General features: G+C 67.8%; 46 protein-coding genes, 4 pseudogenes and 1 riboswitch (1 of these 51 running past the window's edge). Of the genes and pseudogenes, 17 read left to right on the top strand and 33 right to left on the bottom strand.

Going from position 1 to position 57671, the window contains the following annotated elements; genetic code table 11:
• From ACSVDD_RS28310 to ACSVDD_RS28300, 3 genes are all read left to right on the top strand, one after another.
• On the top strand, window positions 1–235 hold the end of the coding sequence (locus tag ACSVDD_RS28310; RefSeq protein ID WP_448192771.1) for a zinc-dependent alcohol dehydrogenase family protein. 752 nt of this gene lie to the left of the window's left edge; 235 of the gene's 987 nt are visible here — the last part of the coding sequence; its start codon lies off the left edge, out of view; the stop codon is at window positions 233–235.
• Between the two features lie 101 nt (window positions 236–336).
• Window positions 337–480, top strand: coding sequence for a hypothetical protein (locus ACSVDD_RS28305; RefSeq protein ID WP_448192770.1), 144 nt, complete (start codon window positions 337–339; stop codon window positions 478–480).
• Between the two features lie 26 nt (window positions 481–506).
• Window positions 507–1337 carry a trypsin-like peptidase domain-containing protein gene (locus ACSVDD_RS28300; protein ID WP_448192769.1) on the top strand — a complete coding sequence of 277 codons (831 nt, stop codon included), beginning with the start codon at window positions 507–509 and terminating at the stop codon, window positions 1335–1337.
• A 76-nt stretch (window positions 1338–1413) separates the two neighbouring features.
• On the opposite strand, the gene ACSVDD_RS28295 is transcribed toward ACSVDD_RS28300, so the two are convergent.
• The 6 genes from ACSVDD_RS28295 to ppsA all read right to left on the bottom strand — a co-directional run bounded on the left by ACSVDD_RS28295 (window position 1414) and on the right by ppsA (window position 11013).
• The gene (locus ACSVDD_RS28295) at window positions 1414–3021 is read right to left on the bottom strand and encodes a sensor histidine kinase (RefSeq protein WP_448192768.1); all 1608 of its coding nucleotides are present in this window, start codon (window positions 3019–3021) and stop codon (window positions 1414–1416) included.
• Between the two features lie 471 nt (window positions 3022–3492).
• A complete protein-coding gene (locus tag ACSVDD_RS28290) occupies window positions 3493–4722 on the bottom strand; it encodes an efflux RND transporter periplasmic adaptor subunit (protein ID WP_448192767.1) in 1230 nt (409 codons plus the stop codon).
• Window positions 4723–4726: 4 nt separating this feature from the next.
• Complete coding sequence (locus ACSVDD_RS28285) at window positions 4727–7090, bottom strand: ABC transporter permease (protein ID WP_448192766.1); 2364 nt, start codon at window positions 7088–7090, stop codon at window positions 4727–4729.
• A gap of 7 nt (window positions 7091–7097) precedes the next feature.
• Window positions 7098–7766, bottom strand: coding sequence for an ABC transporter ATP-binding protein (locus ACSVDD_RS28280; protein ID WP_448192765.1), 669 nt, complete (start codon window positions 7764–7766; stop codon window positions 7098–7100).
• 239 nt (window positions 7767–8005) lie between these two features.
• On the bottom strand, window positions 8006–8584 hold the full coding sequence (locus ACSVDD_RS28275) for an NAD(P)H-dependent oxidoreductase (protein ID WP_448192764.1): 579 nt from the start codon (window positions 8582–8584) through the stop codon (window positions 8006–8008).
• Window positions 8581–11013 (bottom strand): phosphoenolpyruvate synthase, encoded by a 2433-nt coding sequence (ppsA, locus tag ACSVDD_RS28270; protein ID WP_448192763.1) that lies wholly within the window; start codon window positions 11011–11013, stop codon window positions 8581–8583. The genes ACSVDD_RS28275 and ppsA overlap by 4 nt, the downstream gene beginning before the upstream one ends.
• 147 nt (window positions 11014–11160) lie before the next feature.
• Here ppsA and ACSVDD_RS28265 point away from each other — a divergent pair, with 147 nt between their 5' ends.
• Window positions 11161–11664: a BCAM0308 family protein gene (locus tag ACSVDD_RS28265; RefSeq protein ID WP_448192762.1), complete on the top strand. Its 504-nt coding sequence runs from the start codon at window positions 11161–11163 to the stop codon at window positions 11662–11664.
• A gap of 12 nt (window positions 11665–11676) precedes the next feature.
• On the opposite strand, the gene ACSVDD_RS28260 is transcribed toward ACSVDD_RS28265, so the two are convergent.
• Entirely contained in the window at window positions 11677–12531 is an 855-nt protein-coding gene (locus ACSVDD_RS28260) for a fumarylacetoacetate hydrolase family protein (protein WP_448192761.1), read from the bottom strand.
• A 150-nt stretch (window positions 12532–12681) separates the two neighbouring features.
• On the opposite strand from ACSVDD_RS28260, the gene glgP reads away from it, so the two are divergent.
• The gene (gene glgP, locus ACSVDD_RS28255) at window positions 12682–14388 is read left to right on the top strand and encodes an alpha-glucan family phosphorylase (protein WP_448192760.1); all 1707 of its coding nucleotides are present in this window, start codon (window positions 12682–12684) and stop codon (window positions 14386–14388) included.
• A gap of 81 nt (window positions 14389–14469) precedes the next feature.
• A complete protein-coding gene (gene groL, locus ACSVDD_RS28250) occupies window positions 14470–16098 on the top strand; it encodes a chaperonin GroEL (protein ID WP_448192759.1) in 1629 nt (542 codons plus the stop codon).
• Between the two features lie 21 nt (window positions 16099–16119).
• Here groL and ACSVDD_RS28245 read toward each other — a convergent pair whose 3' ends face one another.
• From ACSVDD_RS28245 to ACSVDD_RS28235, 3 genes are all read right to left on the bottom strand, one after another.
• On the bottom strand, window positions 16120–16917 hold the full coding sequence (locus ACSVDD_RS28245) for a universal stress protein (protein WP_448192758.1): 798 nt from the start codon (window positions 16915–16917) through the stop codon (window positions 16120–16122).
• A 62-nt stretch (window positions 16918–16979) separates the two neighbouring features.
• Window positions 16980–17132 (bottom strand): hypothetical protein, encoded by a 153-nt coding sequence (locus tag ACSVDD_RS28240; protein WP_448192757.1) that lies wholly within the window; start codon window positions 17130–17132, stop codon window positions 16980–16982.
• Window positions 17133–17153: 21 nt separating this feature from the next.
• Entirely contained in the window at window positions 17154–18029 is an 876-nt protein-coding gene (locus ACSVDD_RS28235; protein ID WP_448192756.1) for a universal stress protein, read from the bottom strand.
• Between the two features lie 152 nt (window positions 18030–18181).
• Here ACSVDD_RS28235 and ACSVDD_RS28230 point away from each other — a divergent pair, with 152 nt between their 5' ends.
• The gene (locus tag ACSVDD_RS28230) at window positions 18182–18736 is read left to right on the top strand and encodes an Hsp20/alpha crystallin family protein (protein WP_448192755.1); all 555 of its coding nucleotides are present in this window, start codon (window positions 18182–18184) and stop codon (window positions 18734–18736) included.
• Window positions 18737–18790: 54 nt separating this feature from the next.
• Here the strand turns inward: ACSVDD_RS28230 and ACSVDD_RS28225 are convergent, their stop codons facing one another.
• Window positions 18791–19054, bottom strand: coding sequence for an Hsp20/alpha crystallin family protein (locus ACSVDD_RS28225; RefSeq protein ID WP_448192754.1), 264 nt, complete (start codon window positions 19052–19054; stop codon window positions 18791–18793).
• A 231-nt stretch (window positions 19055–19285) separates the two neighbouring features.
• Here ACSVDD_RS28225 and ACSVDD_RS28220 point away from each other — a divergent pair, with 231 nt between their 5' ends.
• Window positions 19286–19720 (top strand): DUF2267 domain-containing protein, encoded by a 435-nt coding sequence (locus ACSVDD_RS28220; RefSeq protein WP_448192753.1) that lies wholly within the window; start codon window positions 19286–19288, stop codon window positions 19718–19720.
• 124 nt (window positions 19721–19844) lie between these two features.
• Here the strand turns inward: ACSVDD_RS28220 and ACSVDD_RS28215 are convergent, their stop codons facing one another.
• A complete protein-coding gene (locus ACSVDD_RS28215) occupies window positions 19845–20240 on the bottom strand; it encodes a BON domain-containing protein (RefSeq protein WP_448192752.1) in 396 nt (131 codons plus the stop codon).
• Between the two features lie 229 nt (window positions 20241–20469).
• Window positions 20470–20562 (bottom strand): annotated as a pseudogene (locus tag ACSVDD_RS28210) (CBS domain-containing protein); the annotation flags it as partial.
• Window positions 20563–20841: 279 nt separating this feature from the next.
• On the opposite strand from ACSVDD_RS28210, the gene ACSVDD_RS28205 reads away from it, so the two are divergent.
• The 5 genes from ACSVDD_RS28205 to ACSVDD_RS28185 all read left to right on the top strand — a co-directional run bounded on the left by ACSVDD_RS28205 (window position 20842) and on the right by ACSVDD_RS28185 (window position 28673).
• Window positions 20842–22197: an efflux RND transporter periplasmic adaptor subunit gene (locus ACSVDD_RS28205; protein WP_448192751.1), complete on the top strand. Its 1356-nt coding sequence runs from the start codon at window positions 20842–20844 to the stop codon at window positions 22195–22197.
• 15 nt (window positions 22198–22212) lie between these two features.
• Complete coding sequence (locus ACSVDD_RS28200; RefSeq protein WP_448192750.1) at window positions 22213–22959, top strand: ABC transporter ATP-binding protein; 747 nt, start codon at window positions 22213–22215, stop codon at window positions 22957–22959.
• A complete protein-coding gene (locus tag ACSVDD_RS28195; protein ID WP_448192749.1) occupies window positions 22956–24188 on the top strand; it encodes an ABC transporter permease in 1233 nt (410 codons plus the stop codon). The genes ACSVDD_RS28200 and ACSVDD_RS28195 overlap by 4 nt, the downstream gene beginning before the upstream one ends.
• Window positions 24189–24229: 41 nt before the next feature.
• Window positions 24230–26842, top strand: coding sequence for a magnesium-translocating P-type ATPase (gene mgtA, locus ACSVDD_RS28190; protein WP_448192748.1), 2613 nt, complete (start codon window positions 24230–24232; stop codon window positions 26840–26842).
• 145 nt (window positions 26843–26987) lie between these two features.
• The gene (locus ACSVDD_RS28185) at window positions 26988–28673 is read left to right on the top strand and encodes a long-chain-fatty-acid--CoA ligase (protein ID WP_448192747.1); all 1686 of its coding nucleotides are present in this window, start codon (window positions 26988–26990) and stop codon (window positions 28671–28673) included.
• 97 nt (window positions 28674–28770) lie between these two features.
• Here the strand turns inward: ACSVDD_RS28185 and ACSVDD_RS28180 are convergent, their stop codons facing one another.
• Both ACSVDD_RS28180 and ACSVDD_RS28175 read right to left on the bottom strand, forming a co-directional pair.
• Window positions 28771–29208, bottom strand: a complete 438-nt coding sequence (locus ACSVDD_RS28180) for a YbhB/YbcL family Raf kinase inhibitor-like protein (protein ID WP_448192746.1) — start codon at window positions 29206–29208, stop codon at window positions 28771–28773.
• A gap of 19 nt (window positions 29209–29227) precedes the next feature.
• Entirely contained in the window at window positions 29228–29809 is a 582-nt protein-coding gene (locus ACSVDD_RS28175) for an HPF/RaiA family ribosome-associated protein (RefSeq protein WP_448192745.1), read from the bottom strand.
• Window positions 29810–29964: 155 nt separating this feature from the next.
• On the opposite strand from ACSVDD_RS28175, the gene ACSVDD_RS28170 reads away from it, so the two are divergent.
• Window positions 29965–30351, top strand: coding sequence for a hypothetical protein (locus ACSVDD_RS28170; RefSeq protein ID WP_448192744.1), 387 nt, complete (start codon window positions 29965–29967; stop codon window positions 30349–30351).
• 28 nt (window positions 30352–30379) lie between these two features.
• Here the strand turns inward: ACSVDD_RS28170 and ACSVDD_RS28165 are convergent, their stop codons facing one another.
• From ACSVDD_RS28165 to ACSVDD_RS28130, 8 genes and pseudogenes are all read right to left on the bottom strand, one after another.
• The gene (locus tag ACSVDD_RS28165) at window positions 30380–30805 is read right to left on the bottom strand and encodes a baeRF12 domain-containing protein (protein WP_448192743.1); all 426 of its coding nucleotides are present in this window, start codon (window positions 30803–30805) and stop codon (window positions 30380–30382) included.
• A gap of 83 nt (window positions 30806–30888) precedes the next feature.
• A complete protein-coding gene (locus ACSVDD_RS28160; protein WP_448192742.1) occupies window positions 30889–31188 on the bottom strand; it encodes a c-type cytochrome in 300 nt (99 codons plus the stop codon).
• 243 nt (window positions 31189–31431) lie between these two features.
• Entirely contained in the window at window positions 31432–31707 is a 276-nt protein-coding gene (locus tag ACSVDD_RS28155; RefSeq protein ID WP_448192741.1) for a hypothetical protein, read from the bottom strand.
• A 65-nt stretch (window positions 31708–31772) separates the two neighbouring features.
• Window positions 31773–32603: a Crp/Fnr family transcriptional regulator gene (locus ACSVDD_RS28150; protein ID WP_448192740.1), complete on the bottom strand. Its 831-nt coding sequence runs from the start codon at window positions 32601–32603 to the stop codon at window positions 31773–31775.
• 569 nt (window positions 32604–33172) lie between these two features.
• A protein-coding gene (locus tag ACSVDD_RS28145; protein WP_448192739.1) for an IS3 family transposase occupies window positions 33173–34311 on the bottom strand; the annotation gives its coding sequence in 2 pieces (ribosomal slippage) (window positions 33173–34056 and window positions 34056–34311; 1140 coding nt in all).
• A gap of 32 nt (window positions 34312–34343) precedes the next feature.
• Window positions 34344–34943, bottom strand: coding sequence for a recombinase zinc ribbon domain-containing protein (locus tag ACSVDD_RS28140; protein ID WP_448192738.1), 600 nt, complete (start codon window positions 34941–34943; stop codon window positions 34344–34346).
• Window positions 34944–35106: 163 nt separating this feature from the next.
• Window positions 35107–35592, bottom strand: a pseudogene (locus tag ACSVDD_RS28135) (recombinase family protein); the annotation flags it as partial.
• 110 nt (window positions 35593–35702) lie between these two features.
• Window positions 35703–38429 carry a hypothetical protein gene (locus tag ACSVDD_RS28130; RefSeq protein ID WP_448192737.1) on the bottom strand — a complete coding sequence of 909 codons (2727 nt, stop codon included), beginning with the start codon at window positions 38427–38429 and terminating at the stop codon, window positions 35703–35705.
• 674 nt (window positions 38430–39103) lie between these two features.
• Here ACSVDD_RS28130 and ACSVDD_RS28125 point away from each other — a divergent pair.
• The gene (locus ACSVDD_RS28125) at window positions 39104–39835 is read left to right on the top strand and encodes a response regulator (RefSeq protein ID WP_448192736.1); all 732 of its coding nucleotides are present in this window, start codon (window positions 39104–39106) and stop codon (window positions 39833–39835) included.
• On the opposite strand, the gene ACSVDD_RS28120 is transcribed toward ACSVDD_RS28125, so the two are convergent.
• The 4 genes from ACSVDD_RS28120 to ACSVDD_RS28105 form a co-directional block, all read right to left on the bottom strand.
• Window positions 39799–43839, bottom strand: coding sequence for a hybrid sensor histidine kinase/response regulator (locus ACSVDD_RS28120; RefSeq protein ID WP_448192735.1), 4041 nt, complete (start codon window positions 43837–43839; stop codon window positions 39799–39801). The genes ACSVDD_RS28125 and ACSVDD_RS28120 overlap by 37 nt on opposite strands.
• Window positions 43840–44154: 315 nt before the next feature.
• Window positions 44155–44517: an HsdM family class I SAM-dependent methyltransferase gene (locus tag ACSVDD_RS28115; RefSeq protein ID WP_448192777.1), complete on the bottom strand. Its 363-nt coding sequence runs from the start codon at window positions 44515–44517 to the stop codon at window positions 44155–44157.
• The gene (locus ACSVDD_RS28110) at window positions 44474–45550 is read right to left on the bottom strand and encodes an IS110 family RNA-guided transposase (protein ID WP_448192776.1); all 1077 of its coding nucleotides are present in this window, start codon (window positions 45548–45550) and stop codon (window positions 44474–44476) included. Before ACSVDD_RS28110 ends, ACSVDD_RS28115 begins: the two co-directional genes overlap by 44 nt.
• A 79-nt stretch (window positions 45551–45629) precedes the next feature.
• Window positions 45630–46118 (bottom strand): transposase family protein, encoded by a 489-nt coding sequence (locus tag ACSVDD_RS28105; protein WP_448192734.1) that lies wholly within the window; start codon window positions 46116–46118, stop codon window positions 45630–45632.
• A gap of 169 nt (window positions 46119–46287) precedes the next feature.
• A riboswitch (yybP-ykoY riboswitch) is annotated at window positions 46288–46477 on the top strand.
• Between the two features lie 13 nt (window positions 46478–46490).
• On the opposite strand from ACSVDD_RS28105, the gene ACSVDD_RS28100 reads away from it, so the two are divergent.
• Complete coding sequence (locus ACSVDD_RS28100; RefSeq protein ID WP_448192733.1) at window positions 46491–47489, top strand: sodium:calcium antiporter; 999 nt, start codon at window positions 46491–46493, stop codon at window positions 47487–47489.
• 31 nt (window positions 47490–47520) lie between these two features.
• Here ACSVDD_RS28100 and ACSVDD_RS28095 read toward each other — a convergent pair whose 3' ends face one another.
• The 3 genes from ACSVDD_RS28095 to ACSVDD_RS28085 form a co-directional block, all read right to left on the bottom strand.
• Window positions 47521–48228: an MgtC/SapB family protein gene (locus ACSVDD_RS28095; RefSeq protein ID WP_448192732.1), complete on the bottom strand. Its 708-nt coding sequence runs from the start codon at window positions 48226–48228 to the stop codon at window positions 47521–47523.
• A 394-nt stretch (window positions 48229–48622) separates the two neighbouring features.
• Window positions 48623–49933 carry an ABC transporter ATP-binding protein gene (locus ACSVDD_RS28090; RefSeq protein ID WP_448192731.1) on the bottom strand — a complete coding sequence of 437 codons (1311 nt, stop codon included), beginning with the start codon at window positions 49931–49933 and terminating at the stop codon, window positions 48623–48625.
• Between the two features lie 14 nt (window positions 49934–49947).
• Window positions 49948–51678, bottom strand: coding sequence for an ABC transporter permease (locus ACSVDD_RS28085; RefSeq protein WP_448192730.1), 1731 nt, complete (start codon window positions 51676–51678; stop codon window positions 49948–49950).
• Between the two features lie 538 nt (window positions 51679–52216).
• On the opposite strand from ACSVDD_RS28085, the gene ACSVDD_RS28080 reads away from it, so the two are divergent.
• A complete protein-coding gene (locus ACSVDD_RS28080; RefSeq protein WP_448192729.1) occupies window positions 52217–53521 on the top strand; it encodes an NRAMP family divalent metal transporter in 1305 nt (434 codons plus the stop codon).
• 633 nt (window positions 53522–54154) lie between these two features.
• On the opposite strand, the pseudogene ACSVDD_RS28075 reads toward ACSVDD_RS28080, so the two are convergent.
• The 3 genes and pseudogenes from ACSVDD_RS28075 to ACSVDD_RS28065 form a co-directional block, all read right to left on the bottom strand.
• Window positions 54155–55276 (bottom strand): annotated as a pseudogene (locus ACSVDD_RS28075) (ISL3 family transposase); the annotation flags it as partial.
• A gap of 488 nt (window positions 55277–55764) precedes the next feature.
• Window positions 55765–56793 (bottom strand): IS110 family RNA-guided transposase, encoded by a 1029-nt coding sequence (locus ACSVDD_RS28070; protein WP_448192728.1) that lies wholly within the window; start codon window positions 56791–56793, stop codon window positions 55765–55767.
• 82 nt (window positions 56794–56875) lie between these two features.
• A pseudogene (locus ACSVDD_RS28065) lies at window positions 56876–57352 on the bottom strand (transposase family protein); the annotation flags it as partial.
• Window positions 57353–57671: the final 319 nt, after the last annotated feature.

Raw genomic sequence — 57671 nt, 5'->3', positions numbered from 1 at the left:
CGGCATCCACATGAGCGACATCCCGTCCTATCCCTACGAACTGCTGTGGGGAGAGAGGGTGGTGCGCTCGGTCGCCAATCTGACACGCCGCGACGGTGAGGAGTTCCTGGCGCTGGCACCGCGGATTCCGGTGCGCACGACCACCACCGCGTTCCCGCTCGCCCAGGCCAACGATGCGGTAGAGCGGTTGCGCAGCGGCCAACTGGCTGGAGCGGCGGTGCTCAAGGTGGTGTGAGGCGACCGAACCTTGAACTGGTCCCTTATGCACGATGGCCGCTCCGAGCGAAAGCGGCGCTTTAACCTGGGTTAACCGAACTTCCGCGGGACCGTTGTCTAATGAGGTCGCCATCGCGGGGAAGCCATCATAACGACGTTCGTTTCATCACCCCGCCGCTGAGCTTCGTCGTCGCCACGGTTAGCCGCAGCGACACCGCCGTGGCGGAGGCCCGCCACACGCTGTGCGGCGGGGCCGGGTGGTAGCGGCGGCACACAGGGGGGCCGAGCGCATGCTTCGACAAACCGGAGGCCGGATCGTGCGGCTGGTCCAACGGATAGCGGGCGGATTGGCCGTGCTGCTGAGCGTCGGCGCCTGCACCCTGGGGGGCGTCGGCGGCGGCCCGCGGGACGGCACGCCCACGCTTGCCCCCATGCTGGAGCAGGTGCTCCCGGGCGTGGTCAGCATCGCCGCGAGCGGGCAGCTCTCGGCGGAGGAGATGGCCCTGGTTCGCGACCCCAAGTTCCGCCGCACGTTTGGCCTGCCCAAGCGCGTGCAGCCGGAGGAGCGGCGCTTCCTCATGCAGGGCTCCGGCATCGTCATCGACGCACCCAACGGCATCATCCTCACCACGCATCACCTTGTCGACGGCGCCGACGCGATCACCGTCACTCTCGCCGACACGCGCCGCCTCGCGGCCCGGTTGATCGGCGACGACGCGGCCAACGACGTCGCGGCGATCCGGGTCGAGGCACGCGACCTCGTTGCGGTTCCGATGGGAAACTCCGACGCCCTGCGCGTGGGCGATTACGTCGTGGCCATCGGAAACCCGTTCGGTCTCGCCCAGACCGCGACGCTTGGAATTGTCAGCGGCCTGGGAGTGAGAAATCCCGCCGAGCCCGATGGCGCCTTCATCCAGACCGACGCGTCCATCAACCCGGGCAACTCGGGCGGAGCCCTGGTGAACCTCAGTGGCGAGCTGGTCGGGATCAACGACAGTCTGATCGGATCCGTCATCAGCAACACCGGCATCGGCTTTGCCATCCCGATCACCCCGGCGACGCGCGCCATCGACCGGTTCCTCCGCCAGAACGCCCCCCCGTCCGAGAAGGACACCCGATGACCCCGCCGTTCTCAGACCGTGCCGGCGCCGCCTGTCGGGAAAGGTTGCGGTGCGCGCACGGCGGAGGCTGCCTTGGCTAAGCGGCCCTCCTCGCGTTCTCAGTCTGGAGCAACAGCCGCAGGCACGTCCCGGCGTTGGTTGTCCACTCCGGCTCCGCCCCAACCTGCTCGGCCAGCATCGCAATCAACTGGAGGCCAGACGATCGCGTCCGGCTCGGCAGCAGGCCAACGCCATCGTCGGCCAGCCTCAAATGGATCTGGTCAAGCTGTGGCACTTTCAATTCGAGCGTGATCGTTCCGGCTCCATGCGGAAACGCATGCTTGGCGCTGTTCGTAATGAACTCGTTGGCGATCAGCCCGAGCGAGACGGCGGTGTTGTGGTCGATGTACACTTCGTCAACGCTCGCCCGTAATCCGATTCCGCCAGCAATACCGCGTCCGTAAAGGGCGACGGAGTTCTTGCAGAGTTCGCGCAGGTACCCGCCCAACTCGACCATGCCAAACTGGCTGGTCTCGTAGAGCCGACTGTGGACGAGGCGCAGCGCCTCGACCCGACCTTGCAGTTCCCCGAGTATGCGGTGGGTTTCGTCGCTCTCGGTCTGACTGCTCTCCAGCGCGAGCAGGCTCAGGATCGCTTGAAGGTCGTTCTTCACCCGGTGTTGGAGTTCGCGCATTGAGGTCATCCGCTGCTCCTCCGCCCGGTTCAGATGGACGCTGGCGTCCCGCATCGAGGCGTAGACCGAGGCCAGTTCCTCCACGTCGGTCCGTGGCGGCGGCGGCAAGGGCGCACCCGGCGTCTGCATCGCTTCCGCCACCCGGGCCAGTCCGGCAATCGACCGGGAAAGCCGACGGGCATAGCGCAGCACCAGGAGGGAGACGCAGCCGAGCGCCAGAAGGCTGATGGCTGTTGCCGTCCACAGCGAGCGGCGCAGCGGTGTCTCGAACACGGCGGCCGGGGCGGCGAAGGCGACGGTCCATCCCGCTACCGCCGACCGGGCGAAGACGAGCGACAAGGGTTCACCCTCCAGGGCTGACCCCGTCGCCTGCCCGAAGGGGGCCATCCGGACTGCCTCCTGCACCCAACCGGGAGCCGGCTTGCCGACGAATTGCTCGGCAGCGCGCGTCCGAGCGACGACGACGCCGCTCCGGTCGATGATGCCCGCCACCCAACCGGAGGGGATCTGCTGCGTGAGCAAAAGATCTTCCCACTTGGATGTCGTTACCACAGCGATGAGCGCAAAACGCTGTCCGTTCTTCGACCGAACGGGCACCAACACCCCGGCGGCGTGCGCGCCGGCAATGGGACCATAGAGGAGATTGGAAATCTGTGGGCGCCCCGAGACGATCGTCTCAGCGATCTCGGAGTTGAGATCGGCCGCCTCCGGGACGGGTGTCCCATACGGAACGGCCGTGGTGAAGACCAGAGCCCCCTCGGCATCGCGAAGCGTCACGTGTGACCAGTAGGGGTGCTTGGCCTTGATGGTCTGGGCGATCCGATAGAGTCGCTCCGGATCGTCGTCCTCCATCATCGTCGCGGCGAGGCTCTCAAGTGCGGTTGTGGTGATGAGCAACTGCTGGTCGAGAGCTACGGCGATGGCCCGGACGGTTATGGACATCTCGGCCTCGGCGTACTTCCGCTGCGCCGACATGTTCCAAGCGAGCAGGACCACGGTGATCAGGGCCATGGACGCCAGCGCCGCGACCACGACGCTGAGAAGGTGGCAACTGATGTTTCGCCGTGCCGGACTAAGGCACGGCGAAACTTTCCAAAAGCCCCGCAAACTCATCGTAAACCACCAAAAATAGTAGGTTGCAACCTTTCAATCCAACCCGATCATGAGCAAAGATCCGCCGCTCGCCCGACAACCACAACCCCTTGTCGATTTGCGCCCACCCAGCAGCTCCCGCGCCGATGACTGGAATTAAGAGCACGCACCATCGAAACGACAAACGCAGAGAAAGCTACAGGCAGCGACAATATTTGTAAACGGCATGATAAATTCAGCTTTCTGAAAATCCTGTTTCCACGAAGAAGGCGGGTCAGGAACCAGGCTTTACGAGATATACCTAAGGTGGCGTCCGCCCCTAGACGAGCTCGCCATTTCGCGAAATATCTATGACTCCAACCTTCACACGAACCATCAGCGCCCTTGCGGTCAGCGGGCCTGCACCGCCCGCCCGGCAACGCGAATGCCGTCGACGATGCGGTCGCTGGGGTGCAAGACGATGCGTTCGCCCGGCTCCAGACCACCGCGGACTTCAGCCTCTGCATCGTTCGTCCAGCCGAGCGTGACCTGACGCCGGTGCGCCCTGCCCTGCGTCTCGACGAACACCGCCCATTGCCCGCCGTCGCGGAACAGCGCGCCCATCGGCACCGTCAGCACGTCGCCCCCCTGCCACACGACGATCCGCACCTCGACGCGGTAGCCATGGCCGAGCGCCGCCCAGCGCTCGTGCTCGTCGGTGAAGTCGACGATGACGTTGACCCGCTGCTCCTCGATGCCGAGCGCGGAGACCTTGGTAAAGCCATACGGCTCGATCCGGCGCACCCGGCCGGCGAGCACCGTGCCGCCGCCCCACTGCTCGATGCGCACCGGCGCCCCCTCGCTGATGCGCACCGCCTCGGTGGAGAGGAGCTGGACCAGGATCTCCAGGTCCCGCACATCGCCGATCTCGGCGATCAGCGTGCCGGCGGCGACCACGCCCTCGCTCTGCGTCACCACCCTCAGGACGCGGCCGGTGACCGGTGCGCGCACGGTAACGCAGCAGGCGGCACTGCCCTCCGGCGCGCCCGGCCCCACGCCGGATGGGTCGATCAGCGCGGCGCGCGCGGTGGCGACCTGATGCTGGCGCACCCGGCGGTTGGCCTCTGCGGTGGTGAGCGCCGCCTCGCGCGTCTTCACCTCCAGCACCGCGAGATCAAAGGCGCGCGGCGAAACCGTCTTGGTCTGCGCCAGGGTGCGGGCGCGCTCGAGGTCGGAGCGCGCGAAGTCCAGCTCGGCGCGCGCCTTTGCGACCTCGGCGTCGGCGAGCGTCAGCGCGGCGTTTGCCGCGTCCAGCGCCGCCTCCGCCTGGGCGCGCGAGCGCAGGTCGAGGAAGGACGGGGCGCTGGGCAGGATGGTCGCCACGGCCGTTTCGCCTTCCTTCACCGGATCGCCGGCCCGCACCGCCACGCGCAGGATCTGCCCAGCCACCGGTGTGGAAACGCCGAACAGGTCGCGCACCCGCGTCCAGCCCTCGTCGTCCACCGTCACCGTCATGGCGCCGCGCCCGACCGTGGCCAGGTCCACCGGCACCGGCCGCGGGCGAAACGCGTAGGCCAGCCCGGCAAGCAGCGGCACTCCGACGGCGAGGATCGCAAGGGCACGGCGCAGGCCGGGGCGCATGGCGCTACTCCCTCGTCTTCAGCACGGCGATGAGGTTCAGGCGGGCGACCCGCCAGCCGACCGCAGCACCCGACACGGCGGCGGACAGCAGGACGACCAGCACCGCGATCCCATAGGTGCGGTCCTCGATCACCAGCGGCACGCGGAACAGGTCGCTGTCCAGCCCTGCCGCGATGACCGCGGCCAAGCCGTAGCCGAGCGCGCAGCCAAGCGGCAGCGCCAGCACGGTCAGCACCGCCAGCTCCCCCAGCAGGATGTACGCCACTTCGCCGCGGGTAAAGCCGAGAACGCGCAGGCTCGCCAACTCGCGCCCGCGCTCCGACAGCGTGATGCGGGCGCTGTTGTACAGCACCCCGAAGGCGATCAGCCCGCCGAACGCCACGTAGAAGGACAGGACGATGCTCATGGTCTCCGCCACCGTCGCGCGGAACGCCCCGACCGACGCGGTGCGCAGCGTGACGCCGGCCAGCATCGGCAGCTCCTTCAGGCGGCGGAACAGCGTGTCGGCTTGATTCTCGTCGATCCTCAGGTGCGCGCCGGACACCACCGGCCCCTCCCCCATCAGCCGGTTGAGCGCGGCGCGGTCCATGTAGGCCTCGGCGCCGATGTACTCCTCGACGACGGCGGCGACCGGCACGGCGGCGGTGCGGCGCCTGCCCTCCAGCGCCTCGACGGTGACGAGGTCGCCGGCGCGCACGGCCAGCAGCGAGGCCAGCTTGGACGACAGCACCAGCCCGGCCGGCGGCAAAGCCACCGGGCGCAGCTCGGCGTCCAGCACGCGGCTCAGCGCGGCGTCGCGTTCCAGCCCCTGAATGGCGGCGCGGCGGCTGAGATGGCCCGCGCGCAGCCGCACCGACGCGGTGCGCACCCCTTCCGCCCGCAGCACGCCGGGCAGCCGCGCGACCTCGGCCAGGATGGCGTCCTGCCGAGCCTCGGTGAAGACGACCGTGGCGTCCTGCCGGTGGGTGCGGAAGAACTGCACGTCGATCATCGTCTCGATGGAATCGAAGCTGAACAGCGAGGCGACCAGAAGCGCCACCGACGCCGCGATGCCAAGCGCGGTGAGCGCCGCGCGCACCGGCCAGCGCACGATGTGGCGGACCACCATGCGCGTCGGCCCGTCCACCGCCCGCCCCAGCGCGCTGCGCGACAGCGCGTTGCGGCGGTAGCTCACCGGCGGCGCCGGCACCATGGCGAGCGCCGGCGGCAGCGTCACCGCGCGGCGCACCGCCGTCAGCGTGCCCGCCACCGTCGCCCCGCCGGCCACCAGCGCCGCCAGGGCGAACATCTCCGGCGCCGGCTGGTACAGCAGGATGGGAAAGTTGTAAAAGCGCGCGTACAGCGCCGTCATGCCGAAGCCCAGCCACGCGCCCAAGGCGAAGCCCAGCGCCACGCCGAGCCCGGTCAGCGCCAGCACCAGCTTCATGTAGTGCCAGCCCACCTCCCGGTCGGCGTAGCCGAAGGCCTTCAGCAGGCCGATTTGCTCCCGTTCGGTCTCGATCAGGCGGGAGATCACCATGTGCAGCAGGAACGCCGCCACGCCGAGGAACACCGGCGGAATGATCCGCCCGGTCATGCGCAGCTGGTCCAGTTCGCCCGACAGGAAAGCGTTGGACAGCTGGTCCTTGCGCCCGTAGGCGCCGAGCCCGCCGTAGGGCGCCAGCAGGGCGTCGAGCCGGGCGATCACCTCCGCTTCCCGCGCGTCGCGCTGCAGCGACAGGCTGACGTCGTTGAAAGCGCCCTTGAGATCGAAGACGGCGGCCAGCGCGTCGCGCCCCATCCAGAACACGCCGAAGCGCCGGGCATCCGGCATCAGCTGCCCAGGGCCGAGGGAGTAGACATATTCCGGCGACAGCGCCACGCCGACCACGTGCAGATCGCGCAGACGCCCGTTCACCGTCGCGCGCACGCGGTCGCCGGGGTTCAGGCGGTGCGAGTCGGCGAAGGATTGGGCGATCACCACCTCGTCGGGACGGTTCGGTTCCGGCAGCCGTCCGCGCCGCAGCGCCAGCGCGTTCAGGTTCGGCTCGCCGCGCTCCGGCAGAGAGAGCAGCTTGGCGCTCGCCGGCTCCGCCACACCTGGCATGTCGAGCGTCGCCGCTTCGACGATTCGCGTCTCCACCCGCGCCACGCCGGGGATTGCGCGGATGCGCCCGGCCAGCCCCTCCGGCGCTCGGGTCAGGCCGGCGAAGATTTCGGCAAAGCGGTAGCGTTCGTAGTAGGCGGTGCGAGTCTCCTCCAGCGAGCGCAGCGCGCCGAACGACATCACCACCGTCGCCACGCCGCAGGCGATGACAAGCGCGATGGCCAGCGCCTGCCCGCGGATCCGCCAGAGATCACGCAACAGCTTACGGTTCAGCGCGCGCATGGCCGGCCTACCACGACAGCTCGGCGGACGGCCGCCGCTGTGCGTTGCGCCGCTCGCCGATCACCCGGCCGTCGCCGAAGGTGACCACGCGGTCGGCCATGTCGGCGATCACCACGTTGTGGGTGATGATCACGGCCAGCGTGCCCAGCTCGCGGTTGATGCGCTCAACCGCCTCCAGAACCAGCACACCGGTACGGCTGTCCAGGGCGCCGGTGGGCTCGTCGCACAGCAGCAGCTCCGGCCGTTTGGCAATGGCGCGGGCGATGGCGACGCGCTGCTGCTCGCCGCCCGACAGCTGCGCCGGGAAATGGTCCATCCGCTCGCCCAGGCCGACGAGGCGCAGCGCCTCTTCCGGGGTCATGGGCGCGGTGGCGATCTCGGTGACCAGAGCGACGTTCTCACGCGCCGTCAGGCTGGGGATCAGGTTGTAGAACTGGAAGACGAAGCCGACGTGCTCGCGGCGGTAACGGGTCAAGGCGCCCTCGCCGAACGCGGTCAGCTCGGCGTTGCGGAAGAACACCTGTCCGCCGCTCGGTCGGTCGAGCCCGCCAAGGATGTTCAGCAGCGTCGATTTGCCGCTGCCCGACGGGCCGAGGAGCACCACCAGTTCCCCCGCGAACAGGTCGAGGTCGACGCCGCGCAGCGCCTGCACCTCGACCTCGCCGGTCCGGTACACCTTCGTCAGGCCGCGCGTGCCAAGAACTCTGGCACGGGCCGTGGCAGGAGCCGAACGCCCATTCACCGACCGGGCCTGTCCTCAGCTGTTTATCCTGAATGGCTTGCACATAGTAGAGCAGTTCCAGGATCTTGCCACGCACCACATGCTCGGAGCCCCAGGGCCAGAAGTCCTGAACCGCCTGCTCACGGAAGACATCCCCCCACACCGGCATGTCCCGGGTGCGACGCTCGAAGTCATCAGAAGTGGTCGCGCACGGCGTGGCGCACGCGCGCAATGCACGCATCGATGCGCTCCGCCGTGGTGTGTGGCCCCATGTCATCGAAGTGCAGATGCTCGACCACACGGATCCCGCACAGCCCCATGATCGCGGCGTCCTGTGTGACGGTGAACGCCTGCAGCTCCCCGCTCGTGCGCAGATAGTCCATGGGCGCGCCGGAGGAGGTGATGAACACGCCCCTGCGCCCGTGCAGCTTGCCCTCGGCACGGTCGTCCCGCATCTCCCAGGCGAAGCCGTAGGTGAACACGCGGTCCACATAGCCCTTGAGCATCGCCGGCATGGACGCCCACCAGATCGGGAACAGGAAGGTGATCCCCTGGGCGGCCCCGATCAGCGCCTGTTCGCGCCGGACATCCTCGGGCAACGGTCCCTCGCCGGCCAGTTCCTCGGCCGACAGGACCGGGTTGAAGCGCATGGTGTAGAGATCCCGCACCTCCACCGCATGCCCACACCGCTCCAACTCGTTCACATAAGCGCCGACCGCCTGCCGGATGAAGCTGCCGGGACGTGGGTGGGCGAAGACGACGACGTGCCTCATGACGGCTCCTCCATTCCAGCCGGCTCGAGCCTGCGCGGCGTCCGGCCGAGTTCCCGTTCCAGATCCACGACACGGCGCAGGGTCCGCAGGACGCTGTCCGGCGTGAGGCTGATGGAATCGATGCCAAGCCGCACAAGGAACTCCGCCATTTCCGGATAGTCCGACGGCGCCTGCCCACAGATTCCGCAGGGCCGCCCGTTGCGCTTGGCGCCTTCAACCGCTTGGCGAAGGAGGGCAAGCACGCCCGGATCGCGCTCGTCGAAATCGAAGGCGACCAGCGGGCTGTCGCGGTCCACGCCGAGCGTGAGCTGGGTGAGGTCGTTGGAGCCGATGGAGAACCCGTCGAACAGTCGGGCGAAGTCGTCGATCAGCAGCACGTTGTTGGGGATCTCGCACATGACGTAGACCTCCAGCCCATCGCGCCCGCGGACCAGGCCGTGGCGGGCCATGGCGGCCAGCACCCGTTCCGCCTCGTCGATGCGGCGGCAGAACGGAACCATGACCTTGACGTTGTCGAGACCCATGGTTCCGCGGACCCGCGCCAGCGCCTCGCATTCCAGCGCGAAGCCCTCCTCGTAGGCGGGGTGCGCGTAGCGCGCGGCGCCGCGGAAGCCCAGCATCGGGTTCTCCTCCGTCGGCTCGAACCAGCGCCCGCCGATCAGGGACGCGTACTCGTTGGTCTTGAAGTCCGACAGGCGCACGATCACCGGCCTGGGGTGGAACGCGGCGGCGATGGTGCCGATGCCTTCGGACAGGCGCTGCACGAAAAAGGCGGGCCCGCTCAGGCTTTGCCGTGTCAGAGCCCGGATGCACTCCCGCTCCGCGGCATCGCTGACCCGATCGGGATGCACCAGCGCCATGGGGTGGACCTTGATGGTCTCGCTGATGATGAACTCCATGCGCGCCAGCCCGACACCATCCACCGGCAGCGCGGCGGTCTGAAACGCCTGGTCGGGGTTGCCGAGGTTGACCATGATGCGCGTCTGCGGACGCGGCAGGCTGCCGAGATCGATGCGCTCCACGCGGAACGGCAGCGCGCCGTCGTAGACCTTGCCGGTGTCGCCCTCGGCGCAGGACACGGTGACGGGACGCCCCTCGTGCAGCACCGCCGTTGCCTTCTCCGTCCCGACCACCGCGGGAATGCCCAGCTCGCGCGCCACGATAGCGGCATGGCAGGTGCGGCCACCGCGGTTGGTGACGATCGCCGCGGCCGTCTTCATCACCGGCTCCCAATCGGGCGTCGTGGTGTCGGCGACCAGCACCTCGCCCGGACGGAAGGCGGAGAGGTGGCGGGCGTCCCTGACGACGCGCACCGCGCCGCTCGCCATGCGCGAACCGACCGCGCGCCCGCTGACCAGCGGCACACCCTTGCCCTCCGGGACAAAGGTCTCCAATTCCAGCGCCTTGCGACGCGACGCGACGGTCTCCGGCCGGGCCTGGATGACGTACAGGCCGCCGTCGAGCCCGTCCTTCGCCCATTCCATGTCCATGGGCTGGCCGTAATGGTCCTCGATGGCGATGGCGTAGCCGGCCAGCCGCAGCACCTCCTCGTCGGTCAGGCAGAAGGCTTCGCGGTCAGCATCGGGGGTCGGCACCACCCGTGTGGTGTCGCGGCTGTGTCCCGGCCGGTAGACCATCTTCACCTGCTTTTCGCCAACGCGCCGGCGCAGCACGGCCCGGCGCCCCTGGCGGTAGGTGGGCTTGTGGACGTAGAATTCGTCCGGATCGACCGCGCCCTGGACCACCGTCTCGCCCAGCCCATAAGCCCCGGTGACGAAGACCACGTCCGGAAAGCCGGTTTCCGTGTCGATGGAGAACATCACACCCGCCGCCGCCAGATCGGCGCGCACCATCTTCTGCACCCCGACCGACAGCGCGACCTTGAAGTGGTCGAAGCCCTGGTCGATGCGGTAGGCGATGGCGCGGTCGGTGAACAGCGAGGCTTGGCAGCGCCGGACGGCGTCCACCAGCATCGCCTCCCCGGCAACGTTGAGGTAGGTCTCGTGCTGGCCGGCGAAGCTGGCCGTCGGCAGATCCTCGGCGGTGGCGGAGCTGCGCACCGCGACGGTCAGCTCGGGGCCGTATTCGTCGCGAAGGGCCCGGTACGCCTCGCGCAGTTCCGCATCCGCCTGCGGCGTGATGCCGGCCGCGTAGACGATCTCGCGGGCGCGGGCCGCGGCGCGGGACAGGCGCGCCACGTCCTCCTTGCCGAGCCCGTCCAGAAGGCCGTGCAGCTCGTCCCACGCGCCAGCCGCGCTCAGCGCGTCACGGAAGCCGTCGGCCGTGAGCGCGAAGCCATCGGGCACCGCCACCCCGGCCGCGGCAAGATGCTGATACAGTTCGCCCAGCGAGGCGTTCTTGCCGCCGACCAGGGGCACATCCCCACGCCCCAGTTCCCGGAACCAACGGATGTAGCGGGGATTCGCCATGGCCCTCTCCCAACGGCAGCGTGCTTGCGGCTTTCACCACCACAGCGTCCCTCCGATGAGCGGCCGGTGCGTTAATCCAGATTAAGGCCCGCGATCCCGGGCGGAGAGCATACCGGAGACGTCCCCACAGCCCCCTGGGAGGTTCGCATGCAGCAAGATCAACTGAGCCATCGCCCCCAACCCGACCGGCGCGATCGCCTGATCCAGGAACGCATCCACGACCCCTACAAGGTCCGGCTGAAGATGCCGGACGCCGCCATCTGTCCACGCTGCCAAGCCGTCTACGAACACGGCCGCTGGCACTGGGGGCTGCGGCCGGTCACCGCCGAGGAGGTGGTCTGCCAAGCCTGCCACCGGATCGCCGACCACTGCCCGGCGGGGATCGTGATGCTCTCAGGTCCGCGCGTCGCCGCGCACCGCGATGAATTGTTGGCCCTCATCCGCCACCAGGAAGCGTTGGAGACGGCCGAACATCCCCTGAGCCGCATCATGGAGACGCGGGACACCGCCGACGGCTTCGAGGCGACGACCACCGACATCCACCTGCCCCGCCGCATCGCCGATGCCTTGCGGCGCAGCCACCACGGCGACCTCACGCTGCACTACGACGAGGGTGGCTATTTCGCCCGCGTCCAGTGGCGCGCCGATTGAGAGGCCCGCCCCCTACTCTCTCCAGGCCACCACGCGCTGGACCTGCTGCCCCAGCCCCTCGATGCCGACGCGCACCTCGTCGCCGGGCTGGAGGAACACCGGCGGGTCCTGCGCCAGCCCCACGCCGGCCGGCGTGCCGGTGGCGATCACGTCGCCGGGGATCAGGGTCATGAACTGGCTGACGCAAGCGACCAGATAGGGCACGTCGAACACCATGCGGGCGGTCGTATCGTCCTGGTAACGGTGCCCGTTCACCTCGGCCCACAGGTGCAGCGCCAGCGGTTCGGGAACCGCGTCGCGGGTGACCAGCCAGGGACCGAGCGGGGCGAAGGTGTCGGCGGACTTGCCGCGGGTCCACTGACCGCCGGGCGCCATCTGCCGCTCCCGTTCGGTGATGTCGTTGATCACGCAATAGCCGGCGACGTGGTGCAGTGCCTGCCCGACGTCCAGGTAGTGCCCGGTGCGCCCGATCACAATGCCAAGTTCACACCCCCAGTCCACCTGCCCCGCCCCCGGCGGCAGCACCAGATCGTCGTTGGGCCCGCACACGGCGGTGGCCGATTTGAGGAACAGGATGGGTTCGTCCGGCACCGGACGGTTCAGCTCCTCGGCATGGTCCCGGTAATTCAGCCCGACGCCGATGATCTTGCCGACCCCGCCGACGCAGGGACCGATGCGCGGGTTGCCCTCGACGAGCGGAAGGGTTTCCGGATCGACGGCGCGCAGGCGACCCATCGTTTCGTCATCCAGGGTCTGCGAGTCGATGTCGGGAATGATCCCCGACAGGTCGCGGATGCGGCCGGTCCAACCCGGATACAGAAGGCCTGGCTTCTCCGCCCCCGCCGGGCCATAGCGCAGCAGATGCATGATCCCCTCCCCGAGCCGGAACACGTCGCGGCTGCGACACTGTCGGCCGAAACGGGGAAGCGGCCCTTAACCTGCGTAAAGCAAACCCCGGCCTTGATCCAGGTTAACGCCCCGTCCACCCGCCTCCGCACAGTGGAGGATCGGTATTGGATGGCGGAGTTCCCTGGCATGCTCGACACCCTCGTCCAGCGCACGAAGATCGCCTACTTCTCGATGGAGATCGCGCTACGGCCAGAGATGCACACCTACGCCGGCGGCCTCGGCATCCTGGCCGGAGACACCGTTCGCTCCTGCAGCGACCTGGAACTCCCGGTGGTGTTCGTAACCCTGCTCAGCCGCGACGGCTACCTGAAGCAGGTCATCGACAGCGACGGCCGCCAGCTTGAGGAGCCGGATCCCTGGGAACCCGCCCATTGGGCGCAGCCGCTCGGCGCCAAAGTCGCCATCTCCGTTGCCGGGCGCGACGTGTGGGTGCGCCCTTGGCTGTACGTCCACCACGGCGGCTCCGGCTACGACGTGCCGGTGATCCTGCTCGACACGGACCTGGACGAGAACGCCGCGGAGGACCGCAGCATCACCCGCGCCCTCTACGACGGCGATCCGACCCACCGCCTGCGCCAAGAGATCGTGCTGGGAATCGGCGGAGTCCGGCTGCTGCGCTCGCTGGGGTTCGAGACCGGCACCTTCCACATGAACGAAGGGCACGCGGCGTTGCTGGCGCTGGAGCTGCTGCGGAGCCGGGCGCGCCGCAACGGCGGCAATGGGGAGGCGCGGGGATACGACGCGGACTGGGTGCGGGAGCGCTGCGTGTTCACCACCCACACCCCCATCGAGGCCGGGCATGACCGCTTCCCCTACGACCTCGTCACCCAAATGCTGACCGGGTTTCTGGAACCCGACGTCATCATGCCGTTCGCCGGAACCGACGGCCTCAACATGACGCGGCTGGCGTTGTCGCTCAGCGGCTACGTCAACGGCGTCGCCAAGCGGCACGCCGAGACCTCGCGGCGCCTCTTTCCCGGTTTCCGCATCCACGCGATCACCAACGGCGTCCATGTGGAGACCTGGACCTGCCCCAGTGTCGCCGGCCTGTTCCACCAATGCCTGCCCAACTGGCTGCACGAGCCGGAGCTTCTGGTGCGCGCTGACCGCATCGACGATGCGTCCATGTGGGAGGCCCACCGGGCAGCCAAGGCGGCGCTGCTCGCCGAGGTGCAGGCACGCACCGGCTGGGCGCTGACGCCCGACACGCTGACGCTGGGCTTCGCCCGGCGGATGACCGACTACAAGCGGCCGGACCTGCTGTTCGCCGACCTTGACCGTCTGCGCCGCCTTGCCGGGCGGCACCCGTTCCAGATCCTGGTGGCCGGCAAGGCGCACCCCTACGATGACACCGGCAAGCGCGCCATCGAGGCCATCCACCGCCACGCCGAGGCCCTGGCCGGCAGCGTGCCGGTGGTGTTCCTGGCGAACTACGATATGGCGCTGGCGCAACGGCTGACGTCGGGCTGCGACGTTTGGCTGAACACGCCGCTGCCGCCCTTGGAAGCCTCGGGCACCAGCGGCATGAAGGCGGCGCTGAATGGCGTGTTGAACCTGAGCGTGCTGGACGGCTGGTGGATGGAGGCGTGCATCGAGGGCACGACGGGCTGGGCCATCGGCGACGCCGAACTCGGCACGGCGGACGATGACGCGGAGGATCTCTACCGCGCGCTGGAGGACCGCGTGCTGCCGACCTACTACGGCGACCGGGCGCGGTGGATCTGGATGATGAAGCAGTCGATCAGCAAGATCGCCTCCTGCTTCAACAGCCAGCGCATGATGCGCCGCTACGCCTCGGAAGCCTATCTGCGCTGAGCATCCCCGTTTAACCCAGGTTAACGCCGGACGCCGGGCCAGCGCCAGAATGTCCTCGTCACGACATGAGGACACGGGGCCATGGCAAGCAAGGACGTCAGATTCTCGACGGACGCCCGCGAGCGGATGCTGCGCGGCGTGGACATCCTGGCCGAAGCGGTCAAGGCGACCCTGGGGCCGCGGGGGCGCAACGTGCTGATCGAGGGGCCGTACGGGCCGCCGCGGATCTCCAAGGACGGCGTCACCGTCGCCAAGGCCATCGACCTGCCGGACCACTTCGAGAACATGGGCGCGCGCATGGTGCGCGAGGTGGCGACCCGCACCAGCACCGAGGCCGGGGACGGCACCACCACCGCGACCGTCCTCGCCCAGGCCATGGTGCACGAGGGTGCCAAGGCGGAGGCGGCGGGTCTCAACCCCATGGACCTCAAGCGCGGCATCGACATGGCCATCGAGGCGGCCGTCGCCGACATCAAGGTCCGCTCGCGCAAGGTCGCCACCTCGGAGGAGATCGCCCAGGTCGGCGCCATCTCCGCCAACGGCGAGCGGGCCATCGGCGACATGCTGGCCCAGGCCATGGAGAAGGTGGGGGCCGAAGGCGCCATCACGGTCGAGGAGGCCAAGGGCACCGCGACCGAACTCTCTGTCGTCGAGGGCCTCCAGTTCGATCGCGGCTACATCAGCCCCTACTTCGTCACCAACGCGGAGCGCATGGTGGCTGAGTTGGAGGACGCGTTCATCCTGCTGTGCGAGCGCAAGCTGTCCGGGCTTCAGCCCTTGCTGCCGCTCCTGGAGAGCGTCGTGCAGGCGGGCCGTCCGCTGCTGATCGTCGCGGAAGAGATCGAGGGCGAGGCGCTGGCGGCACTGGTGGTCAACAAGCTGCAAGGCGGCCTGAAGGTCTGCGCGGTGAAGGCGCCGGGCTTTGGCGACCGCCGGAAGGCGATGCTGGAGGACATCGCCGTCCTGACCGGCGGCCAGGTGATCAGCGAGGATCTCGGCGTCAAGCTGGAGAGCGTGACCATCGGCATGCTGGGAAAGGCACGGCGGGTGCGCGTCGAGAAGAAGGCAACGACCATCATCGACGGCGCCGGGGACCGGGCCGCCATCGAGACCCGTTGCGCGCAGATCCGCCGCCAGATCGAGGAGGCCGTCTCGGACTACGACCGTGAACAGCTGCAGGAGCGCTTGGCGAAGCTCGCCGGCGGCGTCGCGGTCATCCGCGTCGGCGGCGCCACCGAGACGGAGGTCAAGGAGCGCAAGGATCGCATCGACGACGCCATGCACGCCACCCGCGCCGCGGTGGAGGAAGGCATCGTCGCCGGCGGCGGCGTTGCGCTTCTCTACGCCGTCCGGGCGCTCAAGAACTTGAAGCCGGCGAACGACGACCAGCGCGTCGGCATCGACATCGTCCGCCGCGCGCTGGAAATGCCCGCCCGCCAGATCGCCGCCAACGCCGGGACGGACAGTTCCGTGATCATCGGCCGCCTGCTGGCGCAGGACGATCCGAATTTCGGCTACGACGCCCAGAGCGGGACGTTCTGCGACCTCGTGCAGGCCGGCATCATCGACCCGACCAAGGTGGTGCGCATCGCCCTCCAGGACGCTGGCTCGGTCGCCGGGCTGCTGATCACCACGGAGGTGATGATCGCCGAGCGGCCCGAGGCGAGGCCGGACGCTATCACGGGTGGCATGGGCGACGCGGCGTATTGAGGCGCCGCGTCGCCCGCCGCCTCAATGGGTCATCAGGATCGGACGGTCGCCGTGCTCCAGCAGATAGCGCGTGGCGCCACCCAGGACGTTCTCGAACGCCCGCGAGTGGCCATAGGCGCCCATGACGATGAGATCCGCGTCGAGCGCGTGCGCCTGCGCGAGGATGGCGCCCGGAGCCTCGAACTCTGTGGCGAAGTTGATGCGGGCTTCGGCCTTGATGCGATGGCGGGCCAGATGCTCGACGATCCGGTGGTCGGGGCCGTCGTCATAGCCCGCCGGGTGCACGGAGAGCAGCACCACCTCCTTGGCCCGGCGGAGCAGCGGCAGTGCCTCGCGCAAGGCGCGGGCGGCCTCGCGCCGCTCGTTCCAGGCCACCAGCACACGATGCGGGCGGAAGGGAGCGCAGGTCTCGGGCGGGACGACGAGGACCGGCGCCGCCGCCGTCAACGCGAGCCGCCCCAAATCGGCCACCGCCAGCGCACCCGTGTCGCCAGGCTCGCGCGCCCGCCCGACCACGACGAGGTCGGCATACCGGCTGTGGAAGGCCAACCGCTCAACCGCAGGACCGTCCTCCGCGATCCAGTCGCATCCCCGGCCGTATTCGCTGCACAGCGCAATGAACCCCGGTTCCGTGTCGGTGTCTGCCGAAAGTGTCGGCGGCTCCTGCGGGACGTCGATGAACCAGCCGGCCTCGGGCCAGAACGGCACCCGCAGGCCGGTGACCGAGGCGTCGAAGAGCTGAGCGACATCAAGCGCCCCCAAGGACGCCATGGACCGGGGCTCCGCCCCCACCAGGACGAGAATGGAACGCATATCCATGGCTTGCCTCCTCCCGTTGCACCGGACTGCTGCCAGCTTCCACCGGAATTAGGGAGACGCCCTTAACCCCGGTTAATGCCGCGCGCGCCCAAGCCGAGCCATGATCCATCCAAGGCCGCCTTTCGGCACGCTCCACCCTCCAGGCGCACCGCGATCCGCCCACCGTGTCCGCACTCCGGATCGAGGTCAAACAGCGCCAGTTCCTTGCCGACCACGGCCCGGCCCTCCCCCAGCACTCAATGCGCCATGAAGACCGAGCAGCCGAGCGGTGTGCCCAGCATGTGGCGGGTGGCGCCGCCCAGGATCATCTCGCGGAAGCGGCTGTGGCCGTAGCCGCCCATGACCAGCAGCCCGGCCCCGAGATCCTCCGCCTTTGCCACCAGCGCCTCGCCCACCGTGCATTCCTGCCGGCGCACCGGCTGCACCATGGCATTGATGCCATGCCAGCCAAGGTGATTGGCCATCCGCTCGGCGTGGATCGGAGTGCCGCCGAGGCCATGGCTGTCCTCCTCCTCCACCGTCACGATGTGCACCGCAAGAGCCTGTCGGAGGAGCGGCATAGCATTGGCGACCGCCCGCACCGCCGGCAAGCTGCCGTCCCAGGCGACGGCGATGGTGGGGAATGCATCGGTCGGGGTGGCGGCGGAAGCCAGCAGCAGGGGGCGTCCGGCATCGAACAGCGCGGCTTCCAGCAACGGCATCCTGTTGGGATCCGCCGGGGCCTGGGCGACAAGGACAAGGTCGGCAAAGCGCCCCTCCCGGCCGAGCGCGGCGCTGGGCCAACCAACCACTTCGCGCAAGTGCGCGGTGATCTGGCCGTTGCCGTGGGGCCGCTCCGTCACCTCGGCGCCCGAAAGCGCCACGGCTTGGTTGAAGGTGCTGCGGGCGGCATCCGCGGTCCGGCTGGTTGCCTGCTCCGCTTCCCTCAGGAGATCGTCCACCATCTCCGCCGAAAAGCCTTCGCCGATGATCCGGACGGATTGACGCGGGTCGTTGCGGATGTGGAGCGCCTCGACATGCCCGCTGAAGAGCGTGGCCAAGCCGAAAGCGGCCGAAAGCGCGTGCTCGTCGAGCGATGAGCCGTCCACGGGGACCAGTATGTGCTTGATCATGGCGCTCTCCTGGAGGGGCCGTGTTGGTGGGATAGCCATCTTGAGCGTCCCTCGAACGCGCGCGGCCTGCGTTAATCCAGGTTAAAGTCCCGCTGTCATTCCTGGCGCATACAGCCTGCGTACTATGCACATCACGAACGCAGGAGGACGCCATGGCTGAAACCACCATTCCGGTGCAGACGAAGCAGGAAGGCAAGACCACCAGGGCCGCCGCCCGGGAGATGGCGGAAACGGGCCGCCATCCCCTGTTGGCCTTGCGTGACGAGTTCGAGCGCCTGTTCGACGACGCGTCGAGCATGTTCCGCGCGCCCTGGACCCGCCCGTCGCTGTTCGATGTGGAACCGCTCCTGCACACCCGGTCCGCGACCCTGGCCATCGTCCCGCCGGCCGAGGTGAACGAGACCGAGACGGAGTACCGGGTGACCCTGGAGGTCCCCGGCATGGACGAGAAGGGCGTCGAGGTCAGCCTCGAGGACGACATGCTGACCATCAAGGCCGAGAAGAAGGAGGAAACGGAGGAGGAGAGCCGGAACCGCTATTTCTCCGAACGGCGTTACGGCATGTGTTCGCGGTCCTTCCGGTTGCCGGGCAACGTGGACCGCGAGCGCATCTCCGCCAGCATGAAGAACGGCGTGCTCACCATCGCGATGCCGAAGAGCGAGCCCAGCAAGCCGTCGAAACGGACCATCGACGTTGCCAAAGCCTGACCACCCGGTCCAGGCAGAAGGGGCCGGCGGCCGCGAGTGTTGCCGGCCCCTTCGTCATGCGCGTGGGACATGCCCACCGGAGATCGGCAGTGCAACGACGAGGAGCCCGTTCTCCATCCGCGCGCGGGCCGCCCTCTGCACCGCGCCAAACTGACGCTGCGCCACGTGACGCACCACGGCCGAGACGATCACCTCCCGGCTGGAGATGGCGACCTCCACCTCGTCGGGACCGAGCCCCGGAAGCTCCACCATAATCTCGAGGGCATGCTGGAACTCGATCACATCGGTGGCAGGCGTCAGGCGGTCGATCGCCGCCATGTCCGCTGATACTGGAAACACGGCAGCGCTGGCGTGCGCGGGCGGCGCATGAAGAATGGAGACGTTGCTGGGGGCGTGTGGCATGGCGAGGTTCTCTTGGAGCCAGCCCCTCCCGGCACGGAGGGCTTCCAGCTTTCGGACAATGGAAACGTCCAGCACTTAACCTGCGTAAAGCGCCCGCCCGGCAGGGGCCTTTAGAATTGGCCTCTCCACAGCCGCAAGGAGGCTCCCATGACCACCAAGGGCGTCGAGGTTTTCGACGAAACCGTCCATGTAACCAACGCTTGGCTCAAGGACATCATGGCGTGGTTGCACACCGACGACCGCCACCTCGCGTACCGGGCTCTGCGCAGCGTCCTGCATGCCCTGCGCGACGAACTGGAACCGGAACTGGCGGTCCATTTGGGCGCCGAACTTCCAATGTTGGTGCGGGGCTTCTACTACGAGGGCTGGCGCCCGGTCCGTACCCCGGCGCGCGACCGGCATATCCAGGCCTTCTATAACCGGATCAGCGGTGAAATGCAGGGCTATTCGGAAACCGATCCGGTCCGCCTCACCGGCGCCGTCTTCGACGTGCTGGCCGCGCACGTAGCCGTCGGTGAAATCCAGAAGGTGGCGCGCGCTCTCCCCCGCGAGCTGCGGGAGATGTGGCGGATCCCGGCTTGAGCGGTTCACAGCGCGCTACTATGCCCAAGCTGAGGACGTCGCCATGGCGGCGTGACTCAACCAAAGCGGCCTCCGACAAACCCGGCGCGGTTCAATTAGCCCAACCGTCTGGATGGCTGGGGCGTCACCGGTTCCCCAGCCCGGTGGCGCCGGACGCCTCGTCGGAAGCGTCAACGACGTAGCCGGAGGTGGGCTCGACCCAGACAAGGTGATCGCGGACCTGCGTGACACCGGGAACGTTCTCGGCGGCAACCCGCAACGCCTCCCGCTGCCGCTGGTCGAAGATGGCACCCCAGAGATCGACGACGCCGTGGCGCACCACGACATCGACCAAGGCGCGCGGTGCCCACGTCTGTGCGTCCATTTCCGCCAGCAGGCGCTCCCGAATGCGGTCGTCGGTCCTCGCCGCCGTCTCCCGAACGGGCTGGAGAAGTGAGCGGAGGAGGTTCGCCCGGCTGACGATGCCGACGAGATGCCCGCCGCGCAGCACCGGCAGACGCTTGACGTGGTAACGCTCCATCCGCCGCACCGCCTCGTCGAGTGGGGGTGTCCTCCGTAACCGTCACGACGTTCGGCGTCATCACCTCTTCGACCCGGCGGCCATGCGTGTGGACGTACTCCTCGGCCATGCGGCCGGGACCCAAAAGAAATTCCAGCCATCGCGGCCGGTGCCGCTCGGTACCGCTTTCCACCCGGCGCAGGAAGTCTCCTTCGGTGAGGATGCCGACCAGCGAGCCCGCCCCATCCACGATGGGCAGCCCGCTGATGCCGTGCTCGATCATCACGTGGACGGCCTCTTCCACCGAAGAGCCGACTGTGATCGTGACCACGGGTTGCGTCATCACATCCATGACCAGCATGACACACGCTCCCTCTGCGCGGCACATTGGCGAAACGTCCGCTCGTCCTAAAACCGCGCCATCATTGTGTACCGCGCACCGGCGTGGGCGGTGTTAATCCAGGTTAATGGCCGGCGTGGAGGAGCGGCCATACTGCCGCATCCATGATGTCGAGGTAGCCGCCCGGCATCGGTACGGAGCCAGTCCATGACGCTGCCGCTTGCCGAACACGGATCGCGCACCGGACGGTCGGGCACGTCGACGCCGCCACGCCATGGCAGTGTGCGGTCGTGGGGCTGGTTCCTCGGATTGGCGCTGGCCCTGCTGATCGGGGCCGCGCTGCTCTATCACGCGGTGGGCACCCGCACCAGCGCGCCGGCATACCGCACCGGCCCGGTGACGCGCGGGGCTGTCACCTCTTCAATCACGGCATCAGGCACCGTCAACCCCGTCGTGACGGTACAGGTCGGGTCGCAGGTGTCGGGGCAGATCAGCGAATTGCTGGCCGACTTCAACAGCGAGGTGAAGAGCGGCCAGCTCATCGCCCGCATCGATCCCGCGCTCTTCGAGACGCAGGTCGCCCAGGCGAGCGGGGACTTGGCGGTTGCCCGCGCCGGCATCGACACGCAGCGTGCGACCGTCGGCCGGGCCGTGGCCGACCTGGACGCCGCCCGCGCCACCTTGACCAATGTCCAGGCGCAGTTCCGCAAGGCGCAGGCCGTCCTGCTCAACGCGCAACGCGACTTCGACCGCACGCGGCGGCTGTTCGAGAGCGGGAACGCCTCGGCTTCTGACCGCGACAAGGCGCAGTCCACCAACGACGCCGCCGCGGCCGACGTGCAGGCCCTGACCGCGCAGGAGGTCGGCCAGCAGGCCACCGTCCGTTCCGCCGAGGCCCAGTTGTGCCTCGCCCAGGCGAACCTGGCGAGCGCCATGGCCCTGGTCCAACAGAAGGAGGCGGCGCTGCAGGGCGCGCGCATCAACCTGGAGCACACCCGCATCCTCGCTCCGGTGGACGGCACCGTCATCCAGCGCAACGTCGACCGCGGCCAGACCGTCGCGGCCAGTCTGCAGGCCCCGGTGCTCTTCACCATCGCCCAGGACCTGACGGCCATGCAGGTGGACGCCTCGGTGGACGAAGCCGACGTCGGCGGCGCGCGGCTCGGCCAGGAGGTGCGCTTTTCGGTGGACGCCTACCCCGACCGCAGCTTCACCGGTACGGTGCTGCAGATCCGCAAGGCGCCGCAGGTGGTTCAGAACGTCGTCACCTATGACGTGGTGATCTCGGCGCCCAATCCCGACTTGCTGCTGCTGCCCGGTCTGACCGCCAATGTCCGCATCATTGTCGAGCACCGCGACGACGCCCTGCTGGTCCCCAGCGCCGCCCTGCGTTACCGCCCGGCGAACGCCGCTGCGACGACAGGATCACCGCCGTTGCCGCAGAAGGGCGACGTCTGGGTGCTCGGCGCCTCCGGGGTGCCGGAGCGCCGGCCGCTCCGCCTGGGCATCTCCGACGGTACCGTTGCAGAGGTCGTAGACGGTTCGCTGGTCCCGGGCGATCGCGTCGTGCTCGGAGAGACGCCGCCGACGTCCGGTCCGGGCTCGGTCCCTTCCATGGGCGCGGCTCCGCGCTTCTGAGGTCGAGGAACTGGCATGGGCGACTGGCTGATCGAGACCGAGCATCTCAGCAAGGAGTACCGCCTGGGCGACGTGCCGCTGCTGGCCCTGGACGACGTGTCGGTGCGCGTCGGGCGGGGAGAATTCGTGGCGGTGATGGGGCCGTCCGGTTCGGGCAAGTCCACCTTCATGAACCTGCTCGGCTGCCTCGACAGCCCGACGGCGGGCACATACCGGCTGGACGGCCAGGATGTTTCCCACCTGGACGGCGACGCCCTGGCGGAGGCGCGCGGCCGGCTGGTCGGCTTCGTGTTCCAGGGCTTCAATCTGCTGCCGCGCACGCCAGCGGTGGAAAATGTCGAGCTTCCGCTGGTCTACGCCGGCGTTCCGGCCGACGAGCGGCGCCGCCGCGCGCTGGCGCAGCTGGCCGAGGTGGGCTTGGCCGAGCGGGCGTGGCATCACCCCTCGCAGCTTTCGGGCGGTCAGCAGCAGCGGGTGGCGATCGCCCGGGCGCTCGTCAACGAGCCGCTGCTGATCCTGGCCGACGAACCGACCGGCGCCCTCGACTCGCGGACCAGCGTCGAAATCATGGCGCTGTTCCAGACCTTCAACGCGCGCGGCATCACGGTCGTTCTGGTGACGCACGAACCCGACATCGCGGCTTACGCCCGGCGGATGCTGCGCTTCCGCGACGGGCGTCTGATCGACGACCAGCCGGTTGCGGCGCCTCAGATCGCGGCCGAGGTGCTGGCCGCTTGGCGGCCCTCGGAGGTGGCGGCATGACCCTGGTCTCCTCGCTGCGCATCGCGCTGGCGGCGTTGCGCCTCAACCTGATGCGCAGCGTGTTGACCATGCTCGGCATCATCATCGGCGTCGGCTCGGTCATCACCATGATCGCCGTCGGCGCAGGGGCCGAGGCGCGCGTGGCCGAGCAGATCAACAGCCTCGGCTCCAACCTCTTCATCGTGGTGTCCGGCGCCATCACGTCGGGGGGTGTACGGCTCGGGTTCGGCACGCAGATGACGCTGAGCGAGGATGACGCCCAGGCCCTGCAGCGCGAGGTGCCCGAGATCCTCGTCGCCTCCCCCGGCGTGCGCGGCAGCGCGCAGATCATCTATGGCAACCTCAACTGGTCCACCGTCGTCTTCGGCACCACCCCCGACTTCCTGACGGCGCGCGACTGGGGCGTTGCCCAGGGCCGGCCTTTCGAGCGGGCCGACCTCGACCGCGCCGCCAAAGTGGCGCTTCTCGGCCAGACGGTGGCGACCACGCTGTTCGGCGGCGCCGATCCTATTGGACAGATGATCCGCGTCAAGAAAGTGCCGTTCACCGTGGTCGGCGTGCTCGACCGCAAGGGCCAGAGCATGCAGGGGCAGGACCAGGACGACATCGTCGTCATGCCGCTGAGCACGGCGCGCAACCGGGTGCTGGGGGCCAGCGAGGTGAACCGGCGCGCCGTCGGCGCCATCCTGGTGAAGATGCGCGACGGTGCCGACATGCATGCCGCCGAGGCGCAAATTCACGCCCTGCTGCGCCAGCGCCACCACCTGCAGCCGATGCAGGACAACGATTTCTGGGTGCGCAACCTGTCGGAAGTTGCGCAAGCGCAGGAGGCGTCGTCGCGCGTGCTGACCCTGCTGCTGGCCGCGGTCGCCTCGGTGTCGCTGGTGGTCGGCGGCATCGGCATCATGAACATCATGCTGGTCAGCGTCACCGAACGCACGCGGGAGATCGGCCTGCGCCTCGCGGTGGGTGCCCGCAGCCGCGACATCCTCGGCCAGTTCCTCATCGAGGCGCTGACGCTGTCGCTGCTGGGCGGGTTGGCCGGGATCGCCCTCGGCGCCACCGCGTCGTTCACCATCGGGCACTGGGCGCATTGGCAGACCGAGCTCAGGCCGGCGGCGATCCTGCTCGCCGTCGGCTTCGCGGCGGCCGTCGGCGTCTTCTTCGGTTTCTATCCGGCCCGCAAGGCGTCGCGGCTGCAGCCGATCGAAGCCCTGCGTTACGAATAGGAGCGGATGGCCCTGGACACAGCAGCCGAAGGCGGCGCGCCATGACCGATGCCCCCGACATCGTCGCGATAGCGGACCGGCCGCTGGCCGACGTCTTGGCCGACCTCGACGCCACGTCCGCCGGCCTGGACACGTCGGAGGCGCAGGCCCGCCTGAACCGGTGGGGCGTCAACGACGTCACGGCGGTGCGCCGCCGGCCGCTGTGGCTGCAGTTCCTCGACCGGCTGCGCAACCCGCTGCTCGTCATCCTGCTGCTCGCCAGCGGCTTCTCGGCGGCGGCCGGCGACCTTTACAGCTTCGCCATCGTCGTCGTCATCGTGCTCCTCAGCATCGTCCTCGACTTTGTCCAGGAGGTTCGGGCCAACACCGCCGTCGAGGCGCTGCGGCGCTCGGTCGGGCTGCGCGCCGCTGCCCTGCGCGACGGCCGGGAGAGCGACCTTCCTGTCGAGCAGCTCGTCCCCGGCGACGTCGTGCGCCTGACTGCCGGCGATCTGGTGCCGGCCGACGCACGGCTGATCGAGGCCCGCGATCTCTTCGTCAACCAGGCGCTGCTGACTGGCGAGCCCTACCCGGTCGAGAAGCACGCGGCCGACCTGCCGCGGCCGGCGGCCGATCCGAGCGCCGCGATCAACACGCTGTTCATGGGCACATCGGTCATCAGCGGCACCGGGCGCGCCGTGGTCGTCCGGACCGGGCGGGACAGCCTTCTCGGCGGCATGGCGCACAGCCTCTCTGCCGCGCCGCCGCCGACCGACTTCGAGATCGGCGTGCGCCGGTTCGGGCTGCTGATCCTGCGGGTGACGGTCTTCCTGGTGCTGTTCGTGCTGCTGGCCAACGTGGCGTTCCACCGGCCCTGGCTGGAGTCGCTGATGTTCGCCGTCGCCCTGGCGGTAGGGTTGACGCCGGAGCTGCTACCCATGGTGGTGACGGTGACGCTCGCCCGCGGCGCCCTGCGGCTGGCCGCGCGCAAGGTGATCGTCAAGCGGCTGACGGCGCTCCACAACCTCGGGGCGATGGACGTGCTTTGCACGGACAAGACCGGCACCCTCACCGAGGCGCGCATCCGCCTGGTCCGCCACATCGACTGGCACGGGCGGGAAAGCGAGGCCGTGTTCCGGCTGGCCTGGCTCAACAGCCATTTCGAGAGCGGCATCCGCAGCCCGCTCGACGACGCCATCCTGGAGCACAGCACGCCGGAGGCCACGGACTGGCGCAAGCTCGACGAGGTCCCCTTCGACTTCGAGCGGCGGCGCGTCTCGGTGCTGCTGGAGGGCGGCGGCGGCCACCTGCTGATCGTCAAGGGAGCGCCTGAGGAGATCCTGCGCCTGTCGACCCATTACGAGCCGAGCCCCGGCACCGTGCTCGCCTTCGACGCCGCCGCGCGGGCGCGCGCCGCGGACTTGTTCGAGAGGCTCGGCGAGGACGGGTTCCGCGTGCTCGGCATCGCCTCGCGCGCCGTCGGGCCCGAGCACCGCGAGGCCCGGGTGAGCGACGAGACCGAGCTGGTCTTCGCCGGCTTCGCCGCCTTCCTCGACCCGCCCAAGCCGGGTGCCGCCGAGGCGGTGCGCGCGCTGTCCGGGGCCGGCGTGGCGGTCAAGATCCTCACCGGCGACAACGACCGCGTGACCCGGCACGTCTGCCGCGAACTCGGCATCACGGTGACCGGCCAGATGACCGGCGACGAGTTGCACGCCATGAGCGAAGAGGCATTGCGTGCGCGACTACCGAGAACCAACGTGTTCTGCCGGCTGTCGCCGCCGCAGAAGCAGCGCGTGCTGATGGCGCTCAAGCACCGTGGGCACGCGGTGGGGTTTCTTGGAGACGGCATCAATGATGCGGCGGCGCTGCACGCTGCCGATGTCGGCATCTCGGTGGACAGCGGTGCCGACGTGGCCAAGGACGCGGCCAGCCTGATCCTGCTGGAGCACGACCTCGCGGTGCTGCACGACGGCGTGCTGGAGGGGCGCCGCACGGTCGAGAACGTCACCAAGTACATCCTGATGGGCAGCAGTTCCAACTTCGGCAACATGCTGAGCATGGCGGGCGCCGCGCTGGTCCTGCCGTTCCTGCCGATGCTGCCGATCCAGGTGCTGCTCAACAACCTGCTGTACGACGCCTCGGAGATCGGCATCCCCTTCGACGATGTCGATCCGGAGACGATCAGGCGGCCGGTGCGCTGGGACCTGGAGCACATCCGCCGCTTCATGCTGGTGATGGGGCCGGTCAGCTCGCTGTTCGACTTCCTGACGTTCTATGCGCTGCTGGCCCTGTTCGGCGCCGGCGAGGCGCTGTTCCAGACCGGCTGGTTCATGGAATCGCTGGCGACGCAGTGCCTGATCATCTTCGTGATCCGCACGCGCCGCTCGCCCTTTGCCAGCCGCCCGCATCCGCTGCTGGCCGGGCTGTCCGTCGGGGTCGTTCTGCTGGCCGCGCTGATACCGCTGAGCCCCGCCGGTGCGCTATTCGGCTTCGAGCCCCTGCCGCCGACGTATTTCGCCTTCCTGGCGGCGACCGTCATTAGCTACCTTGGCTTGGCAGAAGGCATGAAGCGGGTCTTCTACGGGCTTCTCGCGAAACGGCACCGGGCGCGGCGAAAACGGAGGCGCGGGCTGCTCATCGCTCCCTCGCCGGATAGGGCAGGATCGTCGAGGTGAAGCGGATCCGCTCGCCCGCCTGGACCATTGAGCGTGCGATTGCCTTAACCCAGGTAAACCGGACCGCGACCCAGAGGCTGTAGAGTGCCTTTCGCTGCCATGCGCGGCCCCTGCCATGACGTAGGTTGCGGGCGAGACCATGCCCATGACGCACACCACGAAGAGCACGGCGATTGTCACCCCACCGTGGGAAGGCAGCTACCCGCACGGCCTCGACTGGCGCCATCCCCCACCGGAGAACCCGCTGTTTGCCCTCATGGATGAGGCGGCGATCAACTACCCGGATCGGCCGTGCCTGGACTTTCTCGGGCGGCGGTATCGCTATGGCGAGGTGGCGCGGCTGATCGACCGTGCCACCCGCGGTCTGAAGGACCAAGGCGCGCGAGCGGGCACACGCGTGGCGCTGCTGCTTCCCAATTGTCCCGCCTTCATCATCGCCTTCTATGCCGTGCTCAAGGCAGGCGGAGTCGTCGTCAACCTCAACCCGCTGAGCGCCGGGCGCGAACTCGAACGGCAGATCATCGATTCCGAGGTCGAGATCCTAGTCACCCTCGATCTTCCCCTGTTTCGGGAAAAGCTGGCGGCGGTCGGTTGGCCGGGACGATTGCGCCGGATTGTCGTCGCGCGCATGGCGAACGCCCTGCCGTTTCCGAAGAATTGGCTGTATGCCCTGCTGCGGCGGCGGGACATCGCCCGTTTCCCGGACGACGGGCGCCACATTCCCTTTGCCGACATCCTGGCCAATGACGGCCGGTACGACCCGGTTGAAGTGCATCTCCACGGCTCGCCGGCGGTGATCCAGTACACCGGCGGTACAACGGGAATCCCTAAGGGCACGATGCTCTCGCATGCCAACCTCTACACAAACGCCCGGCAGTGTCAGGTGTGGTTCACCGGTGCCGAGCCAGGACGTGAGCGGCTCTTGGCCGTGCTTCCTCTCTTTCACGTGTTCGGCATGACCGCGGTGATGAATTTCGGAATCGCACTTGGTGCGGAACTCGTCCTGCTGCCGCGGGTCGATGTGCGCGAAATCCTGGCGACCATCCAGCGCAGGCGCACGACCCTCATGACCGGGGTTCCCCGCCTGTTCCAGGCGATGATCGATTGCCCCACGCTCAGCCAGTATGACCTGTCGTCGCTGCGGCTCTGCGTGTCGGGCGGTGACAGCCTGCCGCCCTTGGTGCAGGAGCGCTTCCAAGAGGTGACGGGCAGCCGTCTGGTCGAAGGATACGGCCTGACAGAAGCCTCGCCCGTTGTCACCTGCACTCCCTTTGAAAGCGCGGGCAAGCCGAGTTCCGCCGGTCTTCCCTTGCCCGGCACCACCGTCGAGATCGTGTCGCTGGAAGACCGCCAGACGATGCTCCCGGTCAACCGGGTCGGCGAGATCTGCGTCCGCGGCCCGCAGGTCATGGCCGGCTACTGGAAGGACGAGGCAGCGACGGCCGAAGCCATGGCCGGGGGCCACCTGCACACCGGCGACATCGGCTTTCTCGACGCGGACGGATACCTGCATATCGTGGATCGTCTGAAGGATCTCATCGTGGCGGGTGGTCAGCACGTCTACCCGCGGGTCGTCGAGGCTGCGATCCGCGGACACTCGGCGGTTGCCGATGTGGCGGTCGTGGGCGAGCCCGATCCGATCCGCGGTCAGGTGGTCAAAGCCTTCATCGTCCGGGCGCCCGGCATGGAGCTCCCGGAACGGGATTTGCGTGACTTCCTTTCCGAACGCCTGTCCCGCTTCGAACAGCCGACGAGGATCGAGTTCCGGACAACGCTGCCCACCTCGACCATCGGCAAAATCCTCAAGCGTGACCTTCGCCCGCCCCCCTGACGCACGACATGCAGCAGGCCGCCCGAGTGTTCACTTGCACCGGCTTCATGCTTTTGGGTGAACGCATGGAATTCGGACCAACCGACAGGCTCTTCACTTACCGCTCATAGATGCCGACGAGTTCAGCCTCGGCGATCGCGTGCTGACGCGCCAGGCGTTCAATGTCGGCGCAACGTGTTCCCGCCCCAAGCGGCAGGGCCGGAACATCAAGGGCATAGAGCCGGAAATGGTAATGGTGTGGCCCATGCCCCCGCGGTGGGCATGGACCGCCATAGCCTGCCCTCCCGAAATCGTTCACGGCCTCAGGCACGCCGTGCACGGGCAGGTGCGTTCCATCCGGCGGGATGTTGTAGACTGCCCAGTGATAAAAGGTGCCGCGCGGCGCGTCGGGGTCTGAGCACACCAGCGCCAGACTCTTTGCTTCCTGTGGCACGCCGCTCCAGGCGAGCGGCAACTTTTCGTCCCTGCCGTCGCAGGTGTGGCGCTCGGGAATCCGCCCACCCGATGCGACGGCGGGGCTCGTCAGATGCAACATGGCCGTCCTCCTGCATTCCTCATGGCACCGGGTCCACCGGATGATGCTTGCCGACCGGCGTGACGGCACTCGCCTGCCAGCCGTGGGCGCTCTCCCGCTCGGCGATCACGAGGCGCACCTCCTGACCGGTGCTGAGCGCCTCAAACCCGTCGTCGGCCACCGCGTTGCGGTGGAAATAGACCTCCTGCCCGTCGCCGGTGCGGACGAACCCGTAACCCGGCTCTCGGAACAGGCGGATCACGGTCCCGTGCGCCGGCCCGTGGTGGGTCTTCGTGTCGCCGCGGCGGCGACGAACGTAATCCTCGAGTTCACGCCGAATGGCATCGAAGGCGTCACGCACGGCGACCTGAGCGTCCTCATGCGTTTGGTTCCTGGGACCGGAGCGGGTCACCGCCAGCTCGCCGTGGGGCACGGTCAGGACAATCGCGACCTCGTACAGCTTGCCGTGGCGATGATGGCGATGCGGCGCAGTGAACACCACGGTACAGCGCACAATGTCGCCGCAAAACCGGGCCAGCTTCTCGGCGAGTCCACGGATGAGCGTCTCCAACTCCGGTGAGGAGTTCATGCCTTGAAAGGAGATCTGCAGCGGCAGCTTCATGCTCACCTCCCTGGTTTGCCCCATGACGAGAGCAGGGCGCCATGGCGCCAGCCCGATCTGATCCGAGGACGCCGGGGGCTGGCCTTAACCTGCGTTAAGGGCCAGCCCTTCGCCGTTCGCTAGGTTGCCGCCGTCGTCCAGCCAGGGAACCCGCCATGACCGCTGCCAAGCCCCCCACCGCCTGGGTTCTGTCTGGCATCGATGCCCAAGGGACGCTGGTCACGCGGATTTCGGAGATTGCCGCCAAGGAGCACCTCAGCGTTTCGGAGTGGGTGGAACGATGGCTGCGTGTGGTGCTCGATCATCATTACGCGCACAGCGACATCCCGCCAGGACGCCTGCGGGACCAGTTGGCGGCAACGCAAGCGACCCTGCGCCACAACCTCGAGGTGCTGTCCGAGCAGCTTGGCCGCTTGTACGAGTCGGTCGAGACGGCACAGCGGCATACCGCTGAGGCGGAGCAGGAGATCCACACGGCGGAGGACGAGCTTCACCGCCGGGAAGATGCCCTGCAGGAGAGGAGCCAGCGAGAGAAGCCATGAGCGCGGCGTTGAGCCGCGGTGTCCGGGGTCAGCGGCGCAGCATCGCCAGCAAGCGGGCCGGCAGCGCCGCTGCCGACACGCCGAGAAGATCCTTGGCCTCTTCCCGAATCATGCGTTCGGCGGCAGCGGGTTCCAGCGCCCGCTTCAAAGTGCTGAGCATGGGAGGCGGCGCCACGAGCACGAGGCCGTCGAACAACCCCTGTGTGGCGGCCCGGTTCACGAGGTCGGCGATGCGATGCTCCGGCCGGACGGCGACGCCTTGGGACGCGTTCCGCCATTCGCTCGCGGGCGAACCGGGCCGGTCGCCCGCCGGTTCGCACACCGGCTGCCGGGCCGCTCCGAGATCCTCGATGGGCAGATCTTCGAAGCAGCCCGGTTCCCACGTGCGGTGCTGGAGGATGCGGACACCGGCCCCGCCGGCCATCACGATCCAGACTTTGCGGTGTCTGCGCATAGACGGTCCTCCCGAGATTGGGAGTGATTGGACCAGCAGGCGCAGGATCGGTCCTTAACCTGGATTTATTCAGCCACCGCGCGCTACTGGGCGAGGCTCTCGAGATAGGCGACCACGTCCTCGATTTCCGCGCGCGTCAGGCTGGGATCGGGCATCGGCGGATGCGGAGCGCTCAGCCATTGCCGGACCCAGCCGGATCCCCGACGCCGGTCCTTGGCGATGCTTTCCAGTGTGGGAACGGCATCGGTCCCGCCATGGCTGGAGACCACATGGCAGGACGAGCACCAGCGGTCGGCGACTTGGCGCCCCTTGGCTGGATCGCCCGCGTGCGCCGCATTGGACGCCAGGATGAGAAGCATTGCCCAGCACGCGCGCCCGATCATGGCGTGTCTCCCCTCAGGTTGAGCAGATAGGCGACGAGGTCGTCCGCCTGCTCCTGGCTCGGCATGATGTTCGGCATGCGCGCGTGGGAGGTCTGCAGGTGGTTGCGCAACGCCGTCTCGGTGATCGCCGGATCGCGCCGGGGGGCCGTGAGGTCCGGCGCCGGCCACCGGCCGGCAACAAGGTTCGGATCATCCTCGCCTCCTTCCCCGATCGGCCGCGCCCCCCCCATCACCCCAGACCGGTCAAGGATTGACGATGCGGGCCGACTGGTGCTCCTGCAGGAAGTGGCACAGGCAGAGCTTCAGCACCGCCGCGCGTTCATGCCGCCCATGCGCCCTGGCCTCCGCAATATCGTCTTCGATCATGCGGCGGATCTCGCCCTGCCCCGCCTCGGTAGCGACCAGATAGCTGCCCAGTTCGGCGGCGACGATCTCCGGCAGGTGCTCGTGCTCGGCGATTGCGTCGACCTCATCCATCGTGAGCCCGCTCATGCCGATGCAATCTTCTATGGTGATCATGGCGCGCCTCCCTCTTCCCCTATTCTAGGGGCTCCGCGGAGATGCGGCTTAACCTGGATTAACCGTTACACGACCGCGAGGCACAGTGCCGGACAGTCGAGCGCGATCTCCGGATCGAGTTGGGCGACCTCGGCCAGCCGGCGCGGGTCGAGCAGCACCAGCCGTTCCTTCCGGAACTCCAGGAGCCCATCCTGCCGCATCTGCTTCAGGGTGCGGCACACGTGCACTGAAGTGAGCCCGGTGGCGTCGCCAATGTGGATTTGGCTGATCGGCAAGTGCACGGCGGATCCGTCCGCTCCATCGCGGGAAACGACGCGGCGGTGCAGGTCGAGCAGCAGGTTGGCGATGCGCCCCAGCGCGGTCTGCTGCCCGAGGGCACCCACGTGGTTCCAGGCAGAGAGCGCCTCGCGCGCCAGGGTGTTGGCGAAGTTCATGGCGAGCTGCGGCGACCCGGCACACACCCTGAAAAAGACCGAGCGCTTGATTCCGCAGAGCGTCACATCGGTGATCGCCTCGGCCCCATACGCCATACCAGATGCAGCATCCCCCTCGAAACCGACAAGGTCGCCGGGGAGAGCGAAGCGGATGATCTGACGCTGCCCATCCTCGAACACCTTGTAGGTCACCACCCATCCGCTCCGCACGATGAGCACGAAGTCGAACGGCTCGCCTTGATGGAACAGCGTCGTGCCGGCGGGACGGGCCTGCCCCCGCACGCCGCACGGGAACAGCCGCAGGAGGTCCTTCTGGCCCACATTCCGGCACACGCTGTGGTCACGGGTGGCACAGTGGCCGCAAGCCGCTGCGGACATCGACACAGGCACCGCTCCTGGCTGCGCCTGTTCGGCGGGCCACCGATCAAGATCCGGCAGCACCAGTTTGGGTCCGTCCAGCATGCTCCCCCCTCAATCAGGACGGCAGGGTGCTCGCGCGCATGTTGCCAAGCACATCAGGAGCCATTTCGACCAACGGAAGCGCCGTCCGCGCCGAAAGGCAAAAATTCCACAGCGCCCGCTTGCAGAGTGCGGCAACACGCTCGCCCGCGCTTATAAGAGGATTCTAAATCTTCTGCGATCTGCCCGTCCATTCTTCGAAGGGGGTATATCCTCGCAAGATTAGTACAACACTTGCGATTTCCCTAAACTTTCAGAGGTTTTCCAGAGTAGATAGCCACTTTTTGCAACAGTACTTTCTTTATTCTGCCCATCTCCGGCATGGTCGCGGGAACGGTGGCGGCCTGCCGGTCGTGACATTATTTTCCTCGGATGTCCGCGCTCTCGTATTCCCGCCATCAGTTCCCGCCCGCCGTCATCCAGCACGCGATCCGGCTGTATCTCCGGTTACGCTGAGCTACCTGGATGTCGAGGGACTGATGGCTGAACGTGGCGTCGACGTGTGAGCTGGTGAGCTGGTCCCCGTTTCCCGGACAGTTTGGCGGCTGGGATAAGCTTGGTTCAGGTCTCCATCACGCCGCCAGTTTGATGCTGTTCAGGATGTCCGCATAGGCCTCGTTTGGCGTCCTGCCGCCGAGCGCCGAATGCGGCCTCTGGGAGTTGTCGTAGGTGATCCACCGCCCGAGCCCGGCCCGTGCCTCGCTGCCGGTCTCGAAGGCATGGAGATAGACGCACTCGTACTTCATCGACCGCCAGAGCCGCTCGATGAACACGTTGTCCATCCACCGCCCGCGCCCGTCCATCGAAACGCGGACGCCTGCCTTGGTCAAGATGCCGGTGAAGCGCGGGCTGGTGAATTGGCTGCCTTGGTCGGTGTTGAAGATCTCCGGGGGCCCATAGTGCGCCAGCGCCTCCTCGAGCGCCGCGATGCAGAACTCCACGTCCATGGTGTTCGACAACCGCCAGCTCAGCACCTTGCGCGTCGCCCAGTCCATCACCGCGACCACGTAGAGGAAGCCGCGCCGCATGGGAATGTACGTGATGTCGGCACACCAGACCTGGTTGGGGCGGTCGATCACCAGGTTGCGCAGCAGGTAGGGCCAGATCCGGTGCTCCGGGTGGGGCACCGTCGTCCGCGGCCGCTGGTACACCGCCGCCAAGCCTATCTTCGCCATCAGCCGCCGCACCCGCTTGCGTCCGACCTCGTAGCCTTGCCGACGCAGGTGGCGAGCCATCTGCCGCGAGCCGTACCACGGCGTCTCCAGGAACTGCTCGTCGATCAGACGCATCAGCGTCAGGTTCAACGGCCCCTCACCGCGGACCGGCCCGTAGTACGCGGAGCGGCTGATCGACACCAGCTCGCATTGCCGGACGATCGAGAGCCGCGGGTGCTCGGGCTCGATCATCTGCCGCCTCCGATCGACGCTCATCGACCGGAGGCCTTGCGCAAAAAATCGCGTTCCACGACGAGCTGGCCGATCTTGGCGTGCAGCGTCTCGACCTCGGCGGCGTGCGACGCCTGGGCCACCTCGGCCTTATCCGAGAACACCGCCGCCATGCCCTCAACGGCTTGCCGCTTCCAGGCGTTGATCAGCGTCTGGTGCACCCCGTGCTTGGCCACAAGCTGCGAAACCGTGAGGTCGCCCCGGATCGCCTCCAGCGCCACCTTCGCCTTGAACTCTGCCGAATACCGCTTCCGTTTTCCCGTCATCGGGTCCGTCCTTCTTCCTGGGCGAACCAAGCTTATCCAACTGTCCGGGAAACGGGGACCAGCTCACTGATTCGCTGCTTGAAGCCGGTCATGCGCGGTTCGAAGTCATGCTTCTCGATGATGCCGTCGGTGTAGCTATCGATCAGACGCCCCATACCGCGGCGCAAGGCGGCCAACTGCTTTTCAAGGGCAATGACCGTCTGCTGGTCGGTGTCGGCGGCCTGAACACTCTGGAGACGCCGGCGGTATTCGGCCTCTATGCGGTCCGGTTGCTTGAGAAATTGGACAATTTCCCGCCAGACCACCTCATCCAGCCAATCCATCCGCACCTGTCGGTTTTGGCAGAGCTTCTGGCCGCCAAAGCGGTAGGCATCGCTGCCGGTGCAGCGATAGTACGAGTAAGCGGGCCGTCCGGTGCGCAAGAGTTGCTGATTGATCGGCTTGGCATAATACGCATAGCCGCACTCCTGACAGACGAGCAGGCCTTGCAGCAGATAGCGTTCGCCCTGGACTCGGCGGCGCCTGAGACGCTGGTTCTCGGCCAGTTGGGCCTGCACGGCCTCGAAGAGTGCGGCATCGATGATCGCTGGAACGGGAATGGTGATCCAGTCGTCCGGCGGTCGTTGCTCCACCCGGCACGGCCGTCGTGGCTGGTCGGGGCTGCCCCGCGGCACGCGTAGACGCGGTGCCGTCGCCGGTGGAGCAACACGACGCCGGCCAAAGGCCGCGCTCCCAACATAAGCTGGGCTTTTTGAGGATCATGCAAATGGTGGAGCGACTCCATTTGCTCGTTCCATGACGGGCGAGGTATCCCGCCTCGTGAAGCCGCCGGCACACGTCGCCTGCACTCAACTGGTCCTGGCCAACCCATTTGAAGATCAGCCGGACCACCTGGGCCTCGTCCTCGATGATGTCGTAGCGGGCGAGGCCTCCCCCATCGCGCTTGCTGATGTAGCGGTAGCCATAGGGCGCACACGACAGGGCACTCACCAAGGCCTGTTGAGCGGCATGCCGCCGACCACGCCGGCTTCGCTCAAGGATCTTGGCCCGTTCATACTCGGCCACCATGCCCTGAACCTGCAGCAGCAGATCGACTTCCGCCGACATGCCAATCGGGCGAATGAGAAAGACGACCTCCGTTCCAGCCCGCCGGAATTCGTCCATGAGAACAACCTGGTAGGCACAGCGCCGGGCCAGGCGATCGGGCGAATGGACATAAAGCCGATCCACCATGCCGGTGGCCACCGCGTCGCGCAGGCGCTCCAGCGCGGGGCGCAGCATAGTGTTGCCACTGTAGCCGTCATCAAGGAACCGATGCTCCGGTAGGGCGCGGCGCAGCCGGTGCGTCATGTGCGGGATCGTCTCCAGGTTTATCGCTGAACGGCCACCGGTCACACTGTGACGAACCAGGCGGCGTTGACCTGCGCCGCCGTGATGCCCTTGAGCGTCACGTCGTCGTCGGTGGACAAGACGATAACCGCGTCCCCCGCCCCGCTCGAGCGCACCGTGTAGGTCGCCCCGGCAGCCAGGCCGATGCGGTCGCCGTCCGACGCGCTGAAGTCGGCGATCACATCGTGGCCGGAGTTGGCAGCGAAGGCGAATTCATCGCCCCCGACCCCGCCGGTCAGCGTGTCGGCGCCGGCGTCGCCCCACAGCAGGTCATCGCCGTCGTCGCCCCACAGCCGGTCATCGTCGCGCCCGCCGAACAGCGTGTCGTTGCCGATGCCGCCGAACAGCGTGTCGGCTCCCATGTTGCCCAGCAGCACGTCCGTGCCGGCGTTGCCCAGCAGCAGGTCGGCGCCGTCGTCGCCCTCCAGACGGTCGGCATCGTCGTTGCCGAACAGCGTGTCGGCGTCCTTGCCGCCGAACAGGCTGTCATCGCCCCGCCCGCCGAACAGCGTGTCCGCCCCCATGTTGCCCAGCAGCAGGTCGTTGCCCATGTTGCCGCACACCAGATCGGCGCCGTCGCCCATCGTGATGGTGTCCGCCCCGCTGCCGCCGATGCCGGTGTCGTCGCCGCCGCCCGCCTGAAGCATGTCGGCGGCGTCGCCCAGCGTCACCTTCTGCGCGGCGCTGTCGCACACGATGCTCTGCGCGGTATCGGCCACCGTCAGGAACGCCGCGCGGTTCGAGGCTGCGGCCGTCGTGTGGTGGGTGTTGACGGTCAGCGCCCCCTGCACGGCGGCGAAGTCCACGCCCAGCAGGTCCACCGACGTGCCGGTGGGCAGATTGCGCCCGTCCACCACCAGCGCCTTGTAGTTGCCCGGCGCACCGGACAGGGTGGTGTCGCCGGTCAGCACGATGGGCTGGCTGGGCGCGGTGGTGCCGGCCACGGTGGGCGTGATGGTCTGCACCAGCAGCGGCGCATCGGTCGGCAGCGCGTTGAGGAAGGACTGGCCGAAGCCGGTCTGCTGGGTGCGGTCGGTGGAACTGCTGGTGGTGGTCGCCTGGATGGCCTGGAGCAGCGTGTCCACGGCCAAGGTCTTGACCACAGGCCGGTCGAGGCCGCTGGCGTTCAGCCCGGTGCCGGTGGGCAGACTGGCCTGGATGGCGGGAAGGCCCTGCTGGTTGGTGGCCAGCGGCACGTCGGCGTTGCTGGTGGTGGCGTTGCTGTCTTGGCGGGCGGCCGAGACCACCGGGATGGAGAGGGAGGTCTGCGACACGCCGCGCCCATCGGTGCTGCTGGTGCTGCTGACCGACACGCCGTCCACCATGCTGGTGGAGGGGCCGCCGCTGTCTCCACCGCCGCCGCTGGTGGTGGTCGTGGTGGTGGTCGTGGCCGCGACGAGGGTGAGGGCCGTGTAGCCATCGTCGCCACCGGTGAAAGTGGCTTGCCAGTTGTAGGCGCTGGAGACGCCGGTCAAGGTGAGCGTCTTACTGGTGGCAAGGGTGAGCGTCGAGCCGGCGGCGGTGCCGTTCAGCGCCGACAGGTTGGTTCCTGTGACCCGCAGCGTGTCCGCGGTGGAGAAGTCGGTGATGGTGTCGCCGTTGAACTCATCCACCGAGCCGGAGAAGAAGTCGCTCCCCGCGCCGCCGGTCAGGGTGTCGTTGCCGTCGCCACCGCTGAGGGTGTCGTTGCCGTCGCCGCCGCTGAGGGTGTTGTCGCCGGCACCACCGACAATGCTGTCGTTGCCGGCGTCGCCGCTGAGAGTGTCGTCGCCGCCACCGCCACTGATGCTGTCGTTGCCGTCGCCGCCGCTGATGCTGTCGGTGCCGTTGCCGCCGACAAGGGTGTCGTTGCCGTCGTCGCCGCTGAGCGTGTCGCCGGTAATGTCGTTGCCGCTACCGCCGACAAGGCTGTCGTCACCGTCACCGCCGCTGAGGGTGTCGTTGCCGTCGATGCCGAGGAGGGTGTCGTTGCCGGCACCGCCGTTGAGCGTGTCGTTGCCGTTGCCGCCAGAGAGGCTGTCACTACCGGCGCCGCCGAAGATGGTGTCGTTGTTGTTGGTGCCCGTGGCGGTGAGCGCCACGGTCAGGCTGCCGCCATAGAGCCACAGGTACGTCGCTGCGGCGGCCGTGGTGACGGTGATGCCGCTGCTGAAGGCCGAGTTGGCGTTGCTTCCCAGCGTCACGACTTGAGTGCCGGTGCCCTGCAGGTCCAGCGCTTCGAGGTTGCTCTTGTTGGCCCAGACAGTATCGGCGAGATTTGTATTGTTGGTGATCGCGATGGTGTCGGTGTTCGCCCCGCCATCCACCACCTCGGACGCGATCAGTTCGGCGCTCGTGTAGAGAAAAGTGTCGTTGCCCGAGCCGCCGGCGAGCGAATCGGTCCCGGCGCCGCCGGTGATGGTGTCGTTGCCGGTGCCGCCGGTGATGGTGTCGTTGCCGGTGCCGCCGGAAAGGCTGTCGTTGCCATCTGCGCCGTCGAGGGCATCGGCGGCGCTGCCGCCTATAAGCACATCGCCAGCGCTGCCGCCGGTCACATTCGAGGCAGCAGATGCAGAAGAACGATCAATCAGAATGCCGCAAGTGTCCGCTACAAAAGCGTTAGCATTCGCGTCTGTATACACGAATGCGCCATTCCACCTAAACTTGCCGCTTAAAATATTAAATTGCAGAGTTATAACATCAGGAACCCCAACCGACAAAGTGTAGGAACCAAAATCACTGCCGTACATGTCATTATTCTGATTGGAATAATCGGCATTGAGGGCGTATTTAAATTGACCCATTGCACTTTACCTCTTTCTGCAGCAGCGCTTATTGGCGCCGCCCTGTTTGTTGGGCGTCGTGGGCGTTAAACCGGAACGCCGCGGTTTGGTGGGGCGGTGAGAAAACGCCATTCAGCGTCCGGGTGTCAGAGAGGTGTCACGTCATGAATCGTTCCGGGCAGAGGCGTGGCCGCCGACGCAAGCAAAAAGAAATGGCCTGATGCCGCGACGATGTGCGGCTTTCCGGCCGCGCGACCCTACCCCATACATATGGACAGGATGTGGACAGGATGTGGACAGCCGTTCACATTCCCAAAAAATTTGAGGTTGATTTTTTGGGTATTGGCGATTTAGAGCTGCCCCGTGCGATTTGATGGCCGGCGAGAGTGCCCCGTCGCTGCCGACCGGCGCAGGCTCAGGTCAACGAGCCCCCGCACAGCTGTTCATCAATAAAATATAATCAACGCTGTTGGATAATAGCGGCGATCGACCACGCCATCCGATGGATTTCAGCAAATTTAACTGTCGGTTCGGGGAAAGTACTGGCGCACAAGCGGACGGCATACTATGGTACACCGGAAGTTGCGATAATATTGTGGCCGAACCGCAACCGAAGATCAGTGCGAGCGAGATCCGTTCCTATGGGAGCCACACACAGAGAAGAGGCCCAACGCCGCCTCGTGATTGTGGAAGACGATCCGGTCACCCGATCCATGATCGCGACCTATTTCGCGCGCGAAGGCTTCTCCGTCCATGAGGCGGCCAGCGGTGCGGAATGCCGGTCGCTCCTGCGCGCGTTGCAGCCCGACCTCGTCTTCATCGACCTGAACCTGCCCGATGGGAACGGCCTTCACCTCGCCCGCGACATCCGCGCGGAAAGCCCGGTCGGCATCATCTTCGTGACGCAGCAGGACAGCGCCACGGACCGCATCCTGGCGCTTGAGATGGCGGGGGACGACTACGTCACCAAGCCGGTGAACCTGCGGGAATTGCTGGCGCGCACCCGGGCGCTGCTGCGCCGCCGCGACCTGGAGCGCGCGCCGAAGGCCCGCAACGCGGTGTTCGTGTTCGGCCCGTGGCTGATCGATCTGGTGCGCCGCGAACTGACCACCGGCGGCGCCCCCGTCCAGATGACGCGCGCCGAATTCGACCTGCTGGCGGCGCTGGTCGAGGCGAACGGGCGCCCGCTGACCCGCGACTATCTGGTCGAGGTCGTGAGCAACCGCAGCCTCGGCGGCGACTTGCGTACCGTCGACACGCTGGTGGCGCGCATCCGCCGCAAGCTCCTGGCCGCTCCGGGGGAGCAGGAGGTCATCGTCACCGTTCCCGGCGTCGGTTACCGGCTTGGCCCGCCGGTCGAAGACCCGGCCTGACCGCCCTCCGGCGCGCCTGACCGTTCCGAGCGCAGCGCCTGCAAGAGCGCATCGATGGCCCCCCGGCGCAGCCGCTTCAGGATGGCCACCCACTCGCCGTTCAGCGCCGGGGATCCGGCCGTCGCCGTTTCGATCGCCGCCGTCTCGGAGGACAGGCGGCTGAGGCCGAGCGCGCCGGCCGCGCTGCGCAGCTTGTGCGCCTGGGCCTGGACCGCGCCCGGATCCCGCGCCTCCATGGCCGTTTCCAGGTCTCTGATGATGCGCCGCGAGGTGCGGGCGAACAGGAGGATCAGCCGCGCCAGCTCGGTTCCGCCCAGCGCCTCCATCTGCATCGCCAGGAACCGGCGGTCCAGAGCGCCGGCCGGCTCGGTCGGGGCGCACAGGTCGGCAAGCGCCTCCCGCAGGGCGTCGAGGTGGAGGGGCTTGCTGAGGACCGCGTCGATGCGCGCCTGGGCGCAGCGCTCCCGTGCCACGTCCGTCACGTCGGCGGTCATGATGATGAAGCGGCCGTCCTGCGCGGCGCGGCCGGGCACCGCCCGAAGGCGGCGGCAGGTGTCGATCCCGTCCTCGCCCGGCATGTGGAGGTCTGCCATGATCACGTCGAACGGGCCTTCGACAATACGCTCCACCGCGTCGTCGCTGCCGGACGCGCTGGTGACGTGATGGCCGAGGTGGCGAAGCAGCCAGGTGCCGACCTCCCGGTTGACCGGGTCGTCGTCGATCAGGAGGATTTTCAGTTCCTTCGTGTCCGCGGTGGGGCTGGGCGCCGCGGAGGCATCCCCGGCGATCTCCACCGGCACGGAGAAGCGGAAGGTGCTGCCGGCGCCCAACGCGCTGTCCACGGTCAGGCTGCCGCCCAGGAGGACGGCGATGCGCCGGCACACCGAAAGGCCCAGCCCCGTGCCGCCGAAGCGGCGGGCGATGGAATCGTCGGCCTGGGTGAAATCCTCGAAGATGACGCTGCGCATGGACGGCGCGATGCCGATCCCGGTGTCGGACACGTCGGCGTGCAGGACACCGCGGCGGTCCGTGCCGTCCGGTTCGAACCAAAGCGACAGGACGATGCGCCCCTGCTGGGTGAACTTGATGGCGTTGCCGAGCAGATTGTGCAGAACGCGGGCGATCCGCACCTGATCGCAGAGCACCAGGGGCGGAAGGCCGGGCGCCATCTCCAGCACCAGTTCGACGCCCTTCGCCGTTGCTTGCGGCCGGAACAGATCGACCGTCCCTTCGCCAAGCCGGCGGGGATCGACCCTGCTGAGGTGAACGGACGGGCTCTCCGCTTCGTAGCGTCCGAATTCGAGGATGCTTTCGATCAAGGCGATCAGCGTCTGGCCGGCATCCTTGGCAATGCTCACGCGCCGACGCTGCTCGCCGTCGAGCCCCCCGGCGTCGAGCATTTGCAGCATTCCGAGCACCGCGTTGAGCGGCGTGCGGATCTCGTGGCTGACCACGGCCAAAAAGCGCGACTTGGCCCGGTCGGCGTCTTCCGCCTCCTCCTTCGAGCGCCGCGCCGCGTCCGCCTCGGCCAGAGCAAGGGCGCGAGCCGTCTCCAGTTCCGCCGTGCGCTCCACGACCTGCCGTTCCAGCACACGCTGCCGTCGCCGCAGGATCGCCGTCCACCCCTGCATCCCGGCCAGCGTGAGCCCAAGCCCTGCCAGACCGGCACCCGCGCGGAACCAATTCGTTTGATACCACGCGGGCAGCACGACCAGCGGCAGGCTCAGCGGCGTTTCGCTCCATACGCTCTCGCGATTGCTGCCGCGGACCAGGAGGCGGTACGAGCCGGGCGGCAGGGCCGTGTAGGCGGCGGTGGCGTGGTCCGCATCCGTCTCGATCCAATGGTCGTCGAACCCTTCGAGGCGGTATGCATACCGGTTCCGTTGCGGCTCCGAGAAGTCGAGCGCGGCGAAATCGACCTCCACGCTGCGGTCGCTGGGCGCGAGGGTGATCGGCGCGTTGGGGGGCAGAGTGACCGGCCTGCCGCCGATGCGGATCGTCGTCGCTACCACCGGGGGCTGGAAACGCCATGCGGGAGGAACGCCGGGGCGGATCACGGTCATGCCGCCGAAACCGCCGAACAGCAGGGTGCCGTCTGGCAGGCGTGCGCCCGACCCGGCCCAGTGCGTGCGGATCCCCGCCCCCTCCACCGGCCCGAAGACCCGCACCGCGAAGCTGTCCGGGTCGATCCGCGCCAGACGGTCGCCACCACCGGCCCAGACGACGCCGTCGGGATCTTCAAGCAGCACGGTGACCATGTCGTGGGGCAAGCCGCTCCGGCTGTCCAGGCGGTGGAAGCGCGGATCGCCCCCCGGATCCGCAAGGATGCCGATGCCGTTGGCGGTGCCGACCCAGATGCGGCCGCGGCGATCCTCCAGCAGGGTGTTGGCAACGTCGTTGGGCAGGCTGTCGGCGCTGGCGGGGTCGTTCAGGAAGCGCCGGAAGGTGCCGGTCTGCGCTTCGAAGAGGTTCAGGCCCCGCTGCGTTCCCACCCACAGCCGCCCGGCGCGGTCACGCAGCAAGGCCTGCACGCTGTTGTCGCTCAGGCTGTCCGGGCGGTTCCGGTCGTGCACGAAGGTCCGGGCGCTCCCCCCGGCAAGGTCCAACCGCGTCAGCCCCTGAGTGCCGCCAACCCAGACGGAGGGCTCCTCCGCAAGAATCGACAGCACGCTGGCTCCGGCGAGGGGTTCCAGGTCGGTGGAGGTTCCGGTGGCGGGATCGACGCGATGCAGGCCCTGGCGCGTTCCCACCAGCACGCCGCCATCGGACAACGCCGCCACCGCCTGCGCCATCTGCACGGGCAAACCCTGGCCGGGGTGGACCTCGGCAACACGCCCCGCCACAGGATCGAGCAGGGACACTCCCCCGCTGCGGAAGCCGAGCCAGACCGTGCCGTCGGCACGCGCGCTCATGCTGCGGACGTCCTTGCCGAGCAGGCCGCCCGGCGTGGTGGGCAAGACGGTGAGGATGCCGGGATTGGCGGGGTTGTGCACGTCGACGCCGCCGAGCGTGGACGCCCAGACCAGCCCGGAGCGGTCTTTGATGAGGCCGGTCACCGTGTTGTCGCTCAGGCTGGTGGGCGCCTGGGCATCGTGCCGGATGGCACGGACGGCGCCGGTGTGCGTGTCGAGCGCGCGAATGCCGCCGCCGAATTCGGCGGTCCACACGGTGCCGGGCACCGGCTCGACGATGCCGGTGATCCGGTTTCCCGTCGCAGCAACCGCGTCGACCGCGTGTGCGTCGTTCGTCGCCGCGTCCACGAATCCCAACTGTCCCTGGACGGTCCCGAACCAGATCCGGCCGGCCGCGTCCTCGTACAGGGCCGAGGCCCCGGCTCGCTTCAGGGACGGCGGCAGCGCCACCGCCTGGAACGCGTCCCGCCCGGCGTCGCGCCGCAGCAGCCCCTGTGGCGTTCCGAGCCACACCGTGCCCTTGCTGTCGGGCTGGACGGACAGGCCGCCCCCCGGCGGCAGCTCCTCATGGCGCCATCGCCCGGACACCGTGTCGAGGTGCGCGGCCCCCGCGGTCCCGACCGTCCAGATGCCGCCTTGGCCATCGCCCTTCATGCCAAGCATCCGGCCGCTTGCGCCTTCCGGCTCACGGTGGGTGACGAAGCTTTCGCGCTCGGGAACGTAGCGCGCGACCATGCCCGAGACGGTGCCGACCCACAGCCGCCCCTGTTCGTCCACCAGCAACTCGGAGACGATGTTCTCCGGCAGCGAGTCCGGGTCGCCGCTGCGGTGCACGAAGACCCGCATGCGCGACCCGTCCCAGCGTGCCAAGCCGCCGGGCGTGCCGATCCAGATGAAGCCGTCGCGGCCCTGTATCAGCGCCAGGGCAACCGGATAGGGCAGCCCCTGCGCCTGGGTTATGTGGCTGAACAGAGGCCCGGTCAGGCGGCTCCAGGGGGCTGGGTTTGCATCCTGCGCACCGGCCGGAGACACGGCGGCGGCTGCCAGCCACGCCATACAGAGAGCCAGCAGCAACCGGCGCGTAAGCCGCATCGAAAAAACCAAGCTGATGAGAGAGGCAAGGCGCTGATTTTGGAGCATCTCCGGCGCCATTGCAACGAAACCCCAGGGTGCCCCACGGCCGATGTGAACGGCTGTTCACGTGATTGAGCTTCCCCCGGAACAATGGACACGGGGTTATGCGGCCTGAAACTCGGCCTGCTCAGGGGTTCTATAACCAAGTGTGGATCGGCGCGCCATTGCGGCCAGCAAACATGAACATTATCAATAAACTGGCGTGCCGATCGGCGGGTTCTGTTGCAGCGTTTGCGGCGGGGCGGAGATCACGTGGAACCCTCAATCACCCGCCTACAGACTTTGCAACAGAACCCGCTGACGCAGCACCAGGACGCAGCCGGGGATGCCGGTGCCATAAAACAGCTGCGGCCCGACGCCGATCACCGCTTCCAGCAAATCCTCGTCAATGTTCCCGGCGCGGATGGCCTTTTCCTCGCCCCGGAACAGCACGCCGTGCGGCATGACGGTGGCGACCACGCCGTTGTCGCGGGTCACCGCCAGCATGTGCTGAAGGAACATCAGGTCGGCCTTCTTGGCGCCCAGCGGCACCTGACCGTAGCGGAAGCGCTCCGGGAACTTGGGTTCCCAGGCTGGGTTGCCGTCGGCCTTCCTATCCGTGTTGCCCCAGGGAAGCGAGAAGGGCGGGTTGGTGATGATCCGATCGAAATGCTTGCGTCGATGTCGGTGTCGGCCGCCGATAGGTTTCCCCGCGCGTCAGCACCGCCCAGACGATGCGCGCCGTCTTGTTGGCCAGGGCGACGACAGCGACGTTCACCGGCCGCCGCTCCAGCAGCGAGGCGAGCCAGGGCGAGTTGCTGCGCCACCAGCGCACCACCGCGCGCGCTCCATTGACCAGCATGCAGCGCAGATAGCCGTCGCCGGCCTTGGAGACCCCGCCCGGGCGTTCCTTGCCGCCGCTGGAATGTTGGCGCGGGACCAGACCGAGCCACGCTGCCAGGTGCCGGCCAGACGCAAACGCCTTCCCGTCGCCGATTGTCGCCACCAGCGCGGTGGCGGTGATCGGTCCGACACCAGGGATCGTCATCAGGCGCCGGCAGGCCTCGTTCTGCTTGGCCTGTTCCCGCAGGCGAGTGTCGAGGTCGGCAATCCGGCGCTCGGTGTCGCGGAGCTGATCGACCAGTACCTGGAGCAGAGCCCTGGCCATCTCCGGCAGCTGCTCCTCGCCGGAATCCGCCAGTCGCGCCGTCAGCTCCACAACCTTGCACACACCCTTGGGCGCGACGATGCCGAACTCCGCCAGATGTCCGCGCAGGGCGTTGATCAGTTGGGTCTTCTGGTGGACCAGCGTTCCCCGCGCGCGGTGAATGACCAAGGTGCTCTGCTGCTCCTCGGTTTTGACCGGCACGAAGCGCATGTTCGGGCGCTGCACGGCTTCACAGATCGCCTCGGCGTCGGCCTGATCGTTCTTGTGGCGCTTGACGTAGGGCTTCACATACTGCGGCGGCATCAGGCGGACGGTGTGGCCGAACCTGGCGATTTGCCGCGCCCAATGGTGCGCGGTGGCACACGCCTCCATGCCGACCACGCACGGCGGCAGGGTGGCGAAGAAGCCGAGCACCGCGTCTCGGTGCAGACGTTTGGTCACCACCACCTTTCCATGGGCGTCGACGCCATGAACCTGGAAGAGTGACTTTGCCAAGTCGAGGCCGATGGTCGTAGCATGCATCTGGGCGGTCTCCTTGCTGAAGGACGTCAACACCCTTCATGTGGCACGGCGATGCCGGAAACGGGGGCCGTCCATCCCATCAATCATCGACCCCGACCACCGTTGGCGGGACGAAGCGTGGACTGCCGTGGCGGCGCACCACCCGCAGCAGGGTGTCGTTGCCGATCGGCAGCATCAGGCGGCGGGCGAGCCGGGCCGCGGGGCGCCCGCCCAGGGCGAGGCCCAGATGATAGACGATGTGCTCGAGCCGGGCAGTCCGCCGTGCCCAGGGCGCCAGGACCTCCGGGGCAAAGCGTTCGGTGAAGATGCGCCGGCCGCACAGCACAGCGTCGCAGTGGAAGCGCCGGGCCAGGACCACCAGTTCGACCGGGTGGCCCGCGAGAGGAAGATCGGCAAGGTGTCGGCAATAGCGACTGTGCACCCGGCTTGAAGGGGTACCGCATCCCGGGCACCGGCTGCTCGAGCTTGCTGGCCGTACGGTGATCCGCGTCCAGGCGGCGTCATCGACGACCCGTTCCATGACGAAACCACGCGGCACCAGCGCCGCCGGTCGGAGTGTCTGGGGCATGGCGTTGATCCCTTTCAGGAAACCAACGCTTGCTGCCTCCCAGCATCACCAAAACTGCGTCAGAGCCAGCGTTGCACGCCGAAACACACACGCAGAACCGCTCCAGTGATACCGCTGCGGCAAGGTGTTGCAATATGAACACATGTTCATGCGTTGACGTCGGAGCACGCATCAGCTATTAGGCGCCCGTCATTGGGGAGTAGCCACCCTCCGTTCCGAGAGGGGCGCGCGTCAACAGACTTGGGCTTGCGGCCCATGGCGCACGCGGCGGCCGACCGGCCATCCAGCGAGACCGCTGACGCTGCATCCGTCCGGCCGGGCGGGGTGCCGCGTTGGTGTGTGTCCGCGTCCGGCCGCCCGCTTGAGGTCCCCATGCTCCTGACCATCGTCCTCTTGCTCGCCTCCGCAGCACTCATCTATGCCGCCTGCGAGACATTCGTGAACGGCATCGAATGGGTCGGCCGCAAGCTGGGCCTGAGCCAGACGGCCACCGGCACGGTGCTCGCTGCGCTGGGAACGGCGCTGCCGGAAAGCGTGGTGCCCCTGGTCGCGGTCGCCTTCGGCGACGGTGCCGCGCACAAGGACATCGGCGTCGGCGCCGCCCTGGGTGGCCCGCTGGCGCTCAGCACGCTGGCCTACGCGGTGGTAGGGATGTCGCTGCTCGCCAACCGCCGCCGGATCGGGCGCGCCAACACGCTGGTGCAGGTGGACGGGCTCCGGCTGAGCCGCGACCAGATGTGGTTCCTCGGCATCTTCATCGTGAAGATCGCGCTCGGCGCCATCGTCTTCGCCGTCAAGCCGTGGCTCGGCATTGCCTTCCTGGCGACCTACGCCGTGTACATCTGGAAGGAGGTGCGTTGCGAGGACGGAGACGGTGAAGAGGGCGAACTGGAGCCTCTGAGGATTCGTCCCTCCGAGGCGGATCCCGCCCTGGGTTGGGCCCTGGCGCAGACCGGTGTTGCGCTGCTGGTGATCTTCGCGGCCTCCCAGCTGTTCGTCGGGCAGATCGGCGACCTTGCCCCGGCGCTCGGGTTGCCGCCGCAGGTCACGGCTCTGCTGCTCAGCCCGTTGGCGACGGAACTGCCGGAGACGATGAACGCCATCATCTGGGTCCGTCAGGGCAAGGAGCGGCTGGCGCTGGCCAACATCTCCGGGGCGATGATGATCCAGGCCACCGTGCCGACCGCCTTCGGCCTGTTCTTCACGCCCTGGCTGCTGGACACCCCGCTCTTCCTGGCGGCGGGCTTCACAGCCGTAGCCGTGGCGTCGCTGATGCTGGCATTCCGTTCCGGGCTGGTCAGCGGCGGGAAGTTGACCCAGGTCGGCTGGCTGTATCTGGTGTTCGCCGGAATACTGGCCGCCGCGCGATAGCCGTGAAACTCAGTGCAAGCGTGCGGTCGGATCACGTCGTGGTGCTGACCGTCCATGTGGCGCTCCTGACGCCAGCGCTGCGCTCGAGAGCGGACACGGCGTCGTCGAGTTCCTTCGGGTCGGCCGTCGTCGGCACCAGCGTGGCGGCCAACTCCACCTGCTCCTCGGTCTCGGAAACCACATCGATCTCGCGAATCGGGTAGTCGGCGCGCTCAAGAACGTCGGAGAGCGCGTCGCGCACACCGGATACATCCTCCGGGGCACTGATGACGTGGACGCGGTAAAGGGCCTCGGTCACCTTCTCGTCGATCGGCAGGCGGTTGATGTAGTTGACCACCGGCCGGAGCAGCGTGTTGCCCGCCAGCACGAAGCCGGTGAGCATGACGGCTTCCAGGAGCAGCCCGCATCCGGAGCAGGCGCCGACCGCGGCCGAACACCAGAGGGTGGCCGCCGTGTTGAGGCCGCGGACGTTGGTGCCCTCCTTCATGATCACACCGGCGCCCAGAAAGCCGATGCCGGACACCACGTAGGCGACAATCCTTGTGCCGCCCTCAGCGCCGAGCAGCCGCATGCCGATGTCGGCGAAAGCGGCGGCGCCGACGGCGACGAGAACGTTGGTGCGCAGACCGGCCGTGCGCTGGCGATACTGCCGCTCGAAGCCGATCAGGGTGCCGAGGACGAAGGCGGTGGCGAAGGCGACGAAGGTGTTGGCGGTGGCCTCAAGGGTCAATGCGGTCATCGGGTCTGTCGCAGTCCGTCGTGGAAATCGGTTCGGTGCACCGGAAGGTCCTCATCGGGGGCGCCGTCAGGCGAGCCAGTGGTGGACGATTCGCAAGGCGAGGCAACGATGCCTCGACGGCCCCGTGCAGCGGAACACCGGCAAGCCGGAGGCCCGCGTGGCCGAGGAGCTTAGCCAGCGCGCCGAACCGGCGAAGCCACGGTTCACCGACCCAGCCCTGTTCCGCAAGATGCGTTGCGAGGCGACGCAGCCGCCGCGCCGACGCCAAGAACAAGCGGGCAACGGAAAGACGAGGGTTCATGGCAATACCGACCGGAGCGGACACGACACGGCACCCGGGAGCGCGATGGAGGCGGCCGGGATGCACCGTGCCGCCATCGTCCGCTCCCGCCGCCTACTCGGCCTCCTCGATGCAGAACGACTCCGTCTCGCCGTCGTAGGTGAACAACTCGGCGTAGCGTGCCCAACTGGTCACCGCCTTCAACGACTCTTCGGTGTAGTCTTCGCTCATGAACTCTTCCAGTTCACGGGCGAACTGCGCGTAGGGGGCGCGGTGGTCAGGACGCTCAGACAGGGTCGCGTGGATGTGCGCGGCGAGCGGCACGAAGTTGACCAAGTGTTCGGCGAACAGCTTCTTGCGGTCCTCCAGCCCGGCCTCGGCGAACAGGTGACCGGGCTCGGTCAGCCGGATGTCGCCCTCCGCCACTTCGGCGAAGCCGAGCATCTGGAGCGTCTCGGCGATCGGGAACAGGTCGTCGATCTCGTGCTGAAGCGTCGCCGCCAAATGCGGCATGTCCGCCTTGCCGTGGTACGCCGGGGAGGCCAACGTCTCCAGGAGACCGGACAGCAGGTTGGTCGAGACGTGCTGGAGCGGCTCCGCGTAGACCGGGCGCAGGCGCGCAGCAGGCGCCTCCGGCGCGGCTAGCGGCTTGCGCGCGGTCATCCGCCCGTAAATGTCGTCCACCAGGTCGCGGAACTCCTGGGCCAAGCGGTTGCGCGGGTGGGGGATGTCCACGCGGATCTCCGCCGCCACCCGGCCGGGGTTGGAGGAGAACACCAGGATGCGGTCGCACATCAGCACCGCCTCCTCGATGTTGTGCGTCACCATCAAGATCGACCGGATCGGCAGCTTGCGCTCCATCCAGAGGTCGAGCAGGTCGGTGCGCAGGGTCTCCGCCGTCAGCACGTCGAGTGCCGAGAACGGTTCGTCCATCAGCAGGATCTCGGGCTGCACCACCAGCGCGCGGGCGAAGCCGACGCGCTGGCGCATGCCGCCCGACAGTTCCTTCGGGTAGGCACTCTCGAAACCGGACAGGCCGATCAGGTCGATGGCCTGCTCGGCGCGCTCCGCCGCCTCCTTCTTCGGCACGCCCAACGCCTTCAGCCCGGCCAGCACGTTCTCCTCGACGGTCAGCCAGGGGAACAGGGCGAAGGTCTGGAACACCATCGCGACACCATCGGTCGGCCCGACGACCGGCTCGTCATGGTGCAGGACATGCCCGGCGGTCGGTCGCGCCAGTCCGGCGACAATGCGCAGCAACGTGGACTTGCCCGAGCCGGAGCGGCCGAGCAGCCCGACGATCTCACCGTCGCGCAGCGTCAGGTCGACATCGTCGAGCACGACATACTCCTGGCCGGACGGCTTCGGGTACGCCTGACGGACGCTGCGCAGTTCGAAGAGGGTCTTGGTCAAGGTTTGCAGCATGGCAGAAACCTCCATCAGGCAAGGCGCAGGCGGCGCTCGGCGTAGCCGTACAGCCGACGCCAGAGCAAGCGGTTGAAGAGGATGACGAACATCGACATCACGGCGATGCCGAGCACGATGCGCGGGTAGTCCCCGGCGGCGGTAGCCTGAGCGATGTAGCTGCCCAGGCCGTGCGCGGTGACCTGGGTGTCGCCCCAACTCACCGCCTCGGCGACGATGCTGGCGTTCCACGAGCCACCCGACGCGGTCACCGCGCCGGTCACGTAATAGGGGAAGACGCCGGGCAGCATGACGTCACGCCACCACTGCCAGCCGCGAATCCGGAAGGTGGCCGCCGCCTCTTTCAGGTCGTTGGGGAACGCGGTGGCCCCGGCGACGACGTTGAACAGGATGTACCACTGCGTGCCAAGGATCATCAGCGGGCTGAGCCAGACGTCCGGATTGAGGCCGAAGTGCACGATGGTGACGACGGCGACCGGGAACAGCAGGTTGGCCGGGAACGCCGCCAGGAACTGCGCCACCGGCTGGACCTTCTCGGCCAGCCGCGGCCGCAGCCCGATCAGCACGCCGAGCGGCACCCACACCAGGGTGGCGACAGCGATCAACACGACGACGCGCAGCAACGTCGCCAGTCCGAGCGCCAGCACGGTGGCGACATCTCCCCAGTTGACCCCGCTGGCGATGAACGCCACCAGGGTCCAGCCCAGGTAGAGCGCCGCCGCAGCGATGACCGCGTACCACGCCATGTCGAGCGCGGCGGTGGGCGGTCCGGCGATCCGGCGCCCCATGGAGGGGAACAGCGGCAGACGCAGCCAAGCCACCGTGCCGAGCACCGCATCGACCGGCGCGAACAGCGCCCGGAAGAAGCGGGTGCGCTGGAACAGGTTCAGCACCCAGGACTCCGGCATCTCCTGGGCGCCGGTCTGCTCGAAGCGGAACTTGTCGGCCCAGGCGACCAGCGGGCGGAACAGGACTTGGTCGTAGACGAGGATGACCGCCAGCATCGTCAGCACCGCCCAGCCGACGGCGCCGAGGTCCTTCTGCGCGATAGCCTCGGCCAAGTAGGAGCCGACGCCGGGCAGCGTGACAGTCTGGTCGCCCACGGTGATCGCCTCGGAAGCCACCACGAAGAACCAGCCGCCAGACATCGACATCATCATGTTCCACACCAGCCCCGGCATGGCGTAGGGCGCCTCCAGCTTCCAGAACCGCTGCCAACCGGAGAAGCGGAAGCTGGTCGCCGCCTCGTCGAGGTCGCGCGGCACAGTGCGCAGCGACTGGTAGAAGCTGAATGCCATGTTCCAGGCTTGGCTGGTGAAGATAGCGAAGATCGCCGCGCACTCGGCGCCCAGCACGCTGCCCGGGAACAGCGACAGGAAGAAGACTACGGTGAAGGAGATGTAGCCGAGCACCGGCACCGACTGGAGCACGTCCAGCACCGGGATCAGCACCATCTCCGCCCGGCGGCTCTTGGCCGCCAGCGTGGCATAGGTGAAGGTGAAGAGCAGCGAGGCCACCATCGCCGCCAGCATGCGCAGCGTCGAGCGCAGCGCGTACTCCGGCAGGTTCCAGGCGTCGAGCGAGACGAGGGCTGCCTCGATGCTCGCCAGCGGCGCCGCCATCTGGTGCCCGCCGACGACGGCCAGGGCGAAAACGCCGATAACCAGCGGCAGTGCCACGAGGTCCCACCGGTTGGGGGCGGCGTCTGCCGCCTTCACGGATATGCTTGTCTGGGTCCAGGCCATGACCGTTCCATCCCGCGGCCCGACACATCCGGGCCGCTCCTGGCGTGAGAAAGGATATCCACCGCATTGCGGCGGTCAGGTGTCAGAGCAGGACGGCAGGGTCAACTTCGCGCGGGGAGCCGACGCACGCCAGTGCGGCCTGCACGCGCGGTCAGGGCGGGCGAATGGGTCGGGTCGGTGAGGTTTGGCATCACCATGATCCACCTGCAATGCGGTCGGCTCGGCGCCGGTCGCGGTGGACCTTGCGGAGAAGGTCAGCCTGGGATCAGCGTCGGGGCCGGGGTGTGTCGGGAGCGACTACTGGGGCTTTCCATCTCTTGCCTTCTCGGCTGGATGCCGACCCGTGATTCGGGCACCGGCCGATCATGCGTTGACGTCGGAAGCGGCTGTACTCCTCCAGGACGGGGAGCGTCAAGCGCCAAGGAGAACCATCGGCGAGGCTTTACAGAAGTTTCATCTAACGGTCGGGAAACCGTAGCGGAAGCGCGGGTGTTTCCACGGCGTATCCACGGATCCATCACCCTGGCCGGGAGAGCCCATGGCAACGTACGCACACGACGACAAACCCAAGAGCCCGGTGGTTCCGCCGTCCAAACCACGGCTCCTGGACGTGCTCGGGCCGGGCCTGATCACCGGCGCCTCGGACGACGATCCCAGTGGCATCGCCACCTACTCGCAAGCCGGGGCGCAGTTCGGCTACGGGCTGACCTGGACCCTGCTGTTCACGTACCCGCTGATGAGCGTGGTGCAGGAGATCAGCGCCCGCATCGGCCGGGCCAGCGGGCGCGGCATCGCCGGGAACCTCCGGCGCCACTATCCCAACTGGCTGCTCCAGGGCGTCGTCGCGCTGCTGCTGCTCGCCAACGTCATCAACATCGGCGCTGACCTCGGGGCCATGGGCGACGTGCTTAACCTGCTGCTGCCTGGGCCGGTTCATCTCTACGTCGCGCTGTTCGGCGCCATCTGCATCGGCATGCAGGTGCTGCTCAAGTACACCCACTACGTCTCGGTGCTGAAGTGGTTGACGTTGGTGTTGTTCGCCTACTTCGGCTCGGCGGCTGTGGTCCACGTGCCCTGGGGGGAGTTTGCCGGGAGCTTCTTTATTCCGTCGATCGCCTGGAGGTCCGACTACCTCACTACCATCGTGGCCGTGTTCGGCACCACGATCAGCCCGTACCTGTTCTTCTGGCAAGCCTCGCAGGAGGCGGAGGACATCCGGGAGATCCCCCACCGCGATCCTCTGGTAAAGGCGCCCGAGCAGGCGCCGCGCGCCGTTGAGCGCATCCGGCTGGACACGTACGTCGGCATGGCCTTCTCCAACATCGTCGCCCTGGCCATCATGGTCACCACGGCGGCCACGCTGCACGCGGGCGGCAAGACGAGCATTGAAACCTCCGCCCAGGCGGCGGAGGCACTGCGGCCGGTCGCGGGAGACTTCGCCTTCCTGCTGTTCGCCCTTGGCATCATCGGCACCGGGTTCCTCGCCGTTCCGGTGCTGGCCGGATCGGCCGCCTACGCCATCGGCGAGGCGCGCAAGTGGCCGGTCGGCATGGCGCGCGAGCCGCAGGAGGCGAAGGCGTTCTATGTGACGGTGACCATCGCCACGATCATTGGTGTCGTCATCAACTTCACCAGCATCGACCCGATCAAGGCCCTGTTCTGGAGCGCGGTCATCAACGGCATCGTCGCCGTGCCGGTGATGGTGTGCATGATGCTGATGGCCAGCCAGCACAGAGTCATGGGACCAGTCGTGGTTTCGATGCCGTTGCGCATCGTCGGCTGGCTGGCGACCGCGGTCATGGCCGCAAGTGCCGCCGCCATGGTGTTCACCATGGGCACCTGATCGGCAAAGATTCATCAATCATCGGCAAGAACGACCGCTATGGCGGCCGACCGCTCTACGAGTGAGTCGTCATAAACGCGCGGGAGATGCACCTCGCCGGGGCGACCGTGGTGCGCGGCGTCATGGGCATCGGACAGTTTGAGCCAAGTGCCGCTGTGTTGCATGGATGCGGTCGGTGTCGTAGGTCAGGCTCCCGCCACCGTTCAGGTCTCTCGACATGCCGCACAAGGCCAATGCCGCTCGTCGTCATCACATTCCGCGGCGGCGTGTTGCTACATGGCCATGGAAAGCATGACCGAGCTGTGCCACCCTCACGCCACTGATCCGCTGTCCATTGCAGCGGCGTAGACCGGCGGCCTCAACCCGCCGAAGAGCACACAAGCCCCCTCAGACACCACGCCCTGGGACGCGATCGGCGCAACCTTGGCCTTGCAATACGGCGTTCCGTTGTATGCCTTCAGTCGGAATGAGCGGTTCCGTTGCAAAGTTTGATGGTAGGCGCTGTCGCCGGGCACTGTTTGATGAGAACGGCGGCCGAAACGGCCGGAAAGGCCCTTAACTCCGAGAACAGGCCGACCGGAAAAGGCCCTGAATGGTGAGAATCTGGTCCATCCGCATTCCCGGTGCACCGGGTCACGTGGCCTCCAGGACACGATGGCGCAGCAGGTCGAAGCCGCCGCGCCCGTTCATCGTGCGCTTGATAGTCTTCAGCTTGCTGATCTGCCCCTCGACCGGTCCGGTGCTCCACGGCAGTGACAATGCCGCGCGCACCGCCGGCAGATCACGCTTCAAGCCCTCGGAGAAACCCGCCAGGGCCGTGTCGCTGGCTGCCGCCAGCCAGCCGTCCAGATCGCTCTCCCGGCGGCCGCGCACCATCGCCTGGAAGGCCCGCGCCACCTCGATGGTTCGCGCCAGGTCCGGCGAGCCGGCGATCAGGGCGGCGACGAACGCCTGTTCGGTTGCATCGATCTCACCGTCGTCCGCCACCACCAGCCATGCGGCCCGGCGTCGCGATGGCGTACGCCACGACGCAGGAGCCGTGGTTCCCAGCCCTGAACGCGCCTCACGCAACGGCCGCAACAACTCTCGGACGATGGCCGGCTGGCCGGTGAAGCCGTGCCCCCGAATCTCCCGCCAGAGCTGGGCGGCGTTGTGACAGCCGTCCTCCCAGCGGCGGCGCAGGTGATCGGCGAACGGATCAAGAAGGCTGCCCTTGGCCGGCTGGCGCCAGGAGGGTGGTTGTCTGGCGCGCAGCCAGACCCGCACCGTCTTGCGATCGAGTTCGAGCGTCTGGGCGATGCGCGTCTGCGACCAGCCGCGCGCGTTCAGGGCAACGACCTCCTCGAAGCGTGCATGACGGGCGGCTTGGATTGCGGCGCTCCGCTGCTCGCGGCGGGTCGGAGGCCGGAGTTCCGGAGGCGGTGGCGGTCCTTGCCCGGCGGCCTCGGCCGGAGTGACGGCCAGCTTGGCGGCGGCAAGGTCGCGCTGATGGCTGGTGAGGAGCGCTCCCAACGCGTCGCCGAGGTTGCGCAGGAGATGCCACCGATCCACCACCTGAATGGCTTCGGGGGCTCCTTGGCGGATGCCATCGGCGTAGGCACCGGCGCGGTCGCGGGCAACGACAGTCACACCAGGGTGCGCCTTTAGCCACGCGGCCACCGTGTCGGCTTGGCGGTCGGGCAGCAGGTCGATGGGACGGTTGCGCTCCAGGTCGACGATGAGGGTGCCGTAGCGTTTGCCGCGGCGCCAGGCCCATCTATGGACGGCCCCCGCTCTGCAAGAGCTTTTCACAAGTGACGGCCAGGAAGTCGGTTGCTGCCATCTATTCGGCCTGTGTGTGCAACCTTGCGGCTGCTGGCCTTGATGAAATCCGCAGAGCGGCACCCAATCAGTCGTTCGAGCTTGGAGGCTCTCTGGGCTTGTCGGGGTGCGCCGATCCCGGTCCGACCGGTATGCCATCACGTCGTGTATCGCCCTCGCAACCGAAGGGGGGCCAGTGATCCCGTGTTCAGGCTGCCGGGCCGGCAGCGGACACGGGGAATTGGTTGAGCATCGTCATCGCCTTACCTCTTTGTTCGGCCGCCGGGACCACCTCTTCGTCCCGACCTGCTTTCCGACCAGCGCCGCGCGCAGGCGCTGACAAGGCCGGCCTTTCGGGCCGCCGCGCCAGCGGCTTGGCCTTGTTGGCGCCGAGCACGGCGGTAATCTGCAAACGGTCGGGCCTGGACCTTGCCGTCTTCATCTCAAGCCTCCGCCGGCGTCGCTGTCGGTGTCGGCCGCCGATAGGTTTCCCCGCGCGTTAGCACCGCCCAGACGATGCGCGCCGTCTTGTTGGCCAGAGCGACAACAGCGACGTTCACCGGTCGCCGTTCCAACAGCTTGGCCAACCACGGCGAACTGGTCCGCCACCATCGCAGGACCGCGCGGGCCCCATTGACCAGCATGCAGCGCAGATAGCCATCGCCAGCCTTGGAGATGGCTCCCAGCTGCTCCCTGCCCCCGCTGGAGTGTTGGCGCGGGACCAGACCGAGCCACGCCGCCAGGTGCCGGCCGGACGCGAACGCCTTCCCATCGCCGATCGTCGCTACCAGCGCGGTGGCGGTGATCGGCCCGACACCAGGGATCGTCATCAGGCGCCGGCAGCTCTCGTCCTGCTTGGCCTGTTCCCGCAGACGAGCGTCGAGCTCGGCAATCCGGCGCTCAGTGTCGCGAAGCTGCTCGACCAGCACCTGGAGCAGAGCCCTGGCCATCTCCGGCAGCCGCTCCTCGCCAGGATCCGCCAGCCGCGCCGTCAGCTCCACCACCTTGCACGCGCCCTTGGGCGCGACGATGCCGAACTCCGCCAGATGCCCGCGCAGGGCGTTGATCAGTTGGGTCTTCTGGTGAACCAGCGTTCCCCGCACGCGATGAATGACCAAGGTGCTCTGCTGCTCCTCGGTCTTGACCGGCACGAAGCGCATGGTCGGGCGTTGCACGGCTTCGCAGATCGCCTCGGCGTCGGCCTGATCGTTTTTGTGGCGCTTGACGTAAGGCTTCACATACTGCGGCGGCATCAGGCGGACGGTGTGGCCGAACCTGGCGATGTGCCGCGCCCAATGGTGCGCGGTGGCGCACGCCTCCATGCCGACCACGCAGGGTGGCAGAGTGGCGAAGAAGCCGAGCACGGCGTCACGGCGCAGGCGTTTGGTCACCACCACCTTTCCGCGAGCGTCAACGCCATGAACCTGGAAGAGCGACTTTGCCAAGTCAAGGCCGATGGTCGTAGCATGCATCTGGGCGGTCTCCTTGCTGAAGGACGTCAACACCCTTCATGTGGCACCACGATGCCGGAAACGGGGGCCGTCCATCCCATCAGTCATCGATCCCGATGATCCGGGCGGGTGGGAGCGGCTCCATGGGTACTGCCCGGATCAGGCGCAGCAGCGTGTCGCCGCTGACCGGCATGGCGAGGCGGGTGGACAGCCGGGCACCGGGGTTTCCGCCCACGCTCAACGCGATGGTGCGCTGTGCCTCGGCGAGCCTGTGCGTTCGCCGAACCCGGGGCGGAGCCACGGCAGGCAAGCGTTCGGCAAAGATGCGGCGCGGACAGTCCGCGACCGCACACCGGAACCGGCGGACCCGCAGATGGAGTTCGCCGACGCGGTCCTGCCAGGGAAGGTCGCCCAGCCGACGGCTGTATCGGCTGTGGACGCGCCGGGATGAACGCCGGCACAGCGGGCACGCCGCCGTGCGCGCACGAACGCGAGCCACCACGACGACACGGTCGGCCTCGACCTCAACCTGCTCGACGACAAGGCTGGCCGGGAGCAACGAAAACAGGGATCTGGACACGGAAACAGGCGCTCTGGTGGGGACTTCGTTCCCTTTATGTGCTCATTCCGGCTTCGATCCGCATCCGGGCTGCACTGGGAATGCGGATGGCCCCCTATTTTTCCGCCTCCGCAAGGGCGGTCAAGGTCCACGCGAGATGCTGGTTGGCTCGGAGGTGCGAATCAGTATCGAAGCTGCGGCCGATTGGCGTCGGGCACGCACGGCTGTCCGGTTAAGGATCATGTCCATTGCAGGGTGAGTTGCCTTGGCTCTTCGCCTAGGTTTGGACGGGGAGCGTTGAGGCGGTCGAGGCGCTTTCGGTGCATGAGGTTGGCGCGCA

It is taken from the genome of Azospirillum terrae, assembly GCF_053470425.1.
The sequence above is the reverse complement of the archived record's forward strand: the minus strand, read 5'-3'. Positions and strand labels throughout refer to the sequence as shown.

Coding starts and splice junctions, on each gene's coding strand:
- ACSVDD_RS28305 (WP_448192770.1), top strand. CDS start 337: ATGAGGTCGCCATCGCGGGGAAGCCATCATAACGACGTTCGTTTCATC.
- ACSVDD_RS28300 (WP_448192769.1), top strand. CDS start 507: ATGCTTCGACAAACCGGAGGCCGGATCGTGCGGCTGGTCCAACGGATA.
- ACSVDD_RS28295 (WP_448192768.1), bottom strand. CDS start 3,021: ATGGCCCTGATCACCGTGGTCCTGCTCGCTTGGAACATGTCGGCGCAG.
- ACSVDD_RS28290 (WP_448192767.1), bottom strand. CDS start 4,722: ATGCGCCCCGGCCTGCGCCGTGCCCTTGCGATCCTCGCCGTCGGAGTG.
- ACSVDD_RS28285 (WP_448192766.1), bottom strand. CDS start 7,090: ATGCGCGCGCTGAACCGTAAGCTGTTGCGTGATCTCTGGCGGATCCGC.
- ACSVDD_RS28275 (WP_448192764.1), bottom strand. CDS start 8,584: ATGAGGCACGTCGTCGTCTTCGCCCACCCACGTCCCGGCAGCTTCATC.
- ppsA (WP_448192763.1), bottom strand. CDS start 11,013: ATGGCGAATCCCCGCTACATCCGTTGGTTCCGGGAACTGGGGCGTGGG.
- ACSVDD_RS28265 (WP_448192762.1), top strand. CDS start 11,161: ATGCAGCAAGATCAACTGAGCCATCGCCCCCAACCCGACCGGCGCGAT.
- ACSVDD_RS28260 (WP_448192761.1), bottom strand. CDS start 12,531: ATGCATCTGCTGCGCTATGGCCCGGCGGGGGCGGAGAAGCCAGGCCTT.
- glgP (WP_448192760.1), top strand. CDS start 12,682: ATGGCGGAGTTCCCTGGCATGCTCGACACCCTCGTCCAGCGCACGAAG.
- groL (WP_448192759.1), top strand. CDS start 14,470: ATGGCAAGCAAGGACGTCAGATTCTCGACGGACGCCCGCGAGCGGATG.
- ACSVDD_RS28245 (WP_448192758.1), bottom strand. CDS start 16,917: ATGGATATGCGTTCCATTCTCGTCCTGGTGGGGGCGGAGCCCCGGTCC.
- ACSVDD_RS28235 (WP_448192756.1), bottom strand. CDS start 18,029: ATGATCAAGCACATACTGGTCCCCGTGGACGGCTCATCGCTCGACGAG.
- ACSVDD_RS28230 (WP_448192755.1), top strand. CDS start 18,182: ATGGCTGAAACCACCATTCCGGTGCAGACGAAGCAGGAAGGCAAGACC.
- ACSVDD_RS28225 (WP_448192754.1), bottom strand. CDS start 19,054: ATGGCGGCGATCGACCGCCTGACGCCTGCCACCGATGTGATCGAGTTC.
- ACSVDD_RS28220 (WP_448192753.1), top strand. CDS start 19,286: ATGACCACCAAGGGCGTCGAGGTTTTCGACGAAACCGTCCATGTAACC.
- ACSVDD_RS28215 (WP_448192752.1), bottom strand. CDS start 20,240: ATGGAGCGTTACCACGTCAAGCGTCTGCCGGTGCTGCGCGGCGGGCAT.
- ACSVDD_RS28200 (WP_448192750.1), top strand. CDS start 22,213: ATGGGCGACTGGCTGATCGAGACCGAGCATCTCAGCAAGGAGTACCGC.
- ACSVDD_RS28195 (WP_448192749.1), top strand. CDS start 22,956: ATGACCCTGGTCTCCTCGCTGCGCATCGCGCTGGCGGCGTTGCGCCTC.
- mgtA (WP_448192748.1), top strand. CDS start 24,230: ATGACCGATGCCCCCGACATCGTCGCGATAGCGGACCGGCCGCTGGCC.
- ACSVDD_RS28185 (WP_448192747.1), top strand. CDS start 26,988: ATGACGCACACCACGAAGAGCACGGCGATTGTCACCCCACCGTGGGAA.
- ACSVDD_RS28180 (WP_448192746.1), bottom strand. CDS start 29,208: ATGTTGCATCTGACGAGCCCCGCCGTCGCATCGGGTGGGCGGATTCCC.
- ACSVDD_RS28175 (WP_448192745.1), bottom strand. CDS start 29,809: ATGAAGCTGCCGCTGCAGATCTCCTTTCAAGGCATGAACTCCTCACCG.
- ACSVDD_RS28170 (WP_448192744.1), top strand. CDS start 29,965: ATGACCGCTGCCAAGCCCCCCACCGCCTGGGTTCTGTCTGGCATCGAT.
- ACSVDD_RS28165 (WP_448192743.1), bottom strand. CDS start 30,805: ATGCGCAGACACCGCAAAGTCTGGATCGTGATGGCCGGCGGGGCCGGT.
- ACSVDD_RS28160 (WP_448192742.1), bottom strand. CDS start 31,188: ATGATCGGGCGCGCGTGCTGGGCAATGCTTCTCATCCTGGCGTCCAAT.
- ACSVDD_RS28155 (WP_448192741.1), bottom strand. CDS start 31,707: ATGATCACCATAGAAGATTGCATCGGCATGAGCGGGCTCACGATGGAT.
- ACSVDD_RS28150 (WP_448192740.1), bottom strand. CDS start 32,603: ATGCTGGACGGACCCAAACTGGTGCTGCCGGATCTTGATCGGTGGCCC.
- ACSVDD_RS28130 (WP_448192737.1), bottom strand. CDS start 38,429: ATGTACGGCAGTGATTTTGGTTCCTACACTTTGTCGGTTGGGGTTCCT.
- ACSVDD_RS28125 (WP_448192736.1), top strand. CDS start 39,104: ATGGGAGCCACACACAGAGAAGAGGCCCAACGCCGCCTCGTGATTGTG.
- ACSVDD_RS28120 (WP_448192735.1), bottom strand. CDS start 43,839: ATGCGGCTTACGCGCCGGTTGCTGCTGGCTCTCTGTATGGCGTGGCTG.
- ACSVDD_RS28110 (WP_448192776.1), bottom strand. CDS start 45,550: ATGCATGCTACGACCATCGGCCTCGACTTGGCAAAGTCACTCTTCCAG.
- ACSVDD_RS28105 (WP_448192734.1), bottom strand. CDS start 46,118: ATGCCCCAGACACTCCGACCGGCGGCGCTGGTGCCGCGTGGTTTCGTC.
- ACSVDD_RS28100 (WP_448192733.1), top strand. CDS start 46,491: ATGCTCCTGACCATCGTCCTCTTGCTCGCCTCCGCAGCACTCATCTAT.
- ACSVDD_RS28095 (WP_448192732.1), bottom strand. CDS start 48,228: ATGACCGCATTGACCCTTGAGGCCACCGCCAACACCTTCGTCGCCTTC.
- ACSVDD_RS28090 (WP_448192731.1), bottom strand. CDS start 49,933: ATGCTGCAAACCTTGACCAAGACCCTCTTCGAACTGCGCAGCGTCCGT.
- ACSVDD_RS28085 (WP_448192730.1), bottom strand. CDS start 51,678: ATGGCCTGGACCCAGACAAGCATATCCGTGAAGGCGGCAGACGCCGCC.
- ACSVDD_RS28080 (WP_448192729.1), top strand. CDS start 52,217: ATGGCAACGTACGCACACGACGACAAACCCAAGAGCCCGGTGGTTCCG.
- ACSVDD_RS28070 (WP_448192728.1), bottom strand. CDS start 56,793: ATGCATGCTACGACCATCGGCCTTGACTTGGCAAAGTCGCTCTTCCAG.